The 56001-nt window shown below is 64.4% G+C and carries 54 protein-coding genes and 2 tRNA genes (1 of these 56 only partly in view); 25 read left to right on the forward strand and 31 right to left on the reverse strand.

Annotated elements, in window-relative coordinates; translation table 11 throughout:
* Nucleotides 1-32 precede the first annotated feature (32 nt).
* On the reverse strand, nt 33-356 hold the full coding sequence (locus tag FNJ47_RS05600; RefSeq protein WP_235999482.1) for a ribbon-helix-helix protein, CopG family: 324 nt from the start codon (nt 354-356) through the stop codon (nt 33-35).
* Between the two features lie 566 nt (nt 357-922).
* On the opposite strand from FNJ47_RS05600, the gene FNJ47_RS05605 reads away from it, so the two are divergent.
* On the forward strand, nt 923-1168 hold the full coding sequence (locus FNJ47_RS05605) for a hypothetical protein (protein WP_163151446.1): 246 nt from the start codon (nt 923-925) through the stop codon (nt 1166-1168).
* A 654-nt stretch (nt 1169-1822) separates the two neighbouring features.
* Entirely contained in the window at nt 1823-2254 is a 432-nt protein-coding gene (locus FNJ47_RS05610; RefSeq protein ID WP_235999484.1) for an arsenate-mycothiol transferase ArsC, read from the forward strand.
* Here FNJ47_RS05610 and FNJ47_RS05615 read toward each other — a convergent pair.
* Nucleotides 2247-2681 (reverse strand): NUDIX domain-containing protein, encoded by a 435-nt coding sequence (locus tag FNJ47_RS05615; protein WP_163151448.1) that lies wholly within the window; start codon nt 2679-2681, stop codon nt 2247-2249. The two genes, FNJ47_RS05610 and FNJ47_RS05615, sit on opposite strands and share 8 nt — an antisense overlap.
* Nucleotides 2682-2939: 258 nt before the next feature.
* Between FNJ47_RS05615 and FNJ47_RS05620 the strand changes: the two genes are divergently transcribed.
* Nucleotides 2940-4190, forward strand: a complete 1251-nt coding sequence (locus FNJ47_RS05620; protein WP_163151450.1) for a matrixin family metalloprotease — start codon at nt 2940-2942, stop codon at nt 4188-4190.
* Nucleotides 4191-4882: 692 nt separating this feature from the next.
* On the forward strand, nt 4883-5812 hold the full coding sequence (locus FNJ47_RS05625; RefSeq protein ID WP_163151452.1) for a septal ring lytic transglycosylase RlpA family protein: 930 nt from the start codon (nt 4883-4885) through the stop codon (nt 5810-5812).
* A gap of 18 nt (nt 5813-5830) precedes the next feature.
* On the opposite strand, the gene FNJ47_RS05630 is transcribed toward FNJ47_RS05625, so the two are convergent.
* Entirely contained in the window at nt 5831-6766 is a 936-nt protein-coding gene (locus FNJ47_RS05630) for an alpha/beta fold hydrolase (protein ID WP_163151454.1), read from the reverse strand.
* Nucleotides 6767-6941: 175 nt separating this feature from the next.
* Between FNJ47_RS05630 and FNJ47_RS05635 the strand changes: the two genes are divergently transcribed.
* The 8 genes from FNJ47_RS05635 to FNJ47_RS05670 all read left to right on the forward strand — a co-directional run bounded on the left by FNJ47_RS05635 (nt 6942) and on the right by FNJ47_RS05670 (nt 14993).
* Entirely contained in the window at nt 6942-8192 is a 1251-nt protein-coding gene (locus tag FNJ47_RS05635; protein WP_163151456.1) for a D-alanyl-D-alanine carboxypeptidase family protein, read from the forward strand.
* Between the two features lies 1 nt (nt 8193).
* On the forward strand, nt 8194-8880 hold the full coding sequence (gene tmk, locus FNJ47_RS05640) for a dTMP kinase (protein ID WP_163151458.1): 687 nt from the start codon (nt 8194-8196) through the stop codon (nt 8878-8880).
* Nucleotides 8877-9917, forward strand: a complete 1041-nt coding sequence (locus tag FNJ47_RS05645) for a DNA polymerase III subunit delta' (RefSeq protein ID WP_163151460.1) — start codon at nt 8877-8879, stop codon at nt 9915-9917. The genes tmk and FNJ47_RS05645 overlap by 4 nt, the downstream gene beginning before the upstream one ends.
* 103 nt (nt 9918-10020) lie before the next feature.
* A complete protein-coding gene (gene metG, locus FNJ47_RS05650; protein WP_163151462.1) occupies nt 10021-12027 on the forward strand; it encodes a methionine--tRNA ligase in 2007 nt (668 codons plus the stop codon).
* A 14-nt stretch (nt 12028-12041) separates the two neighbouring features.
* The gene (locus tag FNJ47_RS05655) at nt 12042-12833 is read left to right on the forward strand and encodes a TatD family hydrolase (protein ID WP_163151561.1); all 792 of its coding nucleotides are present in this window, start codon (nt 12042-12044) and stop codon (nt 12831-12833) included.
* Nucleotides 12830-13636 (forward strand): MBL fold metallo-hydrolase, encoded by an 807-nt coding sequence (locus FNJ47_RS05660; RefSeq protein ID WP_163151464.1) that lies wholly within the window; start codon nt 12830-12832, stop codon nt 13634-13636. The genes FNJ47_RS05655 and FNJ47_RS05660 overlap by 4 nt, the downstream gene beginning before the upstream one ends.
* 150 nt (nt 13637-13786) lie before the next feature.
* The gene (locus tag FNJ47_RS05665; protein WP_163151466.1) at nt 13787-14545 is read left to right on the forward strand and encodes a nitroreductase family protein; all 759 of its coding nucleotides are present in this window, start codon (nt 13787-13789) and stop codon (nt 14543-14545) included.
* Nucleotides 14526-14993 carry a MarR family winged helix-turn-helix transcriptional regulator gene (locus FNJ47_RS05670; RefSeq protein ID WP_163151468.1) on the forward strand — a complete coding sequence of 156 codons (468 nt, stop codon included), beginning with the start codon at nt 14526-14528 and terminating at the stop codon, nt 14991-14993. Before FNJ47_RS05665 ends, FNJ47_RS05670 begins: the two co-directional genes overlap by 20 nt.
* A gap of 154 nt (nt 14994-15147) precedes the next feature.
* Here the strand turns inward: FNJ47_RS05670 and FNJ47_RS05675 are convergent, their stop codons facing one another.
* The 5 genes from FNJ47_RS05675 to FNJ47_RS05695 form a co-directional block, all read right to left on the reverse strand.
* Nucleotides 15148-16797 carry an acyl-CoA synthetase gene (locus tag FNJ47_RS05675; protein WP_163151470.1) on the reverse strand — a complete coding sequence of 550 codons (1650 nt, stop codon included), beginning with the start codon at nt 16795-16797 and terminating at the stop codon, nt 15148-15150.
* Nucleotides 16798-16822: 25 nt separating this feature from the next.
* Nucleotides 16823-18709 (reverse strand): TRAP transporter large permease, encoded by a 1887-nt coding sequence (locus FNJ47_RS05680; protein WP_163151472.1) that lies wholly within the window; start codon nt 18707-18709, stop codon nt 16823-16825.
* 37 nt (nt 18710-18746) lie between these two features.
* Nucleotides 18747-19766 (reverse strand): TRAP transporter substrate-binding protein, encoded by a 1020-nt coding sequence (locus FNJ47_RS05685; RefSeq protein ID WP_163151474.1) that lies wholly within the window; start codon nt 19764-19766, stop codon nt 18747-18749.
* Nucleotides 19767-20169: 403 nt separating this feature from the next.
* Nucleotides 20170-20730: a phosphatase PAP2 family protein gene (locus FNJ47_RS05690; RefSeq protein ID WP_163151477.1), complete on the reverse strand. Its 561-nt coding sequence runs from the start codon at nt 20728-20730 to the stop codon at nt 20170-20172.
* 115 nt (nt 20731-20845) lie between these two features.
* Entirely contained in the window at nt 20846-21049 is a 204-nt protein-coding gene (locus FNJ47_RS05695) for a CsbD family protein (RefSeq protein ID WP_050630357.1), read from the reverse strand.
* A 175-nt stretch (nt 21050-21224) separates the two neighbouring features.
* Between FNJ47_RS05695 and FNJ47_RS05700 the strand changes: the two genes are divergently transcribed.
* The 3 genes from FNJ47_RS05700 (at nt 21225) to FNJ47_RS05710 (ending at nt 23819) form a co-directional block, all read left to right on the forward strand.
* Entirely contained in the window at nt 21225-21713 is a 489-nt protein-coding gene (locus FNJ47_RS05700) for a YciE/YciF ferroxidase family protein (protein WP_163151479.1), read from the forward strand.
* Nucleotides 21714-21724: 11 nt separating this feature from the next.
* Nucleotides 21725-22261, forward strand: coding sequence for a DUF4142 domain-containing protein (locus FNJ47_RS05705; RefSeq protein ID WP_163151481.1), 537 nt, complete (start codon nt 21725-21727; stop codon nt 22259-22261).
* 310 nt (nt 22262-22571) lie between these two features.
* Nucleotides 22572-23819, forward strand: coding sequence for a DUF763 domain-containing protein (locus tag FNJ47_RS05710; protein ID WP_163151483.1), 1248 nt, complete (start codon nt 22572-22574; stop codon nt 23817-23819).
* A gap of 27 nt (nt 23820-23846) precedes the next feature.
* On the opposite strand, the gene FNJ47_RS05715 is transcribed toward FNJ47_RS05710, so the two are convergent.
* Nucleotides 23847-24653: an enoyl-CoA hydratase-related protein gene (locus tag FNJ47_RS05715; protein WP_163151485.1), complete on the reverse strand. Its 807-nt coding sequence runs from the start codon at nt 24651-24653 to the stop codon at nt 23847-23849.
* A 74-nt stretch (nt 24654-24727) separates the two neighbouring features.
* Between FNJ47_RS05715 and nthA the strand changes: the two genes are divergently transcribed.
* From nthA to FNJ47_RS05730, 3 genes are read left to right on the forward strand one after another with little or no spacing between them, the layout of a single operon-like run.
* Nucleotides 24728-25357, forward strand: coding sequence for a nitrile hydratase subunit alpha (gene nthA / locus FNJ47_RS05720; RefSeq protein WP_163151487.1), 630 nt, complete (start codon nt 24728-24730; stop codon nt 25355-25357).
* Nucleotides 25354-26013 (forward strand): nitrile hydratase subunit beta, encoded by a 660-nt coding sequence (gene nthB / locus FNJ47_RS05725; protein ID WP_163151489.1) that lies wholly within the window; start codon nt 25354-25356, stop codon nt 26011-26013. The genes nthA and nthB overlap by 4 nt, the downstream gene beginning before the upstream one ends.
* Nucleotides 26013-26390, forward strand: a complete 378-nt coding sequence (locus FNJ47_RS05730) for a nitrile hydratase accessory protein (protein WP_163151491.1) — start codon at nt 26013-26015, stop codon at nt 26388-26390. The genes nthB and FNJ47_RS05730 overlap by 1 nt, the downstream gene beginning before the upstream one ends.
* A 314-nt stretch (nt 26391-26704) precedes the next feature.
* Here the strand turns inward: FNJ47_RS05730 and queC are convergent, their stop codons facing one another.
* Nucleotides 26705-27433, reverse strand: coding sequence for a 7-cyano-7-deazaguanine synthase QueC (queC, locus tag FNJ47_RS05735; protein ID WP_163151493.1), 729 nt, complete (start codon nt 27431-27433; stop codon nt 26705-26707).
* Between the two features lie 130 nt (nt 27434-27563).
* On the opposite strand from queC, the gene mazG reads away from it, so the two are divergent.
* Entirely contained in the window at nt 27564-28418 is an 855-nt protein-coding gene (gene mazG, locus FNJ47_RS05740) for a nucleoside triphosphate pyrophosphohydrolase (RefSeq protein WP_163151495.1), read from the forward strand.
* A gap of 172 nt (nt 28419-28590) precedes the next feature.
* On the opposite strand, the gene mgtE is transcribed toward mazG, so the two are convergent.
* The 8 genes from mgtE to dusB form a co-directional block, all read right to left on the reverse strand.
* On the reverse strand, nt 28591-29961 hold the full coding sequence (gene mgtE, locus FNJ47_RS05745; protein ID WP_163151497.1) for a magnesium transporter: 1371 nt from the start codon (nt 29959-29961) through the stop codon (nt 28591-28593).
* A gap of 150 nt (nt 29962-30111) precedes the next feature.
* Entirely contained in the window at nt 30112-31506 is a 1395-nt protein-coding gene (gene hflX, locus FNJ47_RS05750; RefSeq protein WP_163151499.1) for a GTPase HflX, read from the reverse strand.
* Nucleotides 31507-31517: 11 nt separating this feature from the next.
* Nucleotides 31518-31766: an RNA chaperone Hfq gene (gene hfq, locus FNJ47_RS05755; protein WP_006020546.1), complete on the reverse strand. Its 249-nt coding sequence runs from the start codon at nt 31764-31766 to the stop codon at nt 31518-31520.
* Between the two features lie 344 nt (nt 31767-32110).
* Nucleotides 32111-33481 carry a nitrogen assimilation response regulator NtrX gene (ntrX, locus tag FNJ47_RS05760; RefSeq protein ID WP_163151501.1) on the reverse strand — a complete coding sequence of 457 codons (1371 nt, stop codon included), beginning with the start codon at nt 33479-33481 and terminating at the stop codon, nt 32111-32113.
* Nucleotides 33482-33498: 17 nt separating this feature from the next.
* Nucleotides 33499-35958 (reverse strand): sensor histidine kinase NtrY-like, encoded by a 2460-nt coding sequence (locus FNJ47_RS05765; protein WP_163151503.1) that lies wholly within the window; start codon nt 35956-35958, stop codon nt 33499-33501.
* A gap of 184 nt (nt 35959-36142) precedes the next feature.
* Nucleotides 36143-37585 (reverse strand): nitrogen regulation protein NR(I), encoded by a 1443-nt coding sequence (ntrC, locus tag FNJ47_RS05770; RefSeq protein ID WP_163151505.1) that lies wholly within the window; start codon nt 37583-37585, stop codon nt 36143-36145.
* Between the two features lie 12 nt (nt 37586-37597).
* A complete protein-coding gene (locus FNJ47_RS05775) occupies nt 37598-38773 on the reverse strand; it encodes a two-component system sensor histidine kinase NtrB (protein ID WP_163151507.1) in 1176 nt (391 codons plus the stop codon).
* Nucleotides 38770-39771, reverse strand: a complete 1002-nt coding sequence (gene dusB, locus FNJ47_RS05780) for a tRNA dihydrouridine synthase DusB (protein ID WP_163151509.1) — start codon at nt 39769-39771, stop codon at nt 38770-38772. Before dusB ends, FNJ47_RS05775 begins: the two co-directional genes overlap by 4 nt.
* Nucleotides 39772-40056: 285 nt before the next feature.
* On the opposite strand from dusB, the gene FNJ47_RS05785 reads away from it, so the two are divergent.
* The 3 genes from FNJ47_RS05785 to FNJ47_RS05795 all read left to right on the forward strand — a co-directional run bounded on the left by FNJ47_RS05785 (nt 40057) and on the right by FNJ47_RS05795 (nt 42428).
* A complete protein-coding gene (locus FNJ47_RS05785) occupies nt 40057-41253 on the forward strand; it encodes a bifunctional 2-C-methyl-D-erythritol 4-phosphate cytidylyltransferase/2-C-methyl-D-erythritol 2,4-cyclodiphosphate synthase (protein WP_163151511.1) in 1197 nt (398 codons plus the stop codon).
* A gap of 1 nt (nt 41254) precedes the next feature.
* On the forward strand, nt 41255-41854 hold the full coding sequence (locus tag FNJ47_RS05790) for a CinA family protein (RefSeq protein WP_163151513.1): 600 nt from the start codon (nt 41255-41257) through the stop codon (nt 41852-41854).
* Between the two features lie 175 nt (nt 41855-42029).
* Entirely contained in the window at nt 42030-42428 is a 399-nt protein-coding gene (locus tag FNJ47_RS05795) for a BA14K family protein (protein ID WP_163151515.1), read from the forward strand.
* 85 nt (nt 42429-42513) lie between these two features.
* On the opposite strand, the gene FNJ47_RS05800 is transcribed toward FNJ47_RS05795, so the two are convergent.
* The 3 genes from FNJ47_RS05800 to lipA all read right to left on the reverse strand — a co-directional run bounded on the left by FNJ47_RS05800 (nt 42514) and on the right by lipA (nt 44558).
* Nucleotides 42514-42981, reverse strand: coding sequence for a type II toxin-antitoxin system RatA family toxin (locus FNJ47_RS05800; RefSeq protein ID WP_163151517.1), 468 nt, complete (start codon nt 42979-42981; stop codon nt 42514-42516).
* Nucleotides 42981-43520 carry an AAA family ATPase gene (locus tag FNJ47_RS05805; RefSeq protein ID WP_163151520.1) on the reverse strand — a complete coding sequence of 180 codons (540 nt, stop codon included), beginning with the start codon at nt 43518-43520 and terminating at the stop codon, nt 42981-42983. The genes FNJ47_RS05800 and FNJ47_RS05805 overlap by 1 nt, the downstream gene beginning before the upstream one ends.
* Nucleotides 43521-43598: 78 nt before the next feature.
* Nucleotides 43599-44558, reverse strand: a complete 960-nt coding sequence (gene lipA / locus FNJ47_RS05810) for a lipoyl synthase (RefSeq protein WP_163151522.1) — start codon at nt 44556-44558, stop codon at nt 43599-43601.
* 215 nt (nt 44559-44773) lie between these two features.
* Between lipA and FNJ47_RS05815 the strand changes: the two genes are divergently transcribed.
* Nucleotides 44774-45379 carry a DNA-3-methyladenine glycosylase gene (locus FNJ47_RS05815; protein WP_163151524.1) on the forward strand — a complete coding sequence of 202 codons (606 nt, stop codon included), beginning with the start codon at nt 44774-44776 and terminating at the stop codon, nt 45377-45379.
* A gap of 16 nt (nt 45380-45395) precedes the next feature.
* On the opposite strand, the gene FNJ47_RS05820 is transcribed toward FNJ47_RS05815, so the two are convergent.
* The 7 genes from FNJ47_RS05820 to FNJ47_RS05850 all read right to left on the reverse strand — a co-directional run bounded on the left by FNJ47_RS05820 (nt 45396) and on the right by FNJ47_RS05850 (nt 53291).
* The gene (locus FNJ47_RS05820) at nt 45396-48263 is read right to left on the reverse strand and encodes a valine--tRNA ligase (protein ID WP_163151526.1); all 2868 of its coding nucleotides are present in this window, start codon (nt 48261-48263) and stop codon (nt 45396-45398) included.
* A gap of 161 nt (nt 48264-48424) precedes the next feature.
* Complete coding sequence (locus FNJ47_RS05825) at nt 48425-49144, reverse strand: PopZ family protein (protein WP_163151528.1); 720 nt, start codon at nt 49142-49144, stop codon at nt 48425-48427.
* Between the two features lie 352 nt (nt 49145-49496).
* Complete coding sequence (locus tag FNJ47_RS05830) at nt 49497-50879, reverse strand: TolC family outer membrane protein (protein WP_163151530.1); 1383 nt, start codon at nt 50877-50879, stop codon at nt 49497-49499.
* A 215-nt stretch (nt 50880-51094) separates the two neighbouring features.
* The gene (locus tag FNJ47_RS05835; protein ID WP_163151532.1) at nt 51095-51760 is read right to left on the reverse strand and encodes a protein-L-isoaspartate O-methyltransferase family protein; all 666 of its coding nucleotides are present in this window, start codon (nt 51758-51760) and stop codon (nt 51095-51097) included.
* Between the two features lie 136 nt (nt 51761-51896).
* Entirely contained in the window at nt 51897-52076 is a 180-nt protein-coding gene (locus tag FNJ47_RS05840; RefSeq protein ID WP_163151534.1) for a hypothetical protein, read from the reverse strand.
* A 132-nt stretch (nt 52077-52208) separates the two neighbouring features.
* A tRNA-Asn gene (locus FNJ47_RS05845) sits at nt 52209-52283 on the reverse strand.
* A gap of 522 nt (nt 52284-52805) precedes the next feature.
* Nucleotides 52806-53291, reverse strand: a complete 486-nt coding sequence (locus tag FNJ47_RS05850; protein WP_163151536.1) for an anthrone oxygenase family protein — start codon at nt 53289-53291, stop codon at nt 52806-52808.
* A gap of 92 nt (nt 53292-53383) precedes the next feature.
* On the opposite strand from FNJ47_RS05850, the gene FNJ47_RS05855 reads away from it, so the two are divergent.
* Both FNJ47_RS05855 and FNJ47_RS05860 read left to right on the forward strand, forming a co-directional pair.
* Nucleotides 53384-54031, forward strand: a complete 648-nt coding sequence (locus FNJ47_RS05855) for a TetR/AcrR family transcriptional regulator (protein ID WP_163151538.1) — start codon at nt 53384-53386, stop codon at nt 54029-54031.
* A 442-nt stretch (nt 54032-54473) separates the two neighbouring features.
* Nucleotides 54474-54656: a hypothetical protein gene (locus FNJ47_RS05860; protein WP_024584196.1), complete on the forward strand. Its 183-nt coding sequence runs from the start codon at nt 54474-54476 to the stop codon at nt 54654-54656.
* Between the two features lie 43 nt (nt 54657-54699).
* Here the strand turns inward: FNJ47_RS05860 and FNJ47_RS05865 are convergent.
* The 3 genes from FNJ47_RS05865 to FNJ47_RS05875 all read right to left on the reverse strand — a co-directional run.
* Nucleotides 54700-54773, reverse strand: a tRNA-Cys gene (locus FNJ47_RS05865).
* 54 nt (nt 54774-54827) lie between these two features.
* On the reverse strand, nt 54828-55553 hold the full coding sequence (locus FNJ47_RS05870) for a tRNA-uridine aminocarboxypropyltransferase (protein ID WP_163151540.1): 726 nt from the start codon (nt 55551-55553) through the stop codon (nt 54828-54830).
* Nucleotides 55554-55590: 37 nt separating this feature from the next.
* Nucleotides 55591-56001 carry the final stretch of an efflux RND transporter permease subunit gene (locus tag FNJ47_RS05875; protein ID WP_163151542.1) on the reverse strand. Its footprint extends 2694 nt past the window's final position, so only the last 411 of its 3105 coding nucleotides appear in the window; its start codon lies off the right edge, out of view; its stop codon occupies nt 55591-55593.

Consider the following 56001-nt stretch of genomic DNA (forward strand, 5'->3'; position numbering starts at 1 on the left):
GGGCTTTCGATCCCGTCGGCTGATGGCTTTGTTCACGCCTTTCGGTTCGGCTGATCACGTCGCACGCCTTGAAATTCCTCCGGCCCCTTAACGAGCTTGCGCTTGCGGTCCGATTGATCGTCCGGGCTGGCTGTAGGGTCGCGCACCTTGTCGATTGCGTTGCTCGCCAGTTCACGAGCCCGCTGCTTTGTGTTTTTACGATTCTGCTGATCTTCGAGCGCGGAGCGTGCCTCGGTTCGTATGGTCAATCCGAGCTCGACCAGTTGGCGGATAGCATCCGACCGCGTCGTTTCGCGCTCCGCGGCCCACGCATCGACGGCGGCAACGGTGGCGGCAGGTATCCGAGATGAGACCATGGGGTCGCGCCCCGTGGAAGGGCGCCCCCGTTTTGATTTTTGGTCTACCTTTATTGACTTCTTCATGAATTTAGGTATACCATAAATGCAGGCCGGGTGGTACCCCGTCAGATCTGGGCAAGCACGCAGCGACGTCGGGTACAATTCAACTGCCGCGGATGTACCGGCAGTGCTGCTGAACCAAAGGCGGCCTGTTTATTGGCGCCCGTCCAGCAGTCGAAATGACGGTCTCAGCGGTCCCAAGCTGGGGCCGTCTTCGATTGTGCGTGCGCCGGGGCGGCCGTGACTGGCTCCGGGCGCCGGTCCTAAGAAAAGACGCCGCCGGTCTCACAAATATACGCCCGGCGGCGCTTTCTTCCTGAACTGGGACACTAAAATCCCCAGCCATAATCGTCCTGCACGAACCAAGCCACGGGCTGATGACAGTCGACATGCATTGCCGAGTGCTGCCCGGTGAGCTGCTGCTTCAGCATCAAGTGCCCGTGAAATGTGAGGCCGTTCACACTCGAGCATCGCGAGTTGGTCTAAGGCACGGGTGGGTGGCAGCTCGGTGTCGGAGAATCGTGATGCCGTTTTTCAGCAGCCAAAGCTTGTCGGCAGCAGCCGCCGCTTCAGTGCTCGGTATTCTCATAGTGGGAGCGATTGCCGTTGGAGTCGGTGGCTATGTGGAGTGGTCATCGGGCGTTAATCTGACCCATTTCATGAGCCGCACTGCCGCAGATGAATCGACGCTGAGTCTACCGCCCAAGGGGCGAACAGGTTGCGAGCAGGGCAATAAGCCGCTGCCGGCGCTTTCCCTACCGCTCGAATGAGTCGGCCTAAAGCGACAGCGCCCAACTTATCTCCCAAGGTAACCTACGCCGCCGGGCTCGAAATACAGCGTTCCGGCGGCGGTATTTCGTTGGTCCTGACAATATCCCAGCGTCGCGAGGGTAGCGGACTGAAGTCACACGCGTGTGACGGAGACCAAAGTGTCTGCCGGGCCACCCGCTGGCTTATCCTTCGCGTTCCCCCCTCAAAACGACGCCAGGATCTGCCAGATTACGAGCAGCACCACGATTAGAAGCATTGCGAAGATAGTTCTGCGTCCGATCATTCGCGCGCTCCTTCTCCGGGGTAACCCCTAGTGGCTCGCCGTGTGCAGCGAAGGGCCAGGAACAAGTGGCAGCGTCGAGAGTCACTCCTAGTGCTCCCGCTGTCACTCCTGCCCCCCGACTGCGGGAGTTGGAATGCGACCCTGGCGCGCCGACCGCGCCGGGGCCGTGCTTTGCAGGCGAACGCGGCAGAGTTGGCACCGCAATTGGCACCCAACTCAACAAAACGGACGGGGACTATTGAGGACGAGCTGGCCCCCTCAATCAAGAAACCGCTTTGCCTTTTCTGTCGACGCGCCCGCGGCGCAGATCATTCGCACATGCATGCAACGCGGTTGACCGCGAAGGCCGACATTGGCCATCATGTCGGCCATGAAGCGCATCCTCTTTCTTTGCACCGGCAACTACTACCGAAGTCGATACGCAGAAGAACTCTTCAATCATCTCGCACGAACCGAACAGCTGGCGTGGCGCGCGTCCTCGAGAGGCGCGGCCGAACGTGGATCGCCCGACAATGTCGGGCCGATGTCGGTCTTTGCCGACGATCGTCTCCGCGCAGGCGGCATCGTTCCCGAGGGCGCAACGCGCGACCCGCAGCCCTGTTCATTGGCTGACTTCGACGGTGCGGATCTGGTGGTCGCGCTGAAGGAGGCCGAGCATCGTCCGCTGATCGAGCGGCGGTTCCCCGAGGTCGCCGACAGGGTGATGTATTGGCACGTGGACGATATCGACGTGGCTCATCCTTCGGTCGCGCTGGCGATGCTCGACGATCGCATCCGCGAGCTGGTTTCATCCCTCAGGTAATCGGTTCCCGCTTCAGGAATATCTCCAGCGCATATTCCGCCGCGCGCGCGAGCCTGCCGCGGATACGTTCCAGCTCGTCGATGGCGACGATCTCAAGGCGGCCCTCGTTCACCTTCAATTGGTCGATGGGCACGTCTCGCGCCAGGAACACCTGGCCGTGCAGCCTGCCGTTTGGCGTCAAATGATCCGTTCCAGAATACTGACCGATCAGCTCAAAGCGTTCGGGCGGCAAATAGTAACCGATCTCCTCATGGATTTCGCGCACGACGCACTCCAGGAAAGACTCGGTCCCCTCGCGCCGGCCGCCAAACAGGCTGATCTTTCCGGGATCGGAGACATGCGGCAGATCATCGCGTAGCTGCATGAGCAAGCGACCGTCGGTGCTGATGAGCAGCGCAGATGTTCCCTCTCTCACGCGGCCGCTCATGCGTGATCTCGCTCCGTCGGACATGTCACCGCGCGGTCATGATCCTGCTCGGCCCGGATTCCTTTATCGTCGTTCCGCCACCGGCCCAAGCTGGAAAGCTTCGGGAACACTGTCAAGATGACGAAGGGGAACATGGTCAAGTTCGACAATCGTTGGTAAAAACGCGCATTGAGTAGTGGTTGATCAAGTGAGTCTCTCGGTGAAGATCGAGACTGTCATGCAAGCCACGGCAAATCATTGAGCCAGAGGCATCGCTAGATGGCTGATTACGTTCTCGAAGGCTTCAAATGGGGTTCCAGCGCACTCGGCACCGCCTCGGGTGAGATCGATTGGAGCTTCGCGACGGCCAACCTCACGGGCCAATTCATTCAGTTCGACAGCTTCCTGACCGGGATGTTCCAGACCGAGATCAGGGAGGCGTTCGACCGGTGGGAATCGGCAGCCAATATCGACTTCCATGAAGTCACCGATGCCGCCGCAAATCAAATTCGTCTCGGGCTCAGCCACATCGACGGCCCGAACAACATCGTTGGCCAGGAACAGAACTCGTATTCGGCCGGCTCGGAGATTGCTTCCGACATCACGTTCGACATGGATGAGGGCTGGCACCTCGTCAATGGTCAGCTTGTCAGCAACGGTGGCGTCTCGTTCTACGACGTCGCGCTCCACGAGATCGGACATAGCCTGGGACTGGATCACTACAATATCAGTCCGGCGATCATGAATGCGGTCGTCAATCCGGCGGTGACGGACCTCACTCAATCTGACATCGACGGTGTGCGGGCGCTCTACGGGGTGCTCCCCGGCGTCGCGGTTGCGACTGCTGCCCAGCTCGCCAACGGACAGTTGGATTTCCTGCAATACAACACGTCCGGACATCTCGCGACTTCATTCCTAACGCAGCAATCATTCTGGAAGGTCGTCGGCAATGTCGACTTTTCGTCCAATGGAAATCCCGGCGTCCTTACCCAGTCGAATGGACAGATTGACTTGCTCAACTTCAGTGCGGGCCAGTTATCCAGCTCGCTGCTGATGACGGGGAGCTATTGGGACGTCAAAGGCGCCGGCTTGTTCAGTGGGGCCACGAACGCTGAATTCGTCACGCAGTCGTCGAACGGGCTGATTGACTTCCTGGGTTTCAGCGGTGCAGGCAAGCTCACCACGAGCGCGCTGACGACCCAGGCATTCTGGAATGTCGTCGGGGTTGCGGACGTCAACGGAGACGGGCACGCCGACATCGTCACGCAGTCTTCGTCCGGCGCGATCGATCTGCTTTACTTTGACAACTTCAAGTTTGTTGGAAGTAACTTGTTACCGGGAAACTACGATCCAGTTGTCGATGTCGCTGATATGAAAAACGGCTCAGCGGTTATTCTGACTGAGAGCGCATCCGGAGTACCGACCGAACTGGTGTTCGACGGCACCCACGTCTCGAGTTTACATTTGTTGGATTCGGTTGGTCTTGCGCTCGTTCATGCGTCAGGCGCGGCCGGCCATTTGTTCGCTTGAGTGGTTCCGGGGCACTCTTGAGGGCAGGCGACCTTGAGGGCCGCCGAAACTTCAGCCGAAAGCGAACGCCAGCAGGCTGGAGCACAGCAGCACGAGGCTTGCTGCGGTCAGGGTTAGAAACCCGTCGGAGACCAAATCGTGATTACGCATGATACACCTGCTTTCAACCGATGCTCATCCGAATTGATTAAAGCTTTCCGAACTTCACTCCTGGAAAGAGGTGACGCGTCTTTCCGCCTTTCAACGGACCGTCAGGCCCGGTACCGATAGCCTTCCACGGCATGCGCCAAGAAGATCGCCGCACTCACCAGGCCCATCACCGCTGTAACCGTCTCGATCATCGCAAACTTCCTTTGCGCCCCACGCGGAGGAGAAAACGATTGCAGCCTTGCACAGTCAAAAAGATTCAATTGTTGGAATCCAAGATGCCCCCCGACTGATGATTTGCTGCAACAGTGTGTCTGATCGCGGGACAGGCGAGGGCGTTTCTCCGGCGCGAGGGTCCGTAGAACGACGGAGGAGGCGCAACAGACCATTCACCAAGACGCCACCGCCCAGCGGCTCTCCCCATTTCCGCCGTGTTCCGGTTGCGATATCTTCACCATCCGGTGCGGAGGTGGGCCGCACGGTGACAGAATCGATCCCGACGCCTCGAAGTAGGCGCGGGTCCGGCAGAATGGTACTTGGGGCAGATGGGGATTAGACGGCCAGATTCGATGATCCGGACGGCGCGCAGCGCCGTTGCGGTGGCGACGTGCCTCGTCCTCGCCAATTGCGCCAACTCAAACCTCGCCAGCCGGGTCGATCCCAAATACGGCGTATCGTCGAGCCCGCGCGTCGTGGCGCTGGGCGACCCCGTGCCGAAGGGCGGCGGCACCTACCGCATCGGCAAGCCCTATGTCGTCGCCGGCCGCACCTATGTGCCGGAGGAGAACGAGAATTATCGCGCCGAGGGCATGGCGTCCTGGTACGGCGACGATTTCCACGGCCGCCTGACCGCCAATGGCGAGGTGTTCGACATGGGCTCACTCACGGCGGCCCATCCGACCCTGCCGATGCCGAGCTACGCGCGCGTCACCAATCTGAGCAACGGCAAATCGCTCGTCGTCCGCGTCAATGACCGCGGTCCGTACCACGGCAATCGCCTCATAGACGTCTCGAACAAAGCCGCCGAACTGCTTGATTTCAAAGGAAATGGTGTCGCTCGTGTCCGCGTCGAATATGTCGGCCGGGCACCGCTGGAAGGGTCCGACGACCGCCAGCTGATGGCAACCTTGCGCACCGGCACGCCGGCACCGTCACCGTCGATGGTGCGGGTCGCCTCGGCACGGCCGTTCATCCCAGAGGTATCGTCCTCATCGGGCCGGGTCCGCGGCGATGTCCCGCTGCCTGAGGGCCGGCCGTACAGCCTCGGCAACACCCAGGCGGACTACGCGTCGGCTAACGCGACCTCCGAAATGTCGGCCTCGAGCCGGTCGCACCGCCGCGTCGCGAACAATCAGCGCGAAGTCTCCTACGAGCGCGACCCGCGCTACGCCGCACGCCCGAGCCCAGCGGCAGCTTACGTGCCGATCGACGCGCGTGGCCCCGCCGAAGTCCTGAGCGGGCGCGGCCTCTACTGAATCAGGCACTTCGTCTGATTATTTCAGAAACGCGATCAGCGCCGCGTTGACCTCGTCAGGGCGCTCCTGCTGGATCCAGTGACCGGCGCCCTCGATGATCAGCTTCTGCCGCAGGTTCGGCAGCACGCGTTCCATGTCCGCGACCCGCTTGGCGCCGATCAGGCCGGTAATCACAGAATCGTTCGAGCCGGCGATGAACAGCGACGGCTGAAGGATCTGCGCGTCCTGCCAGGGCGCCGTCAGCTCCCAGTTGCGATCCAGATTGCGGTACCAGTTGAGGCCGCCGCGGAAGCCGGAGTGCCGATAGCCCTCGGCGAATTCGGCGATGTCGGCTTCCGTGATCCAGGCCGGCAGCGGCATCCCGGACGGCAGCTTGCCAAGAAAGCCCTTGGCCTCGTCAACGAACATCGAGCTCGGATCGGAGACGCCGCGCCCGAGCACCAGCCGCATGGTGTGGGCGATGTCGCGCTCGAACTCGGCCTCGGCGACGCCGGGTGGCTGAAAGTACTGCCAATAGAAATTGGTGATGCCGCTCTCGCGCAGGGTCTCGAGCGGACGCCCGCGGCCGCGGAACGGTGGCGGCACGCTGAGGCCGGCGACCTTGGTGAAGATATCAGGTCGGAACAGGGCTGCGTGCCAGGCCACCGGCGCTCCCCAATCGTGACCGACGATGACAGCCTGCCTCTCGCCGAGCGCAGCCACCAGCGCGACCATGTCGCCGACGGTATCGAAGATCGTGTAGGCGCCGACGTCGGCCGGTGCGCCGGTCCGGCCGAAGCCGCGCATATCTGGGGCTACGACCCGAAAGCCTGCCGCGGCCAGCGCGGCGATCTGGTGCCGCCATGAGTAGGACAGTTCCGGCCAGCCGTGACAGAGCACGACCAATGGTCCTTGGCCGGCCTCGCGCACGAACATGTCGATACCGTTGGCTGAGATGGTGCGGGAGGATGACATTCGCGTTTCCGCCTTGTTTGCCGGTTCTGCTGTCGTTAGCTGGTTCCCGGGATTACTGACAAGGATACGGACGTTCGACGGAGGCGGCAATCCAGCCGGCCGTGCACAAGCGCAGAAACCTCAGTTGTTTGCGATACTTCCAGCTGTTAGAACGCAGTCTTTCAGGACATCGCCGATGGCAGCCCAGACCGCAGTTCCCCGCACGTTGTCAGCTCGCGCCGGGCGCGGCCTGATCGCGGCCGCCGTCGCGCTTGCGATCGGCTGCGGCGGGGTGGTCTACGCCGCCAACAACAGCGTTCAGGGCGCCAAGAAGGAAGAGGGCGGGTTCGACGGCGATGCGCCGACCGCGATCCTGGTCGAGGCCAGTAGCGGCAGCGTGCTGTTTGAGAAGAACGCCGACGAGCTGCGCGCGCCCTCCAGCATGATGAAGCTGATGACGGCCGAGGTGGTGTTCGACGCCATCAAGAAGGGCGACATCAAGCTCACTGACGAGTACCGGATCAGCGAGAACGCCTGGCGGCGGGGCGGGGCGCCGTCCGGCACCTCGACGATGTTCGCGGCGATCAACAGCAAGGTCTCGGTCGACGACCTCCTGCACGGCGCGATCATCCCGAGCGGCAACGACGCCTGCATCGCGCTCGCCGAAGGCATTGCCGGCAACGAACATACGTTCGCGACCGACTTCATGACCAAGCGCGCCCGCGAGCTCGGCATGACGAAGTCGACCTTCGGCAATTCCAACGGGCTGCCGGACCCCACCAACAAGATGACGGTGCGGGAACTCGCCGTGCTGGCGCGCCACATCATCCTGGCCTATCCCGACAGGTACAAGCTGTTCGGCGAGAAGGAATTCACCTGGAACAAGATCCGTCAGCAGAACCGCAATCCGCTGCTGAACGCCTTGCCCGGCGCTGACGGTCTGAAGACCGGCTACACCAAGGAAGGCGGCTACGGCATGGTCGGCTCGGCCGTGCAGAACGACACGCGGCTGATCGTCGTGGTCAACGGCCTCGAGGATTCCGAGGACCGCGCGACCGAAGCCAAGAAGATGCTGGAATGGGGGTTCCGCAGCTTCGAGACCCGGGTCCTGATCGCGGCAAACCAGCCGGTCGGTTACGCCCGGGTATTTGGCGGCGAGAGCCGATCGGTCAAGCTCGTGAGTCCCGATCCGATCAAGGTGATGGTGTCGAAGAACGGCAACGACAAGCTGCTGGCGCGCGTCATCTATAGCGGCCCGGTCAAGGCGCCGATCACCGCCGGCCAGCAGATCGGCGTGGTGCGGGTGTGGCGCGGCGCAAATGTCGCGATGGAGGCTCCGGTCTTCGCCGCCGACGCCGTCGGCACGGGATCGACCATGCGCCGTGCGCTCGACGGCGCCCAGGAGTTGGTCATCGGAATGTTCCGCGCAGGAGTCGAGAAGCTCTGACATGGCGGAAGCAGCAGTCCAACGGCCGAGCTTGCGCGGGCGCTTCATCACCTTTGAGGGCGGCGAGGGATCGGGGAAATCGACCCAGATCCGCAAGCTCGCCGAACGGCTCGATGTCGCCAAGCTGCGTGCGATCGTGACCCGCGAGCCCGGTGGTTCGCCGGGGGCGGAGATCATCCGTCACCTCGTGCTGTCAGGGATGGGCAAACTGCTGGGGCCGGAGGCCGAGACGCTGTTGTTCGCCGCCGCGCGCGATGACCATGTCCGCACCGTGATCCAGCCGGCGCTCAACCAGGGCATCTGGGTGCTGTGCGATCGCTTCTTCGATTCCACGCGCGTCTATCAGGGCCAGCTCGGGCAGGTGCCGCCGGCGCTCGTCAATGCCATGCAGCGCGTGACTATCGGCGATCTCAAGCCCGATTTGACCTTCATCCTCGACGTGCCGGTCGAGGTCGGCCTGCAACGTGCCGCCGCGCGCCGCGGCAACGCCACGGCCGATCGCTTCGAGGCCGAGGGCATCAAGTTCCATCAGGATTTGCGTGACGCGTATCGCCGGATCGCGGCGGAAGACCCGGAGCGCTGCGTGCTGATCGACGCCACGGCCGACGCCGACACGGTCGCGGCCAGGATATGGTCCGCACTGCGCGAACATCTACGCGCAACGCTCACGGCGGACACTCCCGCATGAGCCCGCGCAAGGTCGAACAGGAGAGCCCCGCTCGCCACCCGCGCGAAACGCCTGATCTGTTCGGGCATCGCGAGGCGGAGGCCACCTTGCTCGATGCCTATCGCAGCGGACGGATTCCGCACGCCTGGCTGATCGGCGGCGCGCAGGGCATCGGCAAGGCGACGCTGGCCTACCGCATGGCGCGGTTCGTGCTCGCATTCCGCAATCCGAAATCGTCTCAGGTTCAGGCGGCGCCGACTTTGCGGGTCGATCCGTCCGATCCGGTGGCACGGCAGATCACGGCCGGCGCCCATGGCGGGCTCTTGGTGCTGGAGCGCGGCCTCAACGACCGCGGCGCGATGCGGACCGTGATCACGGTCGACGAGACGCGCGAGACGATCTCGTTCTTCGGCTCGACGGCCGCCGTCGACGGCTGGCGCGTCTGCATCGTCGACACCGTCGACGAGCTCAATCCGAACGCCGCGAACGCGCTGCTGAAAATCCTCGAGGAGCCACCGCAGCAATCGCTGTTCCTGCTGGTCAGCCACGCGCCGTCACGGGTGCTGCCGACCATCCTGTCCCGTTGTCGCAAACTGCTGCTGCGACCGCTGGAGACGCGCGACGTGGTGCGCGCAGCCGCGGCCGCAACCGATATCGACGCTGAGGATCCGGCGCTGACGGAAGCCGCAGCGGCCTCCGAAGGCAGCGTCGGGCGGGCATTGTCGCTGCTTGGCGGCGACGCGTTGAAGCTACAGCAGCGCACGGCTGCGCTGCTCGCGACGCTTCCGAGTGTCGATCCGCGCGAGCTGCATGCGCTGGGCGACGCGCTCGGCACCAGCGACCGCGTCGCGCTCGCCGCCTTCATCGACGGCATCGATCGCTGGATGAGCGAGCGTATGCGCACCGGCGATGTCAACGCCAATCTGCCGCGCCTTGCACGGCTGGCGGAGGTATGGGAAAAGATCGTCCGCGCCGCGCGCGATACCGAAGCCTACAATCTGGAGCGCAAGCCGCTGGTTTTCTCGGTGTTTTCGATGCTCGCGGACGCGACCCGATAGACGCCAGTCTGAAAACAAAACCGTCTGAAAACAATCTGTCTGAAAACACCTCTGCCTGACAACACTCCCGACAATCTCGTTTCGATCTGCAAAGGATTCCGTGGTGGCGACCGCTAAGAAGAAATCGTCGAAGAAGGCCAACAAGACGAAGAAGGCATCGCCCGCTCGCGCGACCCGGAAGGCCGCGGCGAAGTCGCGTGCGGCCAAGAAGGGCGGGCGCGTCACCAAGATGGTGAAGAAGGCCGTCAAGGCGAAGACTGGAGCCAAGAAGTCGGGAGCCAAGAAGTCGGCCGCGAAGAAGGCCGCCAAAAAGACCGTGAAGAAGGCTACGAAGAAGACGGCCAAGAAAACGGTGAAGAAAACGGTCAAGAAAGCTGCTGCGAAGGCCACCAAGGCTGCGCCGAGGAAGGCAGCCGCAGCGGCCGTCGCACCGGTTGCAAAGAAGCCCGCTCTGCCGAAGGCTCCGGCTACCGAGAAGGCGCCGAGACCGGCAGCGGTTCGCGCGCCGAAGCCGCCCAAGCCCGTAGCAGCGGCTGCTGCATCGGCATCCGTCCCGGCGCCCGCCGCGGATCGCGGCAACGTCTATTACATCACGACCGCGATCGCGTATCCGAACGGTCAGCCGCATATCGGTCACGCCTATGAGGCGATCGCGACCGATGCGTTGGCGCGCTTCCAGCGGCTCGACGGCAAGGATGTGTTCTTCCTGACCGGCACCGACGAGCACGGCCAGAAGATGATCCAGACCGCGCAGGGCGAGGGGATGACGCCGCACGAGCTCGCGACCCGCAACGCCGCGCGATTCAAGGAGATGGACGAGCGTCTCAACGTCTCGTTCGACCGCTTCATCCGCACGTCTGAACCTGCTCACCACAAGTCGGTGCAGGAAATCTGGCGCCGTATGCAGGACAATGGCGACATCTATATCGACGCCTATGCCGGCTGGTACTCGGTGCGCGACGAGGCCTACTACGCCGAGGATGAGACCACAGTCGGCGAGGACAATGTCCGCCGCGGTCCGCAGGGCACGCCGGTGGAGTGGGTCGAGGAGAAGAGCTATTTCTTCAAGCTCTCGGCCTATCAGGACAAGCTCCTGCAACTCTACGAGAGCCAGCCCGATTTCATCGGCCCGGACTCGCGGCGCAACGAGGTGATGAGCTTCGTGCGGGGCGGGCTGAAAGACCTCTCGATCTCGCGCACCACCTTCGACTGGGGCGTCAAGGTCCCCAATGATCCAGAGCACGTGATGTATGTCTGGGTCGACGCGCTGACCAATTACATCACCGGTGTCGGTTATCCCGACGAGAACGACGCGCGCTGGCGCTACTGGCCGGCCGATGTGCACATCATCGGCAAGGACATCATCCGTTTCCACGCGGTGTACTGGCCGGCTTTCCTGATGTCGGCCGGCATCCCCGTGCAGAGGCGGGTCTACGCGCACGGCTTCCTGTTCAACAGGGGCGAGAAGATGTCGAAGTCGGTCGGCAACGTGGTCGATCCCTTCAATCTGGCCAACCAGTACGGCGTCGACCAGGTGCGCTACTTCTTCCTGCGCGAGGTGCCGTTCGGCCAGGACGGCAACTACAACCACGAGGCCATCGTCGCGCGCATCAATGCCGACCTCGCCAATGATTTCGGCAATCTGGCGCAGCGCTCGCTCTCGATGATCGCCAAGCAGCTCGGCGGCGTGCTGCCGGAGCCCGGCGAGTTCAGCGACAACGACAAGGCGATCCTGGCGCAGGCCGACGCCATGCTCAAGACGTCGCGGACCGCGATGGCCACGCAACAGATCCATCAATGGCTCAACACGGTCTGGGCGGTGGTGGCCGAAGCCAACCGCTATTTTGCAGGTGAGGCTCCGTGGGCGCTGGCGAAGACCGATCCGGCACGCCAGAAGACGGTGCTCTATGTCACCGCCGAAGTCGTGCGGCAGATCGCGATCATGGCGCAGGCCGTGATGCCAGAGTCCTGTGGCAAGATGCTCGACAGCCTCGGCATATCCGCGGATGCCCGCAACTTCACGGCGATCGCCGAGCGGATCAGGCCGGGCACGGTTCTGCCGGCGCCGGTCGGCGTGTTTCCGCGTTATGTGGAACCGAAGACCGAATGAGCGGTTCGAAATTCATGCTGGTCGACAGTCACTGCCATCTGGATTTTCCCGATTTTGCCGACGATCTCGACGGGATCGTCGGACGCGCCGAAGCGGCCGGCGTCAGTCGCATGGTCACGATCTCGACCCGCGTAAAGCGGCTCGGCGGCCTGCTTGCGATCACGGAGCGCTTTCCGGACGTGTATTGTTCGGTCGGTACCCATCCGCATCATGCCGATGAAGAGGACGGCATCCCGGCCAGCGAGCTGATCGAGCTGACCAGGCACCCGAAGGTCGTGGCGCTCGGCGAGGCCGGGCTCGACTATTTCTATGAGCATGGTTCGCGCGAAGCGCAGGAGCGCGGCTTTCGCGCGCACATCACTGCTGCCCGCGAAACCGGCTTGCCGCTCGTCATCCACACCAGGGAGGCCGACGAGGATTGCGGCCGCATCCTGGAGGATGAAGTCGCAAAGGGCCCGTTCAAGGCGGTCCTGCATTGCTACACCGGCGGGCGCGAGCTCGCGATGAAGGCGATCGCGCTCGGGCTGTCGATCTCGTTCACGGGCATCCTGACCTTCAAGAAGTCGGACGCCCTGCGCTCGCTCGCGGCCGAGCTGCCGGCCGACCGCATCATGGTCGAGACTGACGCGCCGTATCTTGCGCCGGGCAAGTTCCGCGGCAAGCGCAACGAGCCGTCCTACGTCGTCGAGGTCGCCAAGGTGCTCGCCGAAACCCGCGGCGTCTCGCTCGAGGAGATCTCGCGGCAGACCACTGAAAACTTCTTCCGGCTGTTCTCCAAGGTGCCGGCGCCGAAGGTTGCTGCATGACGCTGACACTGACTATTCTGGGCTGCGGCTCATCCGCCGGCGTGCCGCGCCCGGCGCTCGGCTGGGGGGCCTGCGATCCCGCCAATCCCAAAAACCGTCGTCGCCGCTGCTCGATCATGGCCGAGCGCACCATGGAGCACGGCACGACCCGCGTCGTGATCGATACGGCGCCCGACCTGCGCGAGCAGCTGATCGACAGCAATGTCGAGCATATCGACGCCGTTTTCCTGACCCATGAGCATGCCGATCAGACCCATGGCATCGACGATCTGCGTTCGGTCGTCCTGCACCAGCGCCGTCGCATCCCGGTCTACTTCAACCAGTCGACCGCCAAGGACATCATGGCGCGGTTCTCCTATTGCTTCATCGCGCCGGAGGGCAGCGACTATCCGCCGATCCTGACCCGGCATTCGATCGAGGCCGGCGAGAGCCACACGGTGCAAGGGAAGGGCGGTCCGTTGAAGCTCGAGGCCTTCCTGGTACAGCATGGCAACATCCCTGCGCTTGGCTACCGTATCGGTGACGCCGCCTACTCGCCCGATCTGCACGACATTCCCGAGGAGAGCTGGCCGGCACTGCAAGGTCTCGATCTCTGGATCGTCGACGGCCTGCGTTACGCGCAGCATCCCAGCCATTTCAGCGTCGCCGATGCACTGTCATGGATCGAACGCTTCAAGCCGAAGCGTGCGGTCATCACCAACATGCATTCCGACCTCGACTACGAGGTGCTGCGGCAGAGCCTGCCGGCCGGCGTGATCCCGGCCTATGACGGCATGCGGCTGACGCTCGATCGGGCCGGCTGAAACTCAAATAGTCCTGAACTGGCCGGACCTCGCGTCTACCGGGCGCGCGCGGTTCCAAGCGCCAAGATGATGGCCAGACATCGCAGTCGGGCATTGACCTTTCGCGAAGTGTCGATATCGTTATGATCATAACAATATCGGGAGGCCTCAATGGCGGAAGCTGTGGCAGCGCAGGATTACACCGACCGCACGCGATATGACGCGCTGATGGACGTCGTGAAGAACCGGCTGACGACCCGGGCGTTCGATTCCAGCTACGTGATGCCGAGCGAGCATTACGACATGATCCTGGAGGCGGCCCGCCACGCGCCGTCGGGCGCCAATGCGCAGCCCTGGCATTTCATTGCCGTCACCGATCAGGAGCTGAAGAGCCGGATCACCGAGTATTTCCGCGAGGAGCAGGTCGCCCGCGCCCGGCTCAAGATGAAGTTTCCGACACCCGATTATCGCGGTCTTGCATCGGCCCCCGGCTTCATCGTCGTCGCCAGCGACTTCCGCTGGGTCAAGGCGTTTCCCGTGCTCAATGACGGCTCCGACCTCGACAAGATGTACAAGGAGAACGCCGAGCGCATCCTGTTGCAGAGCGTGGCCGCCGCGACGATGTCGGCGCATCTCGCGGCCGCTGCGCTCGGCTATAACGTCTGGTGGGTGACCGCGATCGGGCAGGAGAAGGCCCAGCAGGCGATGAAGCCGCTGCTCGGCATCCCCGAGGAATTGTCCGTGCTCGACATCATGTGCTTCGGTCCGCCGGCGAAGCCGCCGTACAAGCGCTGGAAGAAGAGCCTTTCCGAGATCAGCAACCGGAACAGGTTCGACGCCTCGCACTTCATGACCGAAGCCCAGATCGACGAATGGGTTTCGACCACGCGCCACAAGGTGATGTACCGGGATGCCGAGAACGTCGACTAAGGCGCCGGCGCCAGCCGGGCGCATCGCGTCGGACTACAGGCTGGAGGACCAGGTCGGGTTCCTGCTGCGGCGGGCTTATCAACGCGCCTCGTCCAACCTGGTCGACCGGATCGGGTCCTCCGACCTGACGGCTCCGCAATATGCCACGCTGGCCCGGCTCTACGAGCGCGGGGCGCTGTCGCAGAACCTGCTCGGCCGGCTGGTTGCGATGGAGCCCGCCAACATCCGCGATGTCGTGCTGCGGCTGAAGAAGCGGCGGCTGGTTGCGACCCGGCGCGACCCGACCGACAAGCGGCTGATCCTGATCGATCTGACCGCGGCAGGCACAGCCCTGGTCGAGCAGTTGATCCCGATCGAGATCGCATGCACCGCGACGACGCTGGCGCCGCTCAAGGCGAACGAGAGGAAGCAGCTCTATGATCTGCTCGGCCGTCTGGCCGATGGCTGAGCCGGCGCCACATACTCGCTGTCGAAAGCAGGGGACCCATAACCACAGGGCATCGTGGTTGAAGTAAGCTGTCGCTCCAGCGTTGCAACACAATCGGCATTCGTGGTTATGGGTCCCGGGTCAAGCCCGGGACGACAGCGGGCATGTGGCGCTGTCAGGCCGAGATCGCCTTGGCCGATCCGACCTGGTTGCGCAGCAGGAATTTCTGGATCTTGCCCGTGGATGTCTTCGGGATCACGCCGAACACCACTGATTTGGGCGTCTTGAAGCCCGACATATGCTCGCGGCAATAGGCGATGATCTCGGCCTCGGTCGCCTTGGCGCCGTCCTTCAGCTCGAGGAAGGCGCAGGGCACTTCGCCCCATTTCGGGTCAGGCTTGGCGACGACCGCCGCGAACAGCACGGCAGGGTGCTTGTAGAGGATGTCCTCGACCTCGACTGAGGAGACGTTCTCGCCGCCGGAGATGATGATGTCCTTGGAGCGGTCCTTGATGATGACGTAGCCGTGCTCGTCGAGCACGCCGAGATCGCCGGTGTGAAACCAGCCGCCGGCGAACGCTTCCTGCGTCGCCTTCTCGTTCTTCAAATAGCCCTTCATCACGATGTTGCCGCGGAACATGACTTCGCCGATGGTCTCGCCGTCGCGCGGCACCTCACGCATGGTCTCGGGATCGAGCACGGTGACGCCTTCCTGCAACGGGTAGGCCACGCCCTGGCGCCGCTTCAGCTGCGCGCGCGCATCGGCCGACAGTTCGTCCCAGCCGGGCTGCTCGGCGCAGACGGAGGCGGGGCCATAGACCTCGGTCAGCCCATAGACGTGGGTCAGCCTGATGCCGATGCGCTCGGCGCCTTCGAGCACCGCAACCGGGGGCGCTGCGCCCGCGATCAGGCCTGTGACAGGCTTTGCCTTGCCGCCCGTCGGCGCATCAGGCGCATTGATCAGCGTGTTGTAGACGATCGGCGCGCCGCACATGTGGGTGACGCCGTGCTTGGGGATCAGCTCGAAGATCTTGGCCGGATCGACCTTGCGCAGGCAGACATTGATGCCGGCGGTCGCTGCGATCGTCCAGGGGAAGCACCAGCCGTTGCAGTGGAACATCGGCAAGGTCCAGAGATAGACCGGATGCTGGCCGAGATTGCCGGCAAGGATGTTGCTGACGGCGTTGAGATAGGCGCCGCGGTGATGGGTCACCACGCCCTTCGGGTTGCCCGTGGTGCCGGAGGTGTAGCTCAGCGCGATCGCATCCCATTCGTCGGCCGGCGGCCGCTCGGCAAATGCCGGATCGCCTGCGGCGACCGCCGCTTCATACTCGATCTCGCCGATCCGCTTGCCGCCGCCAAACGCCGCATCATCGACATCGATCACGAACGGTTTTGCGCCCTTCATCAGTGTCAGCGCTTCCGCGATCACGCCTGAGAATTCGGGATCGACCAGGATGATCTTCGCACCGCCGTGGTCGAGCTGGAATGCGATCGACGCCGCATCGAGGCGGATATTCAGCGCGTTGAGCACCGCGCCGGTCATCGGCACCGCAAAGTGCAGCTCGTTCATCGCCGGGATGTTCGGCAGCATCGCCGCAACCGTGTCGCCGTGACCGATGCCGTGGCCCGCAAGATAGGACGCGAAGCGCTTGCAGCGATCGTGGGTCTGTTTCCAGGTGAAGCTGCGGCCCTCATAGACCGCGCTGATGTGGTCGGGATACACGGTCGCCGAGCGCGCCAGGAAGCTCAGCGGCGTCAGCGGCACGTAGTTGGCTGATGTCTTGTCCAGCCCGATCGAGTACTGGTTTTGAGCTGCACTCATGGCTCTATCCCATCCGCAAGGTGCTTTAAAGGAAACCGATCGATATCCAGGGGAAGATGGCAACGATGATCAGGCCGATCAACAGCGCCAGCATGTAGCCCCAGATCGGCCGGATACCCTCGGCCGGATCGACGCGCCCGATGGCGCAGGCGGCATAGTAGCCGACGCCGAACGGCGGCGCGAACAGTCCGATGCCCATCGCCAGGATGATGATCATGGCGTAGTGCACCTCGTGGACGCCGACCTGGCGCGCAATCGGAAACAGCAGCGGCCCGAACAGCACGATCGCCGGAATGCCCTCGAGCACGCTGCCGAGGATGACGAAAGCCAGGATCGAGACCGCGATGAAGCTCGCCGACCCGCCGGGCAATCCGGCCATCGACGCCGCCAGCGCCCGCGAGAAGCCGGACTGGGTCAGGCCCCAGGCCATGCCGGTGGCCGTGCCGATGATGAACAGGATCGCGCCCGACAGGCACGCTGTGTCGATCAGCATCGGCACGAGCCGCCGCCAATTGAATTTGCGGTAGATCAACAGGCCGATGACGAAGGCGTAGACGATGCCGATGGTCGAGACCTCGGTGGCGGTGGCGATGCCTTCGACCACGGCGTAGCGGATCACGAAGGGCAGGGCCAATGCGGGCAGGGCGAACACGAACGCCTTGCCGATCTCGCTGCCGGTGGCGCGCCGGACGTGGCTGAGGTCCTCGCCGCGGTAGCGCCACCACACCAGCGCCGACAGCGTGATCGCCAGCACCACGCCCGGCAGCAGGCCGCCGGTGAACAGCGCCGAGATCGAGACGCCGGTGACCGAGCCGATGGTGATCAGCACGAGGCTCGGCGGAATGGTTTCGGTCTGCGCGCCGGTGGCGGCGAGGAGGGCGACCAGATCGCCCGGCTTGGCGCCGCGCTCCTTCATTTCCGGGAACAGCACGGGCGCGACGGCGGCCATGTCGGCGGCCTTCGATCCGGAGATGCCGGAGACCAGATACATGGCGCCGACCAGCACATAATGCAGGCCGCCGCGGACATGCCCGAGCAGGCTTGCCAGGAAAGCGACCATCGCGCGCGCCATGCCGGTCATCTCGATCAGCAGACCGAGGAAGACGAACAGCGGCACCGACAGCAGGATCAGATGGCTCATGCCCTCGTCCATCCGGCCGACCAGCACCATCAGCGGCGTCCGCGTCGTCAGCGCCAGATAGCCGAAGATCGCCATGCCGAAGGCAAAGCCGATCGGCACGCCTGCGAATACGCAGAAGCCGAGAACGCCGACGAAGAAGATGATCAGATTGAGGTTGCCGAGCGGCCGCAGCATCGGCTGCGCCAGCCAGAACACGCCGATCAAGGCAACCACGGTGAGCGCCGCCAGCAGGAAGGTCTTGAACTCGCCGACGCGGGCCAGCCGCAGCAGCGCGAACACCCCCATCAGGCAGATGCCGACCGGCAATGCTGCCGCACGCCATGTGTTGGAGATCTGCAACGCCGGCGTCGTGATGAAGCTTTCCTCGTAGGCGTATTCATAGGCCGGCCGAACGATCAGGATCAGGAAGGCCAGCGCGGCGCAGGTCGCGACCACGTCGAGATAGGCCCACAGCCTGGGCCCGACGCTTGCGACCAGCGCCGTCATCCGCATGTGCTCGCCGCGGCGGAAAGCGACCACCGATCCCAGCATGGCAAGCCACAGGAACAGGATCGACGCCAGTTCGTCGGACCAGATCAGCGGCGTGTGCAGCACGTAGCGCGCCACCACGCCCGCGAACAGGATGACGACCTCGGCGACGACAAGGATCGCCGCCGGGATTTCGACCAGCCATCCGAGCGCAGCGTCGACGGAACCGAGAACAGAGCGGCGGCGAGGGGGCTGTGACGCCGCCTCGCCGGCCACGGCCGGCGTCATCTCGACATGAGCCATAGCAAATCTCCCGCTGGCGAGCCTCCCGCTTGACTGTTCAGGACAGTTTGCCGACGGACTTCTCGAGCAGCTCCCAGGCCTTCTCGCCGTACTTCCCCTTCCATTCGGCGTAGAAGCCCGCGGTGCGCAGCTTGTCGCGGAACGGCCCAACCTCGGGCTGGTTGAACACGAGACCCTTGCCCGCGAGCTCCTGCTTGACGGTCGCGTTCAGCTTCTCGGTGTCTTCGCGTTCCTTGACGGCCGCCGCGTTGACGTGCTTGGCGACGATGGTCTTGATATCGTCCGGCAAGGCCGCCCAGGCTTTGCGGTTCATCAGGAACCAGAAGCCGTCCCACATGTGGTTGGTGAGCGAGCAATACTTCTGGACTTCATACAGCTTCGCCGTCGAGATCAGCGCCAGCGGGTTTTCCTGGCCTTCGACGATCTTGGTCTGCAGCGCCGAATAGACCTCGCTGAAATTGATCGAGGCGGGCGAGGCGTCGAACGCCTTGAACATCGAGGTCCAGAGCGGCGATACCGGCACGCGGATCTTGAAACCCTTGAAGTCGTCGGGCCCGTTGATCGGCTTGGTCGAGGACGTGGTCTGGCGGAATCCGTTGTCCCAGATCTTGTCCATGACCTCGAGGCCGGCCTTTTTGATCTCATCGCGGACATAGGCGCCGAGGTCGCCGTCCATCGCCTTCCAGACCGTGGGATAATCCGGGAACGCGAAGCCGATGCCGTTGATCGAAGCCGCCGGCACCAGGGTCGCCAGGATCAGGCCGGACAGCGTGAAGAACTCGACGCCGCCTGAGCGCACCTGGCTCAGCACGTCGGTATCCGAGCCGAGCTGGTTGTTCGGGAACACCTGAAGGTCGAAGCGGCCGTTGGTCTCGGTCTTGATCGCCGCGGACATCTCCCGGGCGCGAGCCACCAACGGGTGCGACTCCGGCAGGTTGTTGGCGAACTTGTAAGAGAACTCGGCCGACTGGGCGCGCGCCACATACGGCGCGCCAATTCCGCCCATGACGGCGGAAGCGGCGGAGACCTTCAGCAGCGTGCGTCGGGAAAAGCTCATTGGGTTTGCTCCCTCGAGAGGCTTGTTGTTGTTCTGAGATGCCATCCTATACGGACCTGATGCCGCGGGGTCACCAGCGATCTCGGCGCAGGCCGCGCTTATTGCAGCGTCCGTACGCCGCGGCAATATCGGCTTTCTGACGAGATGCCTGTGCGTGGATCGCCATGGAATTCGCACCAGCCGAATGCACGACCGGGCGAGCCTGGGACAGACGCCGAGTTACGGGCCAGTGCGAAGATTTCGCACTAAATATCTGATCTAATTGTAGATCTAAATATTCCATAATATACCTTATGCGAATTACGGATATGGGCGTGGCCACGATCGCCGGCGGCTATCCCGTCGCTTCGCTCTGGCTCGGCCTGATGGATTTTGTGACCCGGACCTAAGCTAACGCATCGCCTCAGACCTGATCCTGCCGCCCGTACCCTGTGACGCATCGGATCAGCCGCTCGAGTATCACCCCGATCGCCGATCCCACGACAACGTCACTCGTCCAATGCGCCAGCAACAGAACGCGGGTCGATATCAGGCAAGCGCCGAGCGCCCGGACGATCCCGCGCTCGCCCTCTGGAAGCTCGCTCGCTGCCGAACTGATGGCGCCGACCTGAATTGCGTGTCCGGACGGAAACGAGTCTTCAGCTTTGCCCGAGATTGGAACGCCGTGCAGATGACCAAGGACGGTGAGCCGGTCCGGCCGCTTCTGGTTGAATACCCGTTTGAGCAGGTGCGGAACCAGCGATGCGGCCAACGCCGTGATCAGAAGATGGTCACTCGCCAGGCGTCGCGGCTCTGGCTTGCTCCGACACCATAGCCACCATCCAAGTGCCAGGGCGCAGGCGACATGCTCGTCCGCCGCCCATGTCAGGATTGAGGCGGCGCGTTCTGTTGGCGGAGTCGTGTTGCGCGAGATAACGCGCGCAATGGCAATATCCGGCTGGGTCGGTCGCACCGTGATCGGCATGGATGCCCTTGCTTGAGGCGATGACGGCACCTTTCAAACGTTTCGCATTCGCCCCTGTTCCAAGCGGCGCAAAGCAAAGGGCCCCGCTCAAGCGGGGCCCTGGAATGCGTAGCGGTCACCATTTCTGGCGGCCGTACCAGTCATTCACTTCCTTCGTGGCTTGATCCTTGGCATAGCCGTAACGCTGCTGCAAACGGCCTTCGAGCTGGTCCTGCTTGCCGGCGATCACATCGAGGTCGTCATCGGTCAGCTTGCCCCACTGCTCCTTGACCTTACCCTTCATCTGCTTCCAGTTGCCTTCGACACGATTCCAGTCCATCGCGGTTCTCCATTGAAAGATGAGATCGTCCAACGGGTCCGCCGACGCTTCGTTCCTCGCGAGCGTTGCGTCAAAGCTGCGCAGTCGCAAGTCCGTGCGTCAACCAGGACAGATAGGAACGACATTGTAGGGTCCCTGTTGTGGGTACAGATCAACCCACACTGGAGCGACACCGATGCCGGAGAAAGACCTGAGCGCCCTCTTCCTGGATACCCTCAAGGACATCTACTACGCCGAAAAACAGATCCTCAAGGCGCTGCCGCGGATGGCCAAGGCCGCCGGGTCCGAGCAGTTGCGTGCGGCTTTCGAGAAGCACCATGACGAGACCGAAGGACAGATCGATCGGCTCGAGCAGATCTTCGATCTGATGGGCAAGCCGGCGCGCGGCAAGAAGTGCGACGCCATCGAGGGCATCCTCGACGAAGGCAAGGAGATCATGGAAGAGTACGCCGACACGCCGGCGCTCGATCCGGGCCTGGTCTCTGCCGCCCAGGCGGTCGAGCATTACGAGATTGCCCGTTACGGCACACTGAAAGCATGGGCGACCAAGCTCAGCATGAAGGACGCCGTCAAGCTCATCGACCAGACCCTGGCCGAGGAAAAGAAGACGGATGAAGCGCTCACCAAGCTCGCCATCGGCGCAATCAACGCCGAGGCGGCCTGAGGAGACGCGCGATGAAGCGAACTATTCTGGCAATTGCCATCAGTTGCGGGCTGACAGTGCCCGCGCTGGCCCAATCGGTCGGCGAGAAGACCGGCGTCAATTCCGTGCTTGGCGTCGCACCGAAAACGGAAGACTTCATCAAGGAAGTGGCCATGAGCGACATGCTGGAGATCGAAGCAGCGAAGATCGCCCAGCAGAAGGGCAATGCGGCGGAAAAGAAGTTCGCCGACCAGATGGTCACGGACCATACCAAGACCAGTACCGAGTTGAAGGCGCTGGTCACCGGCGAGATGAAGGCCGCATTGCCGACCGGCCTCGACGACAGCTCGCAGAAGAAGCTCGACGTGCTGCGCAACACCAAGCCGGACAATTTCGCCAGCGAATATGATCCGATGCAGGTCAGCGCCCACAAGGATGCGGTCTCGCTGTTCGAACGCTACGCCAAGGGCGGCGAGGATCCGAAGCTGAAGGACTGGGCTGATAAGACCCTGCTCGCGCTCAAGCACCATCTCGCGATGGCGCAGGAGCTGGACAAGAACCGAAAGTAGTCGCCAGTCGCCGGCAGCCCCCGCTCCGGCTGCCGGCGGCCCCGCTATTCCGGCTTCATGAGGCAATTCCAGCGGCGCAACTCGACGCGCGCATCCGCTGCTTGCCACCGCCTTCTTAGCCACCGCCCAGATATTCCGGCCGGGTCTCCGCAGGGTCGACAGCGAGGCGTTTGGCGACCACAATCCCCTCGCGATCCTCGATGGGTTGCCAACGAGTCGATGACAGGCTCATCGTCGAGGATAGTCTGCCTCGACTCACGGACGTCGCATCGAGGCTCGATCTAAGGCGTGATCCAAGGTGTGGAGACCGATGGCCCGACGTACCGGCAGCGCTGATCTGCCCCTCCATGGTGGACGCGTGCCGCCGTGGCTGGCGCAGCGCATGGCGACGCTGGGTGCCATCATCACCCAGGCGGTGGTCCATCATTACGGACGAGACGCGTTCCTGCAGCGGCTGTCGCATCCGTTCTGGTTCCAGTCGTTCGGCGCCGTGATGGGCATGGACTGGCACTCGTCGGGAATCACCACGAGCGTCATCGGCGCGCTGAAACGCGGGCTGGCGCCGTTGCAGGACGAGCTCGGCATCTATGTCTGCGGCGGCCGCGGCAATCATTCGCGGCGCACGCCGGACGAGCTGACGGCGCTGGGCGAGCGGACCGGCTTTGATGGCGTTGCCCTCACCCGCGCCAGCCGTCTGGTCGCCAAGGTCGACAGCGCCGCGGTCCAGGACGGTTTCGAGCTCTATCTGCATGGCTTCTTCGTCACCACGGACGGCAAATGGACCGTGGTCCAGCAAGGCATGAGCGACAGCAAGCGGCAGGCGCGACGGTATCACTGGCATTCCGAGGGCCTGCGCAGCTTTGTCGACGAGCCGCACAGCGCGATCGATGGACCATCGCAGGGCGAGATCGTCAATCTCACCGACCACCGCGCCGACGCCTCGCGCCAGGCCCAGCTCGATCTGCTCGCCGCGCTCGGTCCCGACGGCATTGCGCGGGAATATGCCGGACTGACCGAGAAGGTGGAGGCGCAGGGCGATCTCCTGCATCTGATCATGCCCGCTCATCACGACGTGCGCTCGAGCGACGTCTTTATCCGCCGCCTGCACGGCACCCTCGCCGCCGCCGCGGAGCGTGGGCCGCTGGACTTCCCCGAGCTGCTGCTGACGCCCGGCGTCGGCGCCCGCACCGTGGAGTCGCTCGCGATGGTCGCCGAGGTCGTGCACGGTACGCCGTATCGTTTCCGTGATCCGGCGCGTTTCTCGCTCGCGCATGGCGGCAAGGACCGTCATCCGTTTCCGGTGCCGATCAAGGTCTATGACGAGACCATCGGCGTGCTGAAATCGGCGGTGCAGCAGGCGAAGCTCGGCCGCGACGAGGAACTGCAGGCGTTGAAGCGGCTGGACGATCAGGCGCGCAGGCTCGAATTGACGGCATCCGGCCCGTCCTTCGATGCCTTCGTGGCCAACGAGCGCGCGCGTTCGCCAAGCCTCGACGGCCGCTCCGTGTTCGGCTGGGAGGCCGACCTCGCCGGCCGCGACCGCATCACCAAACGCTAGAGCGGCGTTTGTCGACCGCGACACCTGTTAGCGCCCCCTGAAGCGTGGCTTCCGCCGTCCAAGGAACGCCGCGACGCCTTCCTTGTGATCGTCGGTCAGGCTCGCCAGCGCGAACTGGTCGAGATCCATGTGGCTGGCGAGGTCGTCGAGCGCATGCGCCAGTCGATTGACGGTCAGCTTGGTCATCGCCACCGACATCGGCGGCTGGGCGGCGACCTTGGCCGCCAGCGCCATTGCGGCCTCGTATGATTTGCCCGGATCAACCACCTGCTCCACCAGACCCCATTCGTAGGCCTCCTCGGCCGAAATCCGGTCGTCGGCCAGGATCACGGCCTGCTTGGTGCGCGCCGGGCCCATCAGATGCAGCATGCGCGGCACGCTCTGCCAGCTCATGTTCATGCCGAGCGCGATCTCCGGCACCCGCATGTGCGCATCGCGCGCCATGACGCGGAAATCCAGCGCGACCGCGAGCGCCACGCCGCCGCCGACGCAAAACCCTTCGATCGCGCCGATCGTGACCTGCTCCATCTCCTGCCAGGCGCGCGTCAGCCGCGGCCCGAGCTTCAGATGGCGGCGCAGCGTGCCCATATCCATGGTCTGGCGCGAGCGCCCTTCGGCATCTTTGAGGTCGAAGCCGGCGCTGAACGATTTGGCGCCGCCGGTCAGCACCACCACCGAGGTGTCGCCATCGTCCTCGAAGCTGCGCGCCGCATCGGTCAGTTGCCGCAGCGCCTCCGGCGACAGCGCGTTGATACCGTCGCCACGGTCGAACCGCACCACCGCGATGCGGCCCTCCGGCCCGAGGCCCTTCTCGATCGTCACATGGTCAACCACGCATACCTCCCTGCTCGCATTGTTGTGTACGGCTTGCCTCGACATAGCACGGCAGTTTCGCCTATTCTGTTGGCATGAGCGAACATGATCATCACCACCACGATCACGACCATTCCGAACTGTCGGAGACCGAACTGCGCGTCCGCGCGCTGGAATCGATCCTGACCGAAAAAGGCTATGTCGAGGCGGCCGCGCTCGACGCCATCGTGCAGGCCTATGAGACCAAGATCGGCCCGCACAACGGCGCCCGGGTCGTCGCCAAGGCCTGGACCGATCCCGCCTTCAAGCAGGCGCTGCTCGAGGACGCCAGCAAGGCGGTCGGCACCCTCGGCCATGTCAGTCGGGTCGGCGACCATCTGGTTGCGATCGAGAACACAACTGGCCGGCACAACATGGTCGTCTGCACACTCTGCTCCTGTTACCCTTGGGAAATGCTCGGGCTGCCGCCGGTCTGGTACAAGGCCTCGCCGTACCGCTCGCGCGCGGTCAAGGATCCGCGCGGCGTGCTCGCCGATTTCGGCGTCAGCCTGCCGAAGGAGACGGAAATCCGGGTCTGGGACTCTACCGCTGAAACGCGCTTCCTGGTGCTGCCGATGCGGCCCGCAGGCACCGAGGGCTGGAGCGAAGACCAACTGGCCGAACTCGTGACGCGCGATTCCATGATCGGCACCGGCTTCCCGAAAACACCGGGAGCACCGTCATGAACGGCGTCCACGACATGGGCGGCATGGACGGATTCGGCAAGGTCGTGCCCGAGCTGAACGAGCCGATGTTCCATGAGGAATGGGAATCGCGCGTGCTCGCGATGGTCCGTGCGATGGGCGCGGCCGGTGCCTTCAACATCGATACATCGCGCTTCTATCGCGAGACCCTGCCCCCGCAGGTCTATCTGTCGAGCTCCTATTACAAGAAATGGTTCCTTGGGCTGGAAGCCCTGCTGCTCGACAAGGGCTATATCTCCAAGGACGACGTCGCATCCGGACATTCCGTCGCGCCGGCGAAATCGCTCAAGCACGGCAAATTCTCCATGGCCGACGTCGAGCGCATCATGGTGCGCGGCAAGTTCGGCCGAGCGGCACCAGCGCCGGCGAAATTCAAGGCGGGCGATCGGGTGCGGGCGAAGAACATTCATCCCGCCACGCACACGCGGCTGCCGCGCTATGTGCGCGGTCATGTCGGCGTGGTCGAGCGCGATCACGGTTGTCACGTGTTTCCCGATACGGTCGCGAACGACGCCGGCGAGCAGCCGCAATGGCTGTACACCGTTGTGTTCGACGGACGCGAACTCTGGGGACCGGATTCCGATCCGACCATCAAGGTCTCGATCGACGCGTTCGAGCCCTATCTGGAGGCCGCCTGATGGATTCCGGCGCCGCCGCGCGCGCGACCAGCGCCGTCTCCAGCATTCCCCGCGATCAGGACGGCCCGGTGTTTCGCGCGCCGTGGGAGGCGCAGGCGTTCGCAATGGCGCTGACGCTGCATGACCGCGGTGTCTTCACCTGGCCCGAATGGGCCGCAGCGCTTGCCGACCAGATCAAACGTGCGCAGGCCGCCGGCGATCCCGACACCGGCGAGACCTATTACCAGCATTGGCTGGCGACGCTGGAACACCTCGTCGCCGCCAAGGGCGTCACGACCCATGAGACGCTGCACCGCTACCGCGATGCCTGGGATCATGCCGCCGACCGCACCCCGCACGGCCAGCCGATCGAGCTGGTGCCGGGGGATTTTAGGTAGCGGCGCTTCCCTTCTCTTCCGTCATTCCGGGGCGCGCCTCTTGGCGCGAGCCCGGAATCCATCAGGCCACATAGCTCGTGGAAGAATGGATTCCGGGCTCTCGCTTCGCGAGCCCCGGAATAACGGATGGGACTGCAAATGCCATATGCAGTGGCCCCCGAGGGCGCGTGATTTCGGAATAATGGAAAAGTGCAGCTGAGTTGCCCGACGTGTCAAGGGTTGCGTGTCGAACGGCGGCAGCCCACGGCTACTGTGCATGGGGTTGTTTTCGATATTTTGGCAGAGGCGCCCTGCAACGCGGCGTTGGAGACAACTCAGTGATTGTCGCCACCACCCTGCGCGACATATTCCCGCCAGCCCTTGGCCCGCAGGCTGCACGCCGGGCATTCGCCGCAGCCATAGCCCCAATCGTGCTGTGCGCCCCGTTCGCCGAGATAGCAGGTATGCGAATGCTCGCGGATCAGATCGACCAGCCCTGCCCCGCCGAGATCGTGCGCAAGGCGCCAGGTCGCGGCCTTGTCGAGCCACATCAGCGGCGTGTGCAGCTCGAAATCCTTGGCCATGCCGAGGTTGAGCGCAGACTGCAACGCTTTGATGGTCTCGTCGCGGCAATCCGGATAGCCGGAATAGTCGGTCTCGCACATGCCGCCGATGATGTGACGGATGCCGCGCCGGTAGGCCAGCGCCGCGGCAAAGGTGAGGAACACGAGGTTGCGGCCGGGCACGAAGGTGTTGGGCAACCCGTCCGAACCCATTTCGATCGCAACGTCGCGGGTCAGCGCGGTATCCGAGATTTCCGACAGCGTCGGGATCGCGAGCGTATGGCTGTCGCCGAGCTTCGCCGACCAATCGGGCCGCATTTGCTTGATCCCGGCCAGCAGCCGATCGCGGCAATCAAGTTCGACGGCATGGCGCTGGCCGTAGGAGAAGCCGAGCATCTCGACGCGCGCAAAGCGCGACAGGGCCCAGGCCAGGCAGGTGGTGGAATCCTGGCCGCCGGAAAACAGCACCAGCGCCGTGTCGGAATTGATCTGATCGGTCATTGAACGCGCTTTACCACTCCTTGGCCCGACGGCCAATCGGTGGACAGCGCCGCGATTTCGGCGCGTTTTGCTGGGATCGGCAGGGCTGATTTGGCATAAGGCCTATACCCCTGACCGTCCGGTGTGTCCCATGACCCCTTCCCGCGATATTTCCCGCCTGATCGAGATCATGGCTGCGCTGCGCACGCCGGTGAGCGGCTGCCCGTGGGATCTCGTGCAGAATTTCGAGACCATCGCGCCCTACACGATCGAGGAGGCCTACGAGGTCGCCGACGCGATCACGCGCGGCGATCTCGACGATCTGCGCGAGGAGCTCGGCGATCTCCTGTTGCAGGTGGTCTATCACGCAAGGATGGCGGAGGAGCAGAACGCGTTTGCGTTCGGCGATGTGGTCGAGGCGATCACGAAAAAGATGATCCGCCGTCACCCGCACGTCTTTGCCGACAAGGACGGCAACATCCAGCCCGCCGGCGTCAAGAGCGCGTGGGAGCGCATCAAGGCCGAGGAAAAAGCCGAGCGCGCCGCGCGGCGGCCGCCGGAGGACACTGCGCATACTTCGCTGCTGGCGAGCGTGAAGGCCGGCCTCCCTGCCCTGACGCGGGCGATGGAATTGCAGCGCAAGGCATCGACCGTCGGCTTCGACTGGAACGATCCGCGCGCGGTGCTCGCCAAGATCCGCGAGGAAGCCGACGAGATCGAGGCCGCGCTCGACCGCAACGACAAGCAGGAGATCGCGGAAGAGACCGGCGATCTCATGTTCGCGCTGGTCAACCTCGCCCGCCACGTCGACGCCGATCCGGAAACCGCGCTGCGCGCCACCAACGCCAAGTTCGAGCGACGCTTTGCCTATATCGAGAAGGCGCTGGCCGCGAAGGGCCGCTCGCTCGACGGCGCGTCGCTCGAAGAGATGGATGCGCTGTGGAATGAGGCGAAGATGGCAAATGAAGCCGTCGTCCCGGCGAAGGCCGGGACCCATACCGCGTGATCTATCGGTTGGTTGACGGTATCAGTCCCGCGCGAGTGATCGACGGACGAAGTTGCAATTCGGAACTGCGATCGAGCGCAATAACAACGGCCGGTGGTTATGGGTCCCGGCCTTCGCCGGGACGACAGTGAGTTTGTGGACGCAGTCGCCTCAAATCGCGCAGCCCCTCCTCCTACAACAGCGTGCCGCGCAGGATCACCGCCGCAACGCCGAAATAGATCACGAGGCCGGTGACGTCGACCAGCGTCGCGACGAACGGCGCGGAGGCGCTGGCCGGATCGAAGCCGATGCGCTTGAGGATGAACGGCAGCATCGAGCCGCACAGCGATCCGAAGGTGACGATGCCGATCAGCGCGGCGCCGACGGTGACGGCCACCAGCAACCAATGCGGGCCGTAATCGAACAGGCCCAGCGTCTGCCAGACGGTGATCCTGACAATGCCGATCAGGCCGAGGATGGAGCCGAGCACGATACCTGTCGGTAGCTCGCGCACGGCGACCCGCCACCAGTCTCGCAGCCGCACCTCGTGCAGCGCCAGCGAACGGATCAGCAGCGAGGTTGCCTGCGAGCCGGAATTGCCGCCGGAGCTCATGATCAGCGGAATGAACAGGGTCAGGACGATCGCCTTCTCGAGCTCGCTCTGGTACGACTGCATTGCGGTGGCGGTCAGCATTTCCGACAGGAACAGCGCGCACAGCCAGCCGGCGCGCTTCTTGATCATCTCGCTGAAACCGATCCGCAGATAAGGCTCGTCGATCGCTTCCATGCCGCCGAACTTCTGGGCGTCCTCGGTCGATTCCTCGACGATGGCGTCGATGACGTCGTCGACCGTGACAATGCCAAGGATGTGCCCTGGGCCGTCGACCACCGCAACCGCGAGCAGATCGTAGCGCGAGATCAGCCGCGCCGCCTCCATGCGATCGGCTTCGGGCGCAATCATCAGCGGCTTTCGCGCCGGTGCCGCGGTCAGCACGTTGGCATGAGGATCGGCCGAGATCAGCCGGCGCAGCGGCACGGCCTGGATCAAGGTCTTCTTGATCGGGTCGATCACGAAGATCGAGTAGACGGTCTCGCGGGTGCGCTCGACCATCCGGATGTGATGCAGGACCTCGGCGATGGTCCAGCTCGAGGGCACGCTGACGAACTCCGTCGTCATGATGCTGCCGGCGCTGCGTTCGGGATAGGCCAGCAGCCCCGAGATGACGTTCCGGGTATCCGGGTTGAGGCCGTTCAGCAGCGTCGTGCGCAGCGGCTCGACCAGCTCCTTGAAGATGTCGGCGGCACGGTCGTCGGAGACGCCCGATAGCAGCGACACCGCGGTGTCCTTCGGCAGCTCGGCCAGGATCTCGCAGGTGTTGTCGAGCCCGGGCAGGTCGAGCACCTCGATCGCCTTCTCGGCGGGCAAGGACCGCAGCAGCTGCGCGGCATCGGCCGGCTCCCGGGCATTGAGCGCATCGACGATCTCGGGCGCCCGGGCATGGGCAAGATCACCGTTCTGGCCGGCGAGCGTGTCGTGGGGGATGGTGTTGCTGGTGTCCTGCATCGATCGGCCTCGGCTTTGCGTCCAGCAGCGCAATGAACCAAGGCGGCGCAGATTTCAAACAGAAAGCGCACCGGCACGTCGCAGCCGTGCCGGAGTGAGGCCACGTCACAGCGTCGTCATATTTGGTTGCGCGGCGCCGCGCCGAAGGGTTTACGCCTCGAGGGGCACCGCGGCGAACCGGCTCACCACGATGTCGCGCTTGGTCTCGTCGACGCGCACTGTCATATCGAAGCGCTCGCCTTGCAGTTCCTTGTTCAGGACCTCAGCATTACGGTGCAGCCAGCTGATGCCGGCACCGTCGGAGGCGTCGATCGAGAGCCGCAGGGTCATGCGCTTGGCCGCGAGGCGATCCTCAATTGCTGACAGCAGCGCGTCGATCCCCTCGCCGGTCGCGGCCGAGACGAGGAAGCAGGGCCGCTCCGGCGGGCGGCGCGCGGCGATATTGCGCAGATTGTCCCGCTCCTCGGGATCGAAGCGGTCGATCTTGTTCCAGACCTCGATGATGCGCTGGCCGCCATCGGCGTCGGGATCGATGCCAAGCTGGCGCAGCACGCCCTCGACGTCGCGCTCCTGCGCCTCGGCATCCTCATGCGAGATGTCGCGGACATGCAGGATGATGTCGGCCTCCAGAACCTCCTCCAGCGTGGCGCGGAACGCGGCCACCAGCTGGGTCGGCAGGTTGGAGATGAAGCCGACGGTGTCGGACAGCATCGCCTTGCCGCCATGCGGCAGGTTGAGCGCACGCAGGGTCGGGTCGAGCGTCGCAAACAACATGTCGGCGGCCTGCACGTCGGCGCGCGTCAGGCGGTTGAACAGGGTCGACTTGCCGGCGTTGGTGTAGCCGACCAGCGCCACCACGCGGTACGGCACGCGCTGGCGGCCGGCGCGATGCAGCCGTCGCGTCGCCTGCACCTTCTTCAATTCGCCTTCGAGCTTGGTGATGCGCTCGCTGATCAGGCGGCGGTCGGCCTCGATCTGGGTTTCGCCAGGTCCGCCCATGAAGCCGAAGCCGCCGCGCTGGCGCTCGAGATGGGTCCAGGAGCGCACCAGGCGGCTGCGCTGATAATTCAGATGGGCGAGCTCGACCTGCAGCGCGCCCTCCTTGGTCTTGGCGCGGCGGCCGAAGATTTCCAGGATCAGGCCGGTGCGGTCGAGCACCTTGGTGCTCCAGGCCTTCTCGAGGTTGCGCTGCTGGATCGGCGACAGCGCGCAATCCATCACCACGAGCTCGACCATGTTGCCGGCGACGAGGCCGTTGATCTCCTCGACCTTGCCCTTGCCGAGATAGGTGGCAGGCCGGATCTGATTGATCGGCGCGATGATGGATTCCACCACGGTGAGGTCGATCGCACCGGCAAGGCCGGCGGCCTCCTCGATTCGCGCTTCATAGTCGCGGACAGAGGGATCCGTTTGCGCATCGCCGTCGCCCCGGCGCGTGCGCAGGTACGGGCCGATGACGATCACCCGCCCGCTGCTGCCGTCCCCAGCCGACCCGGGCCTAGACTTGGTCCGGTCGGCGCCCCCTTCACGGTTGAAGGGTTCCAATCACTTCACTCTCAAGCCGGTGCGTCCTCACCACCTTCGAACAGCTGAATCGGAGCCCCCGGCATGATGGTCGAGATCGCGTGCTTGTAGACCAGCTGCGAGTGACCGTCGCGCCGCAGCAGCAAGCAGAAATTGTCGAACCATGTGACAATGCCCTGCAGCTTTACTCCGTTGACCAGAAATATCGTCAGTGGCGTCTTGGTTTTACGAACGTGATTAAGGAAGGTGTCTTGTAGATTTTGTGCGCGGTCTGCCGCCATTGTTTTTGTCCCGCAAGCTTGTGCTTCTTTTTATTGAACCGGTTGCGGCTCTCTCACGGAGCCTCCTCCGGCTGCCCACCTGCCCTGAGATCCCCCTCTGGCAGGCGTAGCGGTAGGATTAGAGGCCACGCGCGGTTTTTAGGCAAGCCGGTTCGCGGTGCAGTCGGTAGGAACACGGTGGCAATTCTAAGAAAGGGCGGGGAAAGAGACGAATATTCTCGTGGAGAGTGGATAAATCCCCGGTTGTGCCGCCCCCGCCTTCGGCTCGCCGGCCAACCCCGCCTGCCCTTGCTTCCCCCCGGCGGGTAATCGCCGGGGCAATTGCCGACCCTGGCGCGCCGGGGTCAGCCGACCCCGAGCGCCTTCAGCTTGCGGTGTAGTGCCGAGCGCTCCATGCCGACGAACTCTGCGGTGCGCGAGATATTGCCGGAGAAGCGGCTGATCTGGGCGATCAGGTAGTCGCGCTCGAACACCTCACGGGCCTCGCGCAGCGGCAGGCCCATGATGTGCTCGCCATTGTTGGAGGTCGGCATCGCCGGTACCATGGAGCCGACGTCCTGCGGCAGCATGTCGGCGGTGATGATCGCCTCCGGGCCGCCGCCGGCCAGGATCATCACGCGCTCCACGTTGTTGCGGAGCTGGCGGACGTTGCCCGGCCAGACATGCGACTGCAGCACGGCCATCGCGTCCTGCCCGATCTGCCGCTTCGGCAGGCCGGTGGCGGCCGAGATCTGGTCCATGAAATAGTCGATCAGCTCGGGGATGTCCTCGCGCCGCTCCGACAACGGCGGCACCCGGATCGGCACCACCGAGAGGCGATGATAGAGGTCCTCGCGGAAACGCCCGCCGGCGATCTCCTCCTCGAGATTGCGCGCGGTCGAGGAGATGATGCGGACGTCGACATGGACCTTGCTGGTGCCGCCCTGGCGCTGGAAGGTCTGATCGACCAGCACGCGCAGGATCTTGTTCTGGGTCTCGCGCGGCATGTCCGCGATCTCGTCGATGAACAGCGTGCCGCCATGCGCTTCCTCGAGCGCGCCGGCCTTGCGCTGCTGCTCGCCGTTCGATCCCTCGATGCCGAACAGCTCGATCTCCATGCGCTCCGGCGTGATCGCGGCCGCATTGATCACCACGAACGGCCCCTCGGCGCGCCCGGAGGCATGATGCAGCGTCCGCGCGGCGAGCTCCTTGCCGGCGCCCGACGGCCCGACGATCAGGATGCGGCTGTTGGCCTTGGCGGCGCGGTCGATGGTCTGGCGCAGCTGGTTCATGCAGGCCGAGCGGCCGGTCAGCACGCTGGCTGCGGGCGCCAGTTGCTTCAGCTCCTTCACCTCGCGGCGGAGCCGCGACGTCTCCAGCGCCCGCGTCGCGACCAGGATCAGCCGATCCGACTTGAACGGCTTCTCGATGAAGTCATAGGCGCCGCGCTTGATCGCGGCGACCGCGGTTTCGATGTTGCCGTGGCCGGAGATCATCACGACCGGCAGATCGGCATTGTCCTTCTTGATCTGCTCGAGCAGCTGCAGGCCGTCGAGCTTGGAGCCCTGCAACCAGATGTCGAGGAACACCAGGTTCGGGCGGCGGTTGGCGATCTCGGCAAGTGCCGAATCGCTGTCGCGCGCGGTGCGGGTGGAGAAGCCCTCATCGTCCAGGATACCCGCAACGAGGTCGCGAATGTCGGCTTCGTCGTCGACAATCAGAATGTCACTTGCCATGGGTTACACCTGCCTTGTCAGTCGCCCGTCGCAGCTTTGATTTTTGGCTCTTGCGCATTTGGCTCTTGATTATTTGGTTCAGGACTATCGGATGCTTGGATCGGTTCTCGGATCGGTTCTTGGATTTTTGGTTCATTGTTGGTCGCCTGTGCCGGGCCGTTGGTCGGCTCTTCCGGCGGATTTTTTTCACTGGTGGGTTCGGTCTTGTCCGGTTTCACGTCCGGCTTTTGGTCCTTGTTCTCCGGCTTGGCCGCCTGGCCGGTGACGGCAAAGCGCAGCCGCATCCAGGCACCGCGCTGCCCCTCGCGGAAATCGGACGCATCCTTGAGCTCGATGCGGCCGCCGTGGTCCTCGAGGACGCGGCCGACGATGGCGAGCCCCAGACCGGTGCCCTTCGCCCGCGTCGTGACATAGGGCTCGAGCAGGCGCGAACGGGCGACCTTGGGCAGGCCGATACCGTTGTCGACGACGTCAATCAGGATGTCGTCGTTCTCGCGCTGCGCCACGACGTCGATGCGGCCCTTGCCGAGCTCCTCGCGCGGCACCTGCTCGATCGCCTCGGTGGCGTTCTTGATGATGTTGGTCAACGCCTGCGAGATCAGCCGGCGGTCGAACTGCGCCGGCAGCGGCGACTGCTTGATGTCGGCCTCGATGTCGAGATCGGGGTGGGCGACCTTCATCAGGAACACCGCCTGTCGCACCACGTCGGCGACGTCCTCGCCCTCCATCACGGGCTTGGGCATCCGCGCGAAGCGCGAGAACTCGTCGACCATGCGCCTGATGTCGTCGACCTGGCGCACAATGGTGTCGGTGCACTGCTCGAAGATCGACTTGTCCTTCTCTTCGGTGATCGTCTTGCCGAACTTGCGGCGGATCCGCTCGGCGGACAGCTGGATCGGGGTCAGCGGATTCTTGATCTCGTGGGCGATGCGGCGGGCGACGTCGCCCCAGGCCGAGGTGCGCTGCGCCGAGACCAGTTCGGTGATGTCGTCGAGCGTGATGATGTAGCTGTCGCGCGACTGGCTGGTCTGCTCGGCGGAGACGCGAACCGACAGATTGCGCTCGTTGCCGTCGCGCAGGATCGTCACCTGCCCCTGCACCAGCCGCTGCGTTCCCTCGCGCGCGGTCTTCATCATCTCGTCGAGTTCGGGCAGCACGTCCGAAAGCGGATGGCCGAGCGTTTCCGACTCGGCGTGCCCAATCAGCTTTTCCGCCGAGCGGTTGAGGATGCCGACGCTGCCTGAGGCGTCAACGCCGATGATGCCGGCAGAGGCCGACGACAGCACCGCCTCGATGAAACGGCGGCGGCTGTCGATAGTCTCGCTGGCATCGACCAGCTCGTTGCGCTGGGTGCGCAGCTCCTGCGTCATCTTGTTGAAGATCTCGCCGAGCAGCGCGAGGTCGCTGGCCGATTTATGGACCGGCACCTGGACGTTGAGATTGCCGGTCGAAACCTCGCTCGCCGCACCCATCAACTGGCGGATCGGCGACACCAGCCCGTTGGCGAAGTTGAGTCCGATCAGCACCGAGGCCATCAGGATGGTCAGCGCGATCACCGCAAACATCAGCGCGAACGCGACCTGGATGCCGAGCCTGCGAGTCTCGAGCTGCGCATATTCGGCGGCGCTGGTCTGGGTCTGCTTGAGCTGCGCGACGACGGCCGGATCGAGCAGCCGCGCCACGTACAGGAACATGTCGTCATAGGCCCGCAGCCGGACCACGGAGGCGACGTAGTTTTCCGGGAAGACCGAGATCTTCGGCTCGGTTTCGTTGATGTCCTTCAGGATGTCAGGCGGCGGCGCTTCATAGTTCAGGCGGACGCCGGTTTCCGCGCTGGCGACGATCTTGCCGTCCTTGTCCATCAGCACAGCGACCGGCAGGTTGCGCGACTCGGCCCCGGCCGTCATCAGCTGCAGGAACGTCATGCGATCCTGGTCATAGAGCGGCCGCGCATGGGCGAGATCGTTGGCCATCGCCAGCGTGTCGCCGTTGATGAGCTGGGCGTGCTCCTGCATGTAGGCGCTGGCGATGGTCAGCGAGTTCTGGATCACCTGCTTGGTCGGCCCCGAGAACAGCCGGTCGAGGCCGCGCTCGATGGTGACGTTGGCGACGATCGACACCAGCACGGCGGGCAAGACCGCGATCACCGAGAACAGGCCGACGATCTGCACATGCAGCCGCGCCGCCGCCCGGCCGCGCCGCCTCGCCTGCACCATCTGCCAGACTTCCCGGACGATGATGCCGACCAGCAGCAGGATCGTGGCGGCATTGATCATCAGGAAGGAGCGGACCACCTCGGAGGTGGGCTCGATCGGGGTCAGGCCGGTCAGGACCACGAAGGTCAGGAAGCCGGACAGCAGCGCGATAGCCACCGCGAACGGCGCCAGCCAGCGCCGCAGCGGAAAGCCCCGCGCCTCCGCAGTGGGCTCGGCCGGTGGCGCGTGTAACGTTGAAGCGGTGGTCTCTGCGCTGGTCATACCGGCAATTGAGCTGAGTGCGATCGCCCGCGGGAATTGCGAACTGATGCAATCATATCACAATGTTGCCGAATTGCGACATTTCCGCGGCGCAAACGGTGGTGCGGCGCCGTGTCCTCAAAACCATTTGTGACTACTCAATACCGGTGGGCGGTGGCGGGGCCCGCGCTCCGCCCCGTCAGCCCTACCCGCCGCTCCGATAGACCTGGATATCGAGGTCGCGGATCTTCTTGCGCAGCGTATTGCGGTTCAATCCGAGCAGGTCGGCGGCCCGGATCTGGTTGCCGCGGGTCGCCGCCAGCGCGGCGGTCAGCAGCGGGATCTCGATCTCCTTGAGGATGCGGTGGTAGAGGCCCGGCGGAGGCACGCCGTTCGGGAAGCCGGAGAAGTGCGAGGACAGATAGGCCTCGACCGCGCCGCCGAGATTGTCGACGCCGACGCTCGCGGTGCTGCCCGAGGTGACCGCCGGCGGCGCCAGCTCACCGTCGATGACCGAGGCGGTGATGACGTCCTGCGGATACAGCGCGGCGAGCCGCCGGGCGAGGTTTTCCAGCTCGCGGACATTGCCCGGCCAGCGGTGCTGCTTGAGCCGTTCCAGCGCCTGGGCGTCGAGCTTCTTCGGCGGCAAGCCGTCCTTCTCGGCGAGCGAGAAGAAGTGCCGGATCAGGTCGGGCAGATCCTCGATGCGCTCGCGCAGCGGCGGCAGCCGCAGCGGCACCACGTTGAGGCGGAAGAACAGATCCTCGCGGAACAGGCCCTGCTGGATCAGGATGCGCAGGTCCTTGTTGGAGGCCGCGACGATGCGCACGTCGGTCTTGATCGGGGTGCGGCCGCCGACGGTGGTGTACTCGCCCTGCTGCAGCACGCGCAGCAGCCGGGTCTGCGCCTCCATCGGCATGTCGCCGATCTCATCGAGGAACAGCGTGCCGCCCTCGGCCTGCTCGAAGCGGCCGGAGGCGCGGGTGTTGGCGCCGGTGAACGCACCGCGCTCATGGCCGAACAGCTCTGATTCAATGAGGTCGCGCGGGATCGCCGCCATGTTGACCGCGACGAACGGGCCGTTGCGGCGCCGACCGTAATCGTGCAGCGCGCGGGCGACCAGCTCCTTGCCGGTGCCTGACTCACCCGAGATCATCACGGTGAGATCGGTCTGCATCAGCCGCGCCAGCACGCGGTAGATTTCCTGCATCGCCGGCGACCGGCCGACCAGCGGGATCGAGTCGAACTCGCCCTCGTCGGCAGGACTGGAGACGCGCTCCTTCGGCTCGGCCAGCGCGCGGCCGACGATGGTGATCAGCTCCTTCAGGTCGAACGGCTTCGGCAAGTATTCATAGGCGCCGCGCTCGGAGGCGCGGATCGCGGTCATGAAGGTGTTCTGCGCGCTCATCACGATGACCGGCAGGTTGGGCCGCATCTTCTTGATCCGCGGCAAGAGATCGAATGCGTTCTCGTCGGGCATCACCACGTCGGTGATGACAAGGTCGCCCTCACCCTGGCTGACCCAGCGCCACAGCGTGGCGGCGTTGCCGGTCAGGCGAACCTCGTAGCCGGCGCGCGAGAGCGCCTGGTTCAGGACGGTCCGGATGGCAGTGTCGTCGTCAGCGACAAGTATGCTACCTGCAGGCATTGTTGTTGTTCCTCATCGTGCGTCCTGAGAGGCAGGCGAGGACGTACCCGGAACGTCATCGCGGTTGCTATGGTCGTGTTGCTTGGCGGCGCTGTACATCGGCATCAGCACGCGGAAAGTGGTCTTGCGCGGCTGCGACTCGCATTCGATGATGCCGCCGTGATCGCCGACGATCTTGGCGACCAGCGCGAGGCCGAGCCCGCTGCCGGTCTGCTTGGTGGTGACGAAGGGATCGAACAGGTTCGGCAGCAAATCTTCCGGCACGCCTGAACCGTTGTCCTTGACGCAGAATTCGAGCGGCAGCGAGACCCGCGATTTCTTGCCGGGCACCGACAGCCGCACGCCCGGCCGGAACGCCGTGGTGAGGTGGATTTCGGCATCGGTGCCGAGATCGGCGACCGCTTCCGCCGCGTTCTTCACCAGATTGAGGAAGACCTGGATCAGCTGGTCCTGGTTGGCGAGCACCGGCGGCAGCGACGGATCATAGTCCTCGATGAAGCGGACGTTGCGGGCAAAGCCCGACTGCGCCAGGCGCTTCACATGGTCGAGCACGGAATGGATGTTGACCGGCCCGCGCGCCACCGGGCGGTCGTCGCCGAACACTTCCATGCGGTCGACCAGCGTGACGATGCGGTCGGCCTCGTCGCAGATCAGCCGCGTCAGCAGCCGGTCCTCGGAGGACGCCTGCTGCTCCAGCAGTTGCGCCGCGCCGCGGATGCCGGACAGCGGGTTCTTGATCTCGTGGGCGAGCATAGCAGCCAGCGCGATCACCGAGCGTGCGGCGCTGCGATGGGTGAGCTGGCGGTCCATCTTGTCGGCGATGGTGCGCTCTTGCAGCATCACCACGATGTGCCCGGGCCGCTCGGTCAGCGGCGCGACGTGCAGGTCGACCTGACGATCGCCGCCGATCCGCGGCGTGCCGAGATCGACCTTGTATTCGTTGACCGGCGAGCCGCTCGCCCGCACCTGCTCGATCAGCGCCAGCAGCGGGCTGCCGAACGGCACCAGTTCCTTCAGCGACTGCCGGCGCAAAAACTGCGTCGAGATCTCGAAGAAGGATTCGGCGGCGATGTTGGCGTCGACGATCCGGCCGTCGGGTGCGACCAGCAGCACCGGATTGGGCAGCGCGTTGAGGATGGCCTCGCCGTCGGTCGGCACGGGCCGGCGGAATTCCATGGCTGACGTCATGCGGCAGCACTCCAGGCAAAATCGTCGTAGGCATCCTCGAGCGCGCGATGCACGCTGGACGGCTCCTCCGAGGTCAGGATCGCCTGCCGCCAGGTCTTCAATGTTGCCGCCGGCGCGCAGCTATAGGCGGCAGCCGTCTCCAGCGCCCAGCCGAGATGCTTGCGCGCATGCTTGAGTCCGATGCGCAGGCCATAATGGCTGCAGACCTCGTCATAGAGCGCGCGAACGTGCTTGAGCTGCTCGGCGAGCGACGGCGCGGTCTCGGTGATCCCGGTCTCGAGGCGGCGGCCGATCTGGCCGGGCAACCAGGGCTGCCCTTGCGCGCCGCGACCGATCATGACGGCATCCGCGCCGGACATCTCCAGCGCGCCGATAGCCTTGTCGAACGAGGTGATGTCGCCATTGACCACGACCGGGATCGTGACGGCGTCCTTGACCGGGCGTACCGCGTTCCAGTTCGCCTCGCCCTTGTAGAACTGGCAGCGGGTGCGGCCATGCACGGTGATCATCTGCACGCCTGACGCCTCGGCGCGGCGCGCCAGTTCGGGCGAATTGAGCGAGCGGTCGTCCCAGCCGAGCCGCATCTTCAGCGTCACCGGCACCTTGACCGCGGCGATGGTCGCATCGATCAGCGCGACCGCATGGTCCAGGTCGCGCATCAGGGCCGAGCCGGACTGGCCACCGGTCACATGGCGCGCCGGGCAGCCCATGTTGATGTCGATGATGTCGGCGCCGGCGCCCTCGGCGATCCGTGCGCCCTCCGCCATCCAGTGGGTCTCGCAGCCGGCAAGCTGGACCACATGCGGCCCGATCCCGGCTGCCTCACAACGCAGCTTCGACATCGGCTTGCCGTTCACCAGGTCGTCGCTGGCGGTCATCTCGGAGACCACCAGGCCGGCCCCCAGAGTGGCAGCGAGTCGCCGGAAGGGCGCGTCGGTGATGCCGGACATGGGCGCGAGGAGAACCCGGTTGGCGACAGCAATATCGCCTATCTTCAATGGGTTACGAGGAGTACTTTGCACGCCGATCACAGCCGTCTCGTCGTTCTGTCAGCCACGCCATTGCGGCTGACGCTGTCTATTCTGCGCACAATTCTTGTGCAGTCAAGGTTCATGCCTACGGTTTAGACATTTCTACCATCTACGCAAGTGCACTGCAACAAAATCTGCTTTTCCCACAGTCATCGGCAAACGCTCTGTTTTTGCGCAGCGGTCATGCTAAGGGCTGTGCGCGGCGGCCCTCGCCGTCCCCCTCATCCCCGATTCGTCTGTCACTGGTTCAAAATGCCGAAGCCTGAGCGTACCGCCGCTATCCTTGTCGCAGCCGGCCGTGGACTGCGCGCCGGCGCCGGTGGACCGAAGCAATACCGGACGATCGGCGGACAGACGGTGATCTACCGCGCCATGGAGGCGTTCTCCGGGCATCCGGACGTGTTTGCCGTGCAGCCGGTGGTCAATCCTGATGATGCCGCACTGTTCGATGAAGCCGTCGCGAGCCTGCGCCATCAGCCGCCGACGCCGGGCGGTGCGACCCGGCAGGCCTCGGTCCATGCCGGGCTCGAGGCGCTCGCCGGCGAGAAGCCCGACATCGTTCTGATCCACGACGCCGCGCGCCCCTTCGTCACCGCAGCCGTGATCTCGCGCGCGATCGCTGCGGCCGGCCGGACCGGCGCTGCGATCCCCGTGATTCCCGTCACCGACACGATCAAGCTCACCGGCGATACCGGCGACGTCGAGGCGACGCCGGAGCGCGCGCGCTTGAGGATCGCGCAAACGCCGCAGGCTTTTCGTTTCGATGTAATATTGGAAGCGCATCGTCGCGCCGCGCGCGAGGGCCGCAGCGATTTCACCGACGATGCCGCACTTGCAGAATGGGCGGGATTGACGGTCGCGACGTTTGAAGGTGATCTTGCCAACATGAAATTGACCACACCCGAAGACTTCGTGCGCGAGGAAGCGCGGCTCGCAAGCCAGCTCGGCGACATCAGGACCGGCACCGGCTACGACGTGCACGCCTTTGGCGACGGCGACCACGTGATGCTCTGCGGCGTGCGCGTGCCGCACACCAAAGGATTCCTGGCCCATTCCGACGGTGATGTCGGGCTGCATGCGCTGGTCGACGCCATTCTCGGCGCGCTGGCCGACGGCGACATCGGCTCGCATTTCCCGCCGAGCGACGCCAAGTGGAAGGGCGCCTCCTCCGACCAATTCCTCAAATACGCCGTCGAACGCGTTACCGCGCGGGGCGGACGGATCGCCAATCTCGAAGTGACGATGATCTGCGAACGGCCGAAGATCGGTCCGCTGCGCGACACGATGCGGGCCAAGATCGCGGAGATCTCCGGCGTGCACATCTCGCGCGTGGCGGTCAAGGCGACCACCAGCGAGCGGCTCGGCTTCACCGGCCGCGAGGAAGGTATCGCGGCGACCGCGAGTGCCACGATCCGCCTTCCCTGGGACGACAAGAGCTGGAGTGCCTGACATGGGCGGCAGCGACGCTCGTGCCCTGTCCCGCTCGCTGCTCGACCTGTGCCGGATGCGCAAGCTGACCATCGCGACCGCCGAGTCCTGCACCGGCGGCCTGGTTGCGGGCGCGCTCACCGACATCCCCGGCTCTTCCGACGTGATCGATCGCGGCTTCGTCACCTATTCGAACGAGGCCAAGCGGGTGATGCTTGGCGTCAAGGCCGCAACGCTTGAGACGTTCGGCGCTGTGAGCAAGGAAACCGCGACCGCGATGGCGATCGGTGCGCTGGAGAAGGCCGGCGTCGACCTTTCGGTCTCGATCACCGGGATCGCGGGCCCCGGCGGCGCGACGCCGGGCAAGCCGGTCGGCCTGGTGCATTTCGCCGTCGCCGCGCGCGACGGCCGCATCCTTCACCGTGAGCAGCGATTTGGCGCGATCGGCCGCAGCACGGTACGGCAGCGCTCTGTGGTCGAAGCGTTGCGCATGCTGATGGAGCTTGCGCGCCCGCCGCAGGCCGCAAAGCCCCGCCGCGAGGCCGCCAGCCGGTTGCGGCCACGGGTGGCCCGTTCGCCGCGAAGCCACGCCGCGAAACGGCGGCGGCCGCCGCGCGGATAGGTCGACGAGAGAGTCGAAACGCGCAAAAGCGCCGACTTCGCACCACTCTCTGTCAACTGCGACCCTGTGCCGCCCATCGCAGGTGGAACGACGACGGCGCTTCGCCATTTTCTCCTGTTCCAACTCTGCTGTTTCAACTGTTCTTCGAACAGCAAAATCCCACAACAAGGAGAAAATGATGAAGTTGGGAACTTTGGTCGTGGCTGCGATCACCGCTGGCGCCATGGCGCTGTCGACTGTTGTCCCCTCGATTGCCGCACCGCTCGCGCCCGCCGCCCGCTTGCAGGACCAGCCTACCTCCGTCGAGCACGTGCAGTATCGCCATTGGCATGGCGGCCCGCGTTACGGCTATCGGGGTGGTTACGGCTACCGCGACGGTTATTATCATCGCGACCGTGGAAACGGCGCTGCGATCATCGGCGGCCTCGCAGCCGGCGCGATCATCGGTGGCGCCATCGCGGCAAGCCAGGCGAAGGCCAATAACGACGCCTATTGCTCCCAGCGCTTCCGCACCTACGATCCGGCTTCGGGCACCTACATTGCGTCCGGCGGCGTGCGCCGCTCCTGCCCGTAACTCGGCGAACGCGCATACGCGTCGCTCGTCATGCCCGGCCTTGTGCCGGGCATTTGCGTTCCGGGAGGAAGGCCAGACGGCTTCGTTAGGTCGAGAGCTGCGGCTTGCCGTAGACCTGATCCGCCCGCTTCTCGAACGCGTGGGCAAACCGCCCGAAGGCGGCGTCGAACATCGAGCCCATCAGCATCGCCAGCATCCGGCTCTTGAATTCGTAGTTCAGGAAGAAGCCGACATCGCATTCGGCCTCAGACTTCGGCTCGAAGCTCCAGCGGTTCTCCAGATTGCTGAACGGGCCGCGCAGGTATTCGACCAGGATCTTCAGGTTGGGCCGATCGAGCGTCACCCTGCTGGTGAAGGTTTCCTTGACCAGCTTGAAGGAGACCGTCATGTCGGCGACCACGATTTCGGTGCCGTCGTCCTTGGGCGTGCGCTGGCGGATCTTGAGCGCCTGGCACAGCGGCACGAATTCCGGATAGCGCTCGACGTCGGCGACCAGATCGAACATTTGAGGGGCTGTGTGGCGGACCCGCCGCTTGCTGGAGAATCGTGGCATCAGTGGATACTCGCACGGTTTTGCCGGAGTGCGAGGCGCTTCAGGTAATCGTCCGCCTGGGCCCGATCGGTGAAGCAGACCAGCGATTGATCGGGGCGCAAGCCCGCAAAATACTCGATCAGCTTCGGGCGCTGCTGCCGGCGATAGGTCCAGACATAGCGGAAGAATTCCAGGTCGATCTTCTCCGGGCAGCCTTCGGCCATCTCGGGGCGAACCTGGCCATAGCTCCCGGCAATGCGGCCGAGGATTCCGAGCATGCAGGTCGACCGCGGCAGGTCGAACCAGATGATCGTATCGGACAGCTCCCGGCGCAGCTCACCTGCCCCGCTCTTCATGTAGTTCCCATCCATGATCCAGCGCGGCTCTCGTGCGGCGTCGATCATGCGGCGCTCGAATTCGTGCTTGTCGGATTCGACCCAGCCCGGTTTCCAGAACAGCGCATCAATCGACACGGTCGGAATGCCCGTCATGGTGGACAGCCGCCGCGCAAAGGTCGACTTGCCGGATCCCGACGATCCCATCACCAGAACGCGCTGCATTGGTCCAGTCCAAGGTTCGGTCAAGGCTCGATCGAGCAATGGCGCATGATGGCGCCCGCCTACCGCCGCTTACAAAATCTAGCGGCCGCGAGCCGTGCGGGCCGCCTGCAGCTTCGCAAAATCCTCGCCGGCGTGATGCGACGAGCGTGTCAGCGGGCTCGCCGACACCATAAGAAAACCCTTGGTATAGGCCACGCGCTCGTAGCCTCCGAATTCGTCCGGCGTCACGTAGCGCATCACGGCGTGATGCTTGCGGGACGGCTGCAGGTATTGGCCGATGGTCAGGAAATCCACCTCGGCCGAGCGCAGATCATCCATCACTTGCAGCACCTCATGGCGCTCTTCGCCGAGGCCGACCATGATGCCCGACTTGGTGAAGATGGTCGGGTCGATCTCCTTGACCCGCTGCAGCAGCCGGATCGAATGGAAATAGCGGGCGCCGGGACGGACCGTCAGATAGCGCGACGGCACGGTTTCCAGATTGTGGTTGAAGACGTCGGGCTTGGCCGCAACCACGCGCTCGAGCGCGCCGTCCTTGCGCAGGAAGTCCGGCGTCAGGATCTCGATCGTGGTGGACGGGCAGCGCGCGCGGATGGCGCGGATCACTTGCGCAAAATGCTCGGCGCCGCCGTCGGCGAGATCATCGCGATCGACAGAGGTGATGACGACATGGGCCAGTCCCAGCTTGGAGACCGCCTCGGCAACGTGTTCAGGCTCATGGGCATCGAGCGCGCCGGGCATGCCGGTCTTGACGTTGCAGAACGCGCAGGCGCGGGTGCAGGTGTCTCCCATGATCATGAAAGTGGCGTGCTTCTTGTCCCAGCACTCACCGATATTGGGGCAGCCCGCCTCCTCGCACACCGTGACGAGGCCGTTCTCCTTCACGATCTTGCGCGTATCGGCATAGCCGCGCGTGTTCGGCGCGCGAACCCGGATCCAGTCCGGCTTCGGCGGCGACACGGCATCGGGCCGGTTCACCTTTTCGGGGTGGCGCGGGCGGAGCTGGGTGGTGGAAACGGTGTCGACGATGGTGACCATAGGTGCCTGCAAGTCGCGCGAGCATGATCCGGAAAAGTGTAGCCCGGTTTTCCCGCGACAAACCCGGGACGGGTTTGCGCTGGAGATCATGATCCTAAACTGAAGACCTTAGCTAATCGGTGTTGATGCGGCTCGCAACCCGCCCCACGACCCTAGCAGACCAGCCCATATATTGGCAGTCTTGCGGCCTGTTCCACGCCGATTCCCACCTCAAAATGGCTCAAAAACCCCGCTTGACCCGTGCGACCGCGCCGCGCCTCGGCAAGGCGCTCAAGCGCTCCTTCTTCGATCGCAGCGTTCTCGAGGTCGCCCCCGACCTGATCGGAACGACCTTCCTGGTCGGCGGCGTCGGCGGCATCATCACCGAGGTCGAGGCCTACCATCACACCGAACCGGCGGCGCACTCCTACAACGGGCCGACCCCGCGCAACCAGGTGATGTTCGGCCCGCCGGGCTTCTCCTATGTCTACCGCTCCTACGGCATCCATTGGTGCGTCAACCTCGTCTGCGAGCAGCCGGGCTCGGCGAGCGCGGTCTTGATCCGCGCGCTCGAGCCAACCCATGGGCTGGCCGCGATGCGCCGGCGGCGCGGTCTGGAAGACGAACGCGCGCTGTGCTCGGGGCCGGGCAAGCTCTGCGAGGCGCTCGGCATCACCATCGCCCACAGCGAGCTGCCGCTCGACCGTCCGCCGATCGCGCTCCACGCGCGGCTGGAGACGCCCGACATCGTCACCGGACTGCGGATCGGCATCACCAAGGCCGTCGAGCTGCCCTGGCGCTACGGGCTGAAGGGATCGAAATTCCTCAGCAAGCGGTTCTGAGCGTCACAGCCTTAGCCTATGACGCCTTCTTCAACCGCTCGATCGCCTCGAGAATCTTGGTCCGGCGCTCCTGCGCAGCGGCGCGCTTTTCCTTCTCTTCCTCGACCAGCTCTTCCGGCGCGTTGGCGACGAACTTCTCGTTGGACAGTTTTGCGTCGACCCGCTTGATGTCGGCATCGGCCTTGCCGAGCTCCTTCTCCAGCCGCGCCCGTTCGGCGGCCAGATCAATCACGCCCTTCAACGGCAGCGCGACGACTTCGCCGCGCACCAGCAGCTGCATGGCGCCCTCCGGCGCAGCGTCCGCGAAGGAAATGTCCGACAATCGCGCGAGGCGCTTGATGGTGTCGTTCCAGCGCTGCGCGCGATCCCGTGTTTCATCGGAACTGGTCACGATCACCAGCGGCGTCAGCGTCGACGGCGGGATGTTCATCTCCGCCTTCACCGAGCGCATCGCGGTGACGAGATCGACCACCCAGCCGATCTCGGCCTCGGCCGCGGGATCGCTGAACTCATCGGCGTCGAGCGCGGCAATGACAGGCGGAATGATCGGATCGACCACCGGCCCCGCAGTGGCGATCGCCGCCAGCTGCTCGCTGGTCACGCCCGATTTGCGCGGCCAGGGCGCCAGCACCAGGAGGCCGTCGCGCTTTGCCGTCACGGCCCACAGCTCTTCGGTGATGAAGGGCATGAACGGATGCAGCAGCTTGAGGATCTCATCGCGCGTCCAGGCGATCATGGCCCGCGTTTCGGCCTTGGCGGCGCCCTCCTCCCCCATCAGCACCGGCTTTGCCAGCTCGAGATACCAGTCGCAGAACACGTTCCAGACGAAGCGGTAGATTGCAGCCGCCGCATCGTTGAAGCGATGATCCTCGATCGTCTCGGTCACTTCGCGGGTGACGCGCGAGGTCTCGTGCGCGATCCAGCGGTTCAACGTCTCCTTGGCGCCCTTCGGATCGAAGCCGTCCGGCTTCACGCACTCGTTCATCTCGGCGAAGCGGCAGGCGTTCCAGAACTTGGTCGCGAAGTTGCGGTTGGTTTCGACGAGATGCGGCGACAGACGGATGTCATGGCCCTGCGCCGCCTCGCGGGTCAGCGCGAAGCGCAGCGCGTCGGCGCCGTATTCGTCGATCACGCCGAGCGGATCGATCACGTTGCCCTTCGACTTCGACATCTTGGCGCCCTTCTCGTCACGGACGAGACGGTGGATGTAGACGGTCGAGAACGGCGCCTCCTTCATGAAATGGAGGCCCATCATCATCATGCGGGCGACCCAGAAGAAGATGATGTCGAAGCCCGTCACCAGCGTGTTGGTCGGGTAATAGCGCGCGACTTCCGGCGCATCGTCCGGCCAGCCCAGCGTCGAGAACGGCCACAGCGCCGACGAGAACCAGGTGTCGAGCACGTCTTCATCACGCGTGATGAAGCCCTCGCGCTTGGCGGGGTCGACCGCCATGTCGTGGCCCTGCTCCGGCGTGATGACTTCCTGCTCGACGTAATAGCCGAGCGCGTTGCCGACCGCCTCCTCCTCGGTCTCGGCGACGAACACCTTGCCGTCGGGGCCGTACCAGGCCGGGATCTGGTGGCCCCACCACAGCTGGCGCGAGATGCACCAGGGCTGGATGTTCTCCATCCAATCGAAATAGGTCTTTTCCCAGTTCCTCGGCACGAACGTGGTTTCGCCGGAGCGCACCGCCGCGATCGCCGGCTGCGCCAGCGTGTGGGCGTCGACATACCACTGGTCGGTGAGATACGGCTCGATCACGACGCCGGAGCGGTCGCCATGCGGCACCATGTGGGTGTTGGGCTCGATCCGCTCGAGGAAGCCGAACTCCTCCAGCCGCGCCACGATCTTCTTGCGCGCCGTGAAGCGCTCTATCCCCTGAAACTCCGTCGCGAACTCGTCAGCACCCACCGGCAGGCCGCGCAGATAATCCTCGTTGCCGGAGAGGCTGAGGCAGCCTTCCTGGTCGAGCACGCTGATCTGCGGCAGGCCGTGGCGCTTGCCGATCTCGAAGTCGTTGAAGTCGTGCGCCGGCGTCACCTTGACCGCGCCCGAGCCCTTCTCGGGATCGGAGTAGTCGTCGGCGACGATCGGAATCCGGCGGCCGACCAGCGGCAGGATGACATGCTGGCCGACCAGATCGGTGTAGCGCTCGTCGTCCGGATGCACCGCGACCGCGGTGTCGCCCAGCATCGTCTCGGGACGCGTCGTCGCGACCACGATGAACGACTTTGGATCCTCAGGATTGAAAGTCCGGCCCTCGATCGGATAGCGCAGGTACCAGAGATGGCCCCTGACCTCGACCTGCTGCACTTCGAGATCGGAGATCGCGGTGAGCAGCTTCGGGTCCCAATTGACCAGGCGCTTGTCCTTGTAGATCAGGCCCTGGCGGTGCAGCTCGACGAACACCTTGACGACGGCGCGCGACAGGCCCTCGTCCATGGTGAAGCGCTCGCGCGACCAATCGCAGGACGCGCCGAGGCGCTTGAGCTGGTTGACGATGGTGCCGCCACTTTCCGCCTTCCACTGCCAGACCCGCTCGAGGAACTTGGCGCGGCCCATGTCGCGCCGGCCCGGCTCCTGCCGTTCCATCAGCTGACGCTCGACCACCATCTGGGTGGCGATGCCGGCGTGGTCAGTGCCGGGCTGCCACAGCACGTCGCGGCCGCGCATCCGCTCGAAGCGGCACAGGATGTCCTGCAAGGTGTTGTTGAGCGCGTGACCCATGTGCAGCGAGCCGGTCACGTTCGGCGGCGGGATCACGATGGTGAAAGGCGCGGCGTCCTTGCGCTCGGGCCGGCCGGCCTTGAACGCACCGCTGTCCTCCCAGATCTGGGCCATGCGGTGCTCGATATCGGCGGGCTGGTAGTTTTTCTCGATCATGACAATGCGCTGTGGACCTTTGGGGAAAGGCTAGAAAGCCGCCAGAACGCACCAAGTCAACCGGACCGGCGCGTCAAAACGGCGTTTTGGGCGTTTTGGGCATTTGGGGGCTGAAATGAAGGCCGCCAGCCCTCGCGGCCAGCATTGCCGCCTGCGCGGAGCTAGCGCCCGCGGGAGACCCGCTCGATCTCGGCCTTGACGATCCGCTCAACCAGCCCCGGCAGGTTGTCGTCCAGCCAGGACTTCAACATCGGTCGCAGCATCTCCTTGACCAGATCCTCCAGCGTCCGGGCATTGTTGCTCAGGACGGTGTTGGCCAGCGAGTTGAAGGCGGACTCGACCGCCCGCATCGTGGTTCCGGAGATGATCTGCTGCATCGGCGCGGGCTCGATCGCGGGCGGCTCCCGAACCGGTTCCGGTGCCCGGGTCCGGGCTTCCGTGAACTCGACATCGTCCTGCGGCTCGACCTTGCGGAACGACGGTGCGGGGGCCGGGGCCGGCAGCGCCATGTCGTCGGTGAGCTCGAACACATCGGCTTCGGGTTGGGCTTCGGGCTGCGGCGACGGCCTGATCTCGGCGGCGGGCGTCGCCTCATCGAGGCTGGCGAGCAGCGAATCGATGTCGTCCTGACTGTTGCTGGCCGGTGCCGGCGCAGGCGGCGGTGATTTCGGCGCGGGCGCGGCAGCCTTCGCGGCCGGTGACGGCGGGCTCTTCATCGCCGGCTTGGCTGCTGGTGGTGGCTCGACCTTCGGCGGCGCTGCCGCGGCAGCCGCAGGCTTCTCGGCCGCAGCCGGCTTTGCCTCGTCGTCGGCAATGATGCGACGGATCGACGCCAGGATCTCCTCCATCGAGGGCTCTTGGACCTTCGCAGGTTGCGTCATCTCCGACTCCACATCGAAACTATTTTACATCAAGCCCAAGAGGATTCGCCGGTTCCGATGATGCGGGCGGAGATTTTCATTGCTCCCGCCCGACTTGTCCCCAGATCAAGCCCGCCCAAGGCTTTGTGCAAGCTTCGTGTCGCCCACTGCAGCGTGATCAGAGGTGGCGTCGCACCTTTCATCACGCTACGCCGGCGCGCCACGAATCGCCTTGCTGCCCGACAAAACGGTATGTCAGGCCAATTATCGATTGCAAGCAAACGCGCCTGCTTGTGGTCCTGATTAACTCAGAACCACAAACATGGCGCGACAAGCGACGATGATGTGCAGGGTGTTTGGAAGTTAAGGGCGTTTAGCGGCCGTCGGGCGTGCGCACGCCGGCCCAGTTGTCGCGCACCTGCTGGTAATGCACGCTGGGATCATAGACGTTGGTCGAAAGGCCCATCACCTGCGGCGACAGCCGACCGACGGCGGCCAGCACGTTGTACGACGCGACGACGCGGTCGTGCTGCGCGGTGACCAGCGCATTGCGCGCGTTGACCAGCGCCTGCTGCGCGTTGAGCACGTCGAGCGTGGTGCGCTGACCAGCCTTGGCTTCTTCGCGCACGCCGTTCAACGCAATCTCGGACGCAGTCACCTGCGCCTGGGCCGATGCCACCTGCGACTTGCCGGCGACCAGCTGGCCCCATGCGGTAACGACGTTGGCGCGGGCCTGATCGCGGGTCTGCTCCAGAACGAGGCGCTGCTGCGCCAGCGATTCCTTGGACTGCCGGATCAGCGAGTACTCCGTGCCGCCTTGATAGATCGGCACCGAGATCTGAACGTTGGCCGCGGCATTGAAGAGGCGGTTCACCGACAATTGCTGCTGGTAGCCTTCGGTCACCGTCGCCTGCAAGCCAACAGTCGGAAGCAGCGCGCCCTCGGCAACCTTGGTCTGCAGGAAATTGACGTCGACGCCGAACATCGCGGAGGTGACGTTCGGATTCTGGGTCAGGCCAAGCTCGACGGCGGCCGCAAGCGTCGCCGGCAGGAAGCGGTCGACCGGCGCGCCGGGCGCAAGGTTCTGCGGTTCGTTGCCGATGATGCGGCGGAAATTCGATCGCGTCGTCGTCAGGTTCGATTCCGCGGTGAGCTGCTGGGTTCTGCCGGCCGCAAGCTGCGCCTCGGATTGCGCGACGTCGGTCCGCGTCACCTCGCCGACATTGAAGCGGTCCTGGGTCTGCTTCAGCGTCTGTTCCAGCACGCGCGTGTTGCTGCGCTGGACCTCGACGATCGCCGAGTCGCGCAGATAGTCCATGTAGATCGTGGCCGCGCTCAGGATGACGGTCTGCTCGAGCACGCGCAGACCTTCGCGTGCCGACGAGACCTGGCTTTCGGCCGCGCGCACCTTGTGCGGGGTCTGCGCGTTGAACAGCGACTGGCTCACCGTCAGGCCGGCACTGGCCGGATTTTGAGTGCCCTTGATCGAGTCCTTGATGCCCGTCGGCTGTTGGTCGGTGTATTGATACCCACCACCCACGGTCAGCGAGGCCCTCGGACGATAGCCAGACAGCGCCTGCGGAACGTTTTCGTCAGTCGCCCGCACCAGCGCGCGTTGCGCGTTCAGCTGAGGATTGTTTTGGTAGGACCGCACCAGCGCGGCCTCGATAGTATCGGCGAGCGCGGGCACGGGGCCCAGCTCAGCCAACAGAAGGACGGCAGTCGCAGCCGCGGTGACAACCTTCACCCCACGCATCCCCGGTAATCCAATCATTGTAGTCGCCGTCTCCCACAAGCAAGTCAGCCCGGCGGTCGCTTCAGACGAAGTGAGTCCCGCCTCACCTTAGTCCGCAGCTAAGGGCAACGGAACTACCCCGCAACGGAACACGGTGGAAACTCTTCACATGGGGCAAACGGGCCACACTTCTGATTCAGAACGGGATTTTTTCAGCTAGCGCAGCGCAGTAGCCGTCAGAAGACGAAGGCGGGAAGCTGCTCGAACCCGGGCAGCACGGGGGCGGTGGCATCGAACAGCTCGCGATGTCCGAAATCCCCGTGGGAGTGAGTCACGAGGGTGGCGCGTGGCGGCGGCGTCAGGCCGAACACCCCGACCAGCCGCCCCCCCTCCTTGAGCTGGCCGAACAGCCCGGTCGGAACAACGGCTGTGGCACCGTTGAGAACGATGACGTCAAACGGCGCCCCCGCGGCATCGCCGTCGGCGGCCGCTGCGGTCTTGACGGTCACATTCTGGACGCCGAGCTGGGCCAACGCGGCGGTCGCTTTTGCGGCAAGCGCCGGATCGCCCTCGGTCGCGCTGACCTCCGCGGCAAAGCGCGCCACGACGGCGGCGGCGTAGCCCGTTGCGCAGCCGACCACCAGCACACGATCGGTGGCCTTGATCTCGGCGGCCTGCAGCATCCTGGCAAGCAGCGCCGGCGTAATCAGGTAGCGCCGCACCGCGCCGCCCTCGGTCACATCGAGATCGAGATCCAGATAGGCAAGCGCCTGCTTGCTGGCCGGCACGAATACCTCGCGCGGCACGGTCAGCATGGCATCGAGAATACGATCATCGGTCACGTCGCTCGGACGCACCTGACCATCGACCATGTACTGGCGCGCGGTCGAAAAACCGGTCATTGGCGGGACCCTGCAAGTCGCGGCATTGCCGCTGGAGAAAGCTAGAACAGGGCCATCTTTTGGAACAAGCTCCGCCAAAACGCAACACGCGTTGCGCGCGCAAAAAATGCTCCCGGAACGCGCTCCGCCGTGCAGCCTATTCGATCGTGACGGCAAGCCGGCCGATCAGGCGGGCTACTTCGTCGAGATGCTCGGAATCGTGTTCCTCCACCGCTTTTGCGAGCAGGCGAACGCACTCATCATCACTGATGTCGGGGGCATCGTTCGGAACCAGCGTCGGCTGCGGCATCGACAGGTCGATCAGGTTAATCGCCATCAAAATCACCTCTCAAGACCCGGCGAGACGAAGTGTCGACGGCTATTGAGTCGATTTGACGACGATTTTTGCCTGTCTGCGGCGAACCACAGGCTTGTGATCTGGTGATGGATGTTGATGGGGCCAGCAAGCTGGCTCCCCGGGCTGGATTCGAACCAGCGACCATTCGATTAACAGTCGAATGCTCTACCGCTGAGCTACCGAGGAATAGGCGAACAAAACGTTCGCGAGCCGGCAGCGTATAACAAAGCCTTTCGGGCTTGCAAAGAACCAAATGGGCCTCCGGCGAAACTTTAGCGCGGGACGGTAAACCCCTGCGGTGCAAGGGTTTGCCGGCGTCCCAGAGAGAAGCAGGCCTGTCCCGGCTGTCCCAGCATCCGCACCGCCGGCGCCCGGATGGACCAACGGCGCGGCATTGGCGCGGCGCCGTGATTCCCCGAGACACCACCCGCCCCCGCCATCATTCCGCGGTGAACGAGGTGGTCTTGGTGCCGGGGTCGTAGCGCAGCCGCAGAACGTTCAGCCTGCAGAGGTTGACGTTCTTCCACAGCACCGACTCGTCGTAATTCGCCCAGTCGACCTTGATGTTCCAGACGCAGCCTTCGTCCTGGCGGTCGGCAGCACATCGGCGTGCGGCGCCACTTCCTTAGCGACCGTGCCCTACGAGTACAGATCGTGCACAAAATGCGAAGCGCGCGCCCCGCCCCGTCGATTGAACCGGAGAACGCGCTATCGCGCGGCGATGGCGACGATGAACAGCGTGGTCGCCGCAAGCGAGGCGATGGTCCGGACGTGGTTCCAGATGGTCCAATCGGTCAGATAGCGCGCCCAGACCGGCGCAGCCGCAGCGCTCGCGGGATCGACCGCCGCAAGCTGATCGTTCAGCGGCACGTTGAAGACAACAGTGACGATGAACATGCCGACCACGTAGAGGGCGCCGCCGCAAATCATCGCAATTGCACCCGGCTCCTGCCAGCGCAGCGCGCCGAGCACCACCAGCGCCGCGCAGGACAGCGTGGTGCCGAGGAAGACCGGCATGAACAGCGAGCGCACGATGTCGACACTGATCGCGTTCATCGCCGAGATGCCGGCGGCCTGATCTATCCGGCCGAGCGCGGTCATGACGAAAGCCGAGAACGCGAAATAAAGCCCGGCAAGCAGGCCGCAGCCGAGTGCAGAAAACCACAGCAAGCCCGAGGTCAGGATATTGCGCATCGCTCCACCTCCAAATGCGAGAGATACTCGTATTTGTAAAATGCGATAGACTCTCGTATTGGAAACGTCAACCCCGTTTGCGGAGGACAGAGATGGCGAGACGAAAGGCCGCGCCGGCGACGGAAGCCGCTCCGCCCGGACTGGCGCGGCTTGCCCCGACGCAGCAGCGCAGCCGCGAGCGCTTCGAGCGCATCCTCGCCTGCGCGACCGAGATCATGGCGGAAAAGGGCAGCGAGGCGTTCCGCATGAGCGACATCGTCGAACGCAGCGGAGTCGCATTCGGCTCGCTCTATCAATATTTCCCGGACAAGGCCGCCATCATCGGCACGCTGGCGGAACGGCATAACGCCGTCGGGCGTGATTGCGTCAGGCGCGATCTGGCCGAAGTTGCGGCCGCACGCGACCTGCACCCGGCGCTCTGCCGGATCGTCGACAGCTACTACGAGATGTTCATGCGTGAGCCTGTCATGCGCGACATCTGGCAGGCAACGCAGGCCGACCGTGCCCTGCAAAAGCTCGATGCAGACGACATGGCCGTGCTCTCAGGCCTGTTGTCCGACACCGTCAAGCGGGTTGCGCCCGACATGCCGGCCGCCACCCTCGCCACGCTCTCGGGATTGACGATGACGCTGATCGCCGCGGCCGTCCGACACGCGATCACCTTGCCACCGAAGAAGGCGCGGCAGGTGCTGACCCAATTCAAGACCATGTTGCCGGACGACCTCACCAGGCTGGCATGATCGCGGTCGCGAAGGCGCGTCGGGAATTTCCGCTGCGCAGAGGCGATAGACAGCTGGCGTAGACGACCTACGCCGTTTGGGAACTGCCCACGGGGCCCAGCGCTGTCCTGCTGGCGAACCATGTCAGCAAGAGTCGAGGATCGATGCGAGATGCGGCTGGCGACGGTTCTGCAATGCTCGCTTTCATTGTCACGTCTCCCTAAAATTCCTGCGATATTTGAAGGCTATGAATATTGCCGGGAATTCCGGGAAGAGTTTTTCGAAACATGTGATTTGTCTCACACGAGGTGCGGCCATGCCGACCTAGGTTCCCCAAGGGGTCATCAGTCATTTATTAACCAAAGCGGGCGCCATCGTTCTTTTCATAAAATTCGAACGAATCGCTCAATCCCGACCGAAGACAGTTTTGCGACCATGGCGCTCTCGAACCTCGGAGAGCGCGATGAGCGAAGTCGAATTTGATCTGCTGCTTGACGCCGTGCGAACGGCGATCGCGCCTATTGCTCAGGAGGATTTCGTGGCCCAGCCTTCGCCCCGCATTCAGCCGCCACCGCGCGCTGCCAATGACAACCAGGCGCCGTGGCCGCTGATTCCGTTTCCTGAAGGTTGGTACGCCGCGAGCTGATGCGGCTTCTCATTTGTTGGCTGCAAGCCATTGATGAGATGAGTGGAGGCCACGACCAGAATTGAACTGGTGTACACGGTTTTGCAGACCGTTGCGTAACCACTCCGCCACGTGGCCCCTTGCGGCGGACTTCATATACGCCCTCTCTTCGATAGGCAACCAATCGCGCAATTAACGCCGGCGCCTCCGGAAGTCCCGCTTCTTGGGTTTTGGCGCCAATTCCGGCATTTTGGCCTGCACTTCGCTGAATCTCGCCAGCATCCGGTCGAAACTATCGGCTAAGGTTGCGGCAATATCCGGCCGCTTCTGCAACCCGGCCAGCAGGATCGCGGCCGCCTCGATGGTCGACAGACCGTCGCGCCTCGGTTCCCGACGCAGCTTGCCGTAGCGCGAGGGCCGTTTCGGTCCGAGAATCACCCGCTGGCACTTCAGCATCCAGGCATTGCGCCACCACAGCGCCTTGGCCTGGCTCCAGGTGCCGTCGAGCAGGACGATGCCCTCGATGTCGGAGAGGATCGCCCGCTGATGCGGCTCGAGCTCGCCCTTACGGTTGATCGCGACGATCTCGGCATCGGTATCGAGGTCTTCGACCTTGGCCGAGCCGAGATAGAGCACCGCCCAGCGTGACGGATCGGGCACCGGCCGGCCGAGCGCCTTGGCGAGGCTCGGCCAGGACAGCCCGATCCGGACCACGGCGGGCTCGAAATGCCGCGCCAGCAGCCGCGCGGTGCCGAGCGCCCTGTCCTGCTCCTGCGGATGGATCAGGATCAGGATCTGGACGCGGCTTTCGATGGGCGTGACGCTGTCGCAGATGCACAGCGGCAGTGGCTTGCCGCAATGCGGGCAATCCTCGATCTCGTCGGCAATATCTGGCTTTGCTTCGGTCGGGTCGGACATCGCTTCGCTATACGCGCGCGGAGCCGTACAATTCAACCTATTCCGCCGGCGCGTGCACGCCTGAAGGCTCGCGGCGCCGGCGCAGCCGGTCGATCAGCAGATAGATCACCGGCGTGGTGTAGAGCGTCAGGATCTGCGACACGAACAGGCCACCGATGATGGTGATGCCGAGCGGCCGGCGCAACTCGGTGCCCGGGCCGGTCGCGATCACCAGCGGAATGCCGGCGAACAGCGCGGCCATGGTCGTCATCAGGATCGGGCGGAAACGGGCCCGGCAGGCTTCGAAGATTGCATCCCGTGACGACAGCCCCTGATGCCGCTCGGCCTCGAGTGCGAAGTCGACCATCATGATGCCGTTCTTCTTGACGATGCCGATCAGCAGGATAATGCCGACGAACGCGATCACCGTCAGTGGCGTGTTGGTGACCTGGAGCGCCAGCAAGGCGCC

Source organism: Bradyrhizobium uaiense (genome assembly GCF_010811875.1).
In the GTDB taxonomy this organism is placed as follows: domain Bacteria; phylum Pseudomonadota; class Alphaproteobacteria; order Rhizobiales; family Xanthobacteraceae; genus Bradyrhizobium; species Bradyrhizobium uaiense.

Coding starts and splice junctions, on each gene's coding strand:
- FNJ47_RS05705 (WP_163151481.1), top strand. CDS start 21,725: ATGAAGCGAACTATTCTGGCAATTGCCATCAGTTGCGGGCTGACAGTG.
- lipA (WP_163151522.1), bottom strand. CDS start 44,558: ATGGTCACCATCGTCGACACCGTTTCCACCACCCAGCTCCGCCCGCGC.
- hfq (WP_006020546.1), bottom strand. CDS start 31,766: ATGGCGGCAGACCGCGCACAAAATCTACAAGACACCTTCCTTAATCAC.
- FNJ47_RS05665 (WP_163151466.1), top strand. CDS start 13,787: ATGGCGGAAGCTGTGGCAGCGCAGGATTACACCGACCGCACGCGATAT.
- FNJ47_RS05675 (WP_163151470.1), bottom strand. CDS start 16,797: ATGAGTGCAGCTCAAAACCAGTACTCGATCGGGCTGGACAAGACATCA.
- FNJ47_RS05655 (WP_163151561.1), top strand. CDS start 12,042: ATGCTGGTCGACAGTCACTGCCATCTGGATTTTCCCGATTTTGCCGAC.
- FNJ47_RS05710 (WP_163151483.1), top strand. CDS start 22,572: ATGGCCCGACGTACCGGCAGCGCTGATCTGCCCCTCCATGGTGGACGC.
- nthA (WP_163151487.1), top strand. CDS start 24,728: ATGAGCGAACATGATCATCACCACCACGATCACGACCATTCCGAACTG.
- FNJ47_RS05825 (WP_163151528.1), bottom strand. CDS start 49,144: ATGACGCAACCTGCGAAGGTCCAAGAGCCCTCGATGGAGGAGATCCTG.
- FNJ47_RS05805 (WP_163151520.1), bottom strand. CDS start 43,520: ATGCAGCGCGTTCTGGTGATGGGATCGTCGGGATCCGGCAAGTCGACC.
- FNJ47_RS05815 (WP_163151524.1), top strand. CDS start 44,774: ATGGCTCAAAAACCCCGCTTGACCCGTGCGACCGCGCCGCGCCTCGGC.
- FNJ47_RS05700 (WP_163151479.1), top strand. CDS start 21,225: ATGCCGGAGAAAGACCTGAGCGCCCTCTTCCTGGATACCCTCAAGGAC.
- FNJ47_RS05635 (WP_163151456.1), top strand. CDS start 6,942: ATGGCAGCCCAGACCGCAGTTCCCCGCACGTTGTCAGCTCGCGCCGGG.
- FNJ47_RS05670 (WP_163151468.1), top strand. CDS start 14,526: ATGCCGAGAACGTCGACTAAGGCGCCGGCGCCAGCCGGGCGCATCGCG.
- FNJ47_RS05840 (WP_163151534.1), bottom strand. CDS start 52,076: ATGGCGATTAACCTGATCGACCTGTCGATGCCGCAGCCGACGCTGGTT.
- FNJ47_RS05625 (WP_163151452.1), top strand. CDS start 4,883: ATGGGGATTAGACGGCCAGATTCGATGATCCGGACGGCGCGCAGCGCC.
- FNJ47_RS05610 (WP_235999484.1), top strand. CDS start 1,823: ATGAAGCGCATCCTCTTTCTTTGCACCGGCAACTACTACCGAAGTCGA.
- FNJ47_RS05830 (WP_163151530.1), bottom strand. CDS start 50,879: ATGCGTGGGGTGAAGGTTGTCACCGCGGCTGCGACTGCCGTCCTTCTG.
- FNJ47_RS05615 (WP_163151448.1), bottom strand. CDS start 2,681: ATGAGCGGCCGCGTGAGAGAGGGAACATCTGCGCTGCTCATCAGCACC.
- FNJ47_RS05765 (WP_163151503.1), bottom strand. CDS start 35,958: ATGACCAGCGCAGAGACCACCGCTTCAACGTTACACGCGCCACCGGCC.
- FNJ47_RS05790 (WP_163151513.1), top strand. CDS start 41,255: ATGGGCGGCAGCGACGCTCGTGCCCTGTCCCGCTCGCTGCTCGACCTG.
- FNJ47_RS05835 (WP_163151532.1), bottom strand. CDS start 51,760: ATGACCGGTTTTTCGACCGCGCGCCAGTACATGGTCGATGGTCAGGTG.
- FNJ47_RS05685 (WP_163151474.1), bottom strand. CDS start 19,766: ATGAGCTTTTCCCGACGCACGCTGCTGAAGGTCTCCGCCGCTTCCGCC.
- FNJ47_RS05820 (WP_163151526.1), bottom strand. CDS start 48,263: ATGATCGAGAAAAACTACCAGCCCGCCGATATCGAGCACCGCATGGCC.
- tmk (WP_163151458.1), top strand. CDS start 8,194: ATGGCGGAAGCAGCAGTCCAACGGCCGAGCTTGCGCGGGCGCTTCATC.
- FNJ47_RS05695 (WP_050630357.1), bottom strand. CDS start 21,049: ATGGACTGGAATCGTGTCGAAGGCAACTGGAAGCAGATGAAGGGTAAG.
- mgtE (WP_163151497.1), bottom strand. CDS start 29,961: ATGCAGGACACCAGCAACACCATCCCCCACGACACGCTCGCCGGCCAG.
- FNJ47_RS05800 (WP_163151517.1), bottom strand. CDS start 42,981: ATGCCACGATTCTCCAGCAAGCGGCGGGTCCGCCACACAGCCCCTCAA.
- FNJ47_RS05775 (WP_163151507.1), bottom strand. CDS start 38,773: ATGACGTCAGCCATGGAATTCCGCCGGCCCGTGCCGACCGACGGCGAG.
- FNJ47_RS05690 (WP_163151477.1), bottom strand. CDS start 20,730: ATGCCGATCACGGTGCGACCGACCCAGCCGGATATTGCCATTGCGCGC.
- ntrX (WP_163151501.1), bottom strand. CDS start 33,481: ATGGCAAGTGACATTCTGATTGTCGACGACGAAGCCGACATTCGCGAC.
- ntrC (WP_163151505.1), bottom strand. CDS start 37,585: ATGCCTGCAGGTAGCATACTTGTCGCTGACGACGACACTGCCATCCGG.
- FNJ47_RS05785 (WP_163151511.1), top strand. CDS start 40,057: ATGCCGAAGCCTGAGCGTACCGCCGCTATCCTTGTCGCAGCCGGCCGT.
- FNJ47_RS05605 (WP_163151446.1), top strand. CDS start 923: ATGCCGTTTTTCAGCAGCCAAAGCTTGTCGGCAGCAGCCGCCGCTTCA.
- queC (WP_163151493.1), bottom strand. CDS start 27,433: ATGACCGATCAGATCAATTCCGACACGGCGCTGGTGCTGTTTTCCGGC.
- FNJ47_RS05680 (WP_163151472.1), bottom strand. CDS start 18,709: ATGGCTCATGTCGAGATGACGCCGGCCGTGGCCGGCGAGGCGGCGTCA.
- FNJ47_RS05660 (WP_163151464.1), top strand. CDS start 12,830: ATGACGCTGACACTGACTATTCTGGGCTGCGGCTCATCCGCCGGCGTG.
- FNJ47_RS05600 (WP_235999482.1), bottom strand. CDS start 356: ATGGTCTCATCTCGGATACCTGCCGCCACCGTTGCCGCCGTCGATGCG.
- FNJ47_RS05850 (WP_163151536.1), bottom strand. CDS start 53,291: ATGCGCAATATCCTGACCTCGGGCTTGCTGTGGTTTTCTGCACTCGGC.
- FNJ47_RS05795 (WP_163151515.1), top strand. CDS start 42,030: ATGATGAAGTTGGGAACTTTGGTCGTGGCTGCGATCACCGCTGGCGCC.
- FNJ47_RS05855 (WP_163151538.1), top strand. CDS start 53,384: ATGGCGAGACGAAAGGCCGCGCCGGCGACGGAAGCCGCTCCGCCCGGA.
- mazG (WP_163151495.1), top strand. CDS start 27,564: ATGACCCCTTCCCGCGATATTTCCCGCCTGATCGAGATCATGGCTGCG.
- FNJ47_RS05630 (WP_163151454.1), bottom strand. CDS start 6,766: ATGTCATCCTCCCGCACCATCTCAGCCAACGGTATCGACATGTTCGTG.
- FNJ47_RS05730 (WP_163151491.1), top strand. CDS start 26,013: ATGGATTCCGGCGCCGCCGCGCGCGCGACCAGCGCCGTCTCCAGCATT.
- FNJ47_RS05620 (WP_163151450.1), top strand. CDS start 2,940: ATGGCTGATTACGTTCTCGAAGGCTTCAAATGGGGTTCCAGCGCACTC.
- FNJ47_RS05870 (WP_163151540.1), bottom strand. CDS start 55,553: ATGTCCGACCCGACCGAAGCAAAGCCAGATATTGCCGACGAGATCGAG.
- nthB (WP_163151489.1), top strand. CDS start 25,354: ATGAACGGCGTCCACGACATGGGCGGCATGGACGGATTCGGCAAGGTC.
- FNJ47_RS05860 (WP_024584196.1), top strand. CDS start 54,474: ATGAGCGAAGTCGAATTTGATCTGCTGCTTGACGCCGTGCGAACGGCG.
- FNJ47_RS05645 (WP_163151460.1), top strand. CDS start 8,877: ATGAGCCCGCGCAAGGTCGAACAGGAGAGCCCCGCTCGCCACCCGCGC.